The sequence below is a fragment of the Paralcaligenes ginsengisoli genome, from assembly GCF_054781135.1.
This window is the reverse complement of the sequence record NZ_BAAGUZ010000007.1, coordinates 1-57,671: the sequence shown is the minus strand read 5'-3', so window position 1 is coordinate 57,671 and position 57,671 is coordinate 1. Positions and strand designations below refer to the sequence as shown.

Genomic DNA, 57,671 nt, shown 5'->3' with positions numbered 1-57,671 from the left:
CGCCGCAAGGCCAGGCCCAGGGCAAGCAGGTCGACAAGCGTCAAGTGCACCAGCCGGGAAATCATGGGGCTATAGACTTCGGTGTCTTCCAGGGTATCGGCGCGCAGCAGTACCGAGGCAAGTTCCGCGAGCGGTGAATGCGAGGCCGTGATGGCAATGACCGGGCAGCCGTTTTTCCTGGCCAGGCGTACTGCCTCGAGCAGTTCCTTGGTGCGCCCTGAATGGGATATGGCGACTAAAACATCGCTGGGCCCCAGCAGCGAGGCGGCCATTAATTGAGTATGGGTATCGGCATAGGCCACGGTGGCGACGTCGTAGCGGAAGAACTTGTGCTGGGCATCGGCCGCGACAATGCCGGAGTTCCCCAATCCATAGAATTCGATGCGGCGCGCGGCCAGCAGCAAGGTGATGGCGGCATCGACGGAATCGGTGTTGATCTCATTGCGCGCCCGCAGCAACGCCGATACGGCATTGTCGAATACCTTGGCCGCCAGCATTGATGTGGGATCTTCGGCGCGGACGGACGAATGTACATACGGCACTCCGACCATCAGGCTGGCGGCCAGCCTGATTTTGAAATCAGGCCATCCGCCGCAACCCATGGATCGGCAAAACCGGATGACTGTCGGCTGGCTGACCCGGGCGAGCCTGGCGACTTCTCCGACCGATGACTTGACGATATCGTTTGGCTGCGCAAGAACGAGTTGCGCCACTTTTCGTTCTGCTTCGCTTAAGCCGGCAAGTTGCTGTTCGATTTGCGCTAGCATGGGTTTGCGTGATCTGACATATGATTTTGCCGGGGCTTTTCAGGGGTGCCAGTAGACATCGATGGGCGCGTCGGGGCTTGTCAATAAAAAGCTGATGGGCAGCGCAGGCGTGGCGCGCTGCGCCGCCCGTTCCATGACTTGCCGCTTGAGCGGCCCGGATATGAACAGGATGCGGCTCTGCGCGCGCAGCAAGGCCGCCAGGGTCATGCTGATGCGTGTATGCGGCGCGTCTGTGGGGGTAATGCGCACATAATTTCGTGTCTGTCCGGGATCCAGGGCCTGCGTCAATTCCGGGGCCAGCGGAAACAGCGACGCGGTATGGCCGTTTTCGCCCATGCCCAGGACGGCGAGGGTGATGGTTTCTGTCTGGCGATTAGCCTGCTCCAGGCAGCTTTCGATATTGCCCGGATCGCTAAGCAGACCCTGGAATCGGGCCTGTCGGGCGCGGTTGACGAGTAGATGGCTGCGTACCAGGTTCTCGTTGCTGTCCGGGTCGCCGGGTGTCACGAAGCGTTCATCGACCAGGGTGATCGTTATTTTCGGCCAATCCAGATCGGCGTGGCTGAGCCTGGCGAAGAAGGGGATGGGCGAACGTCCTCCCGACACCGCAAGCCTTGCTGTGCCGCAGAGGTCGATGGACTGTTGCAAAGTGCCGGCCACGGCGTGTGTCAAGGCGGCGATGCAGGGTTCGTCCTGCTCGTAGGCGTGCCAGCTCATCATGTTTCTTCGTGCCAGACGACCCCGGCTCGCGAGAGCAGGCCGCTCGAAGCGGGCGGCCCCCAACTGCCGGCGGTATAGGTTTTGGGCGCGATAGTGCTGTGCTCCCAGGAATCGATGATGGGCTCGACCCAGGTCCATGCCTGGGCCTGTTCGTCGCGGCGCATGAACAGGGCCAGGCGGCCGCGTATCACATCGAGCAGCAGCCGTTCGTAAGCATCGGCCCAGCGCGCCTTGAACATGGTATGAAAGTCCAGGTTCAGATAAGTGGACTGCAAGTTCATGGCGTCGCCGGGTTCTTTGGCGAGAAAGTACAGGCGTATGCTTTCTTTGGGCTGCAGATGTATGACCAGGCGATTGGCCGAGTGCAGATCTACAGGCATGGGAAAGACCGCATGCGGCACATCGCGGAAATTGATGACGATTTCCGCGATGCGTTCCTGCATGCGCTTGCCTGTGCGTAAAAAAAATGGCACGCCGGCCCAGCGCCAATTGGCGATTTCAGCCTGAAGGGCCACGAAGGTTTCGGTATTGCTATGCGGGTCGACTTTATGTTCATCGCGGTAGGCGACAACCGGCATGCCGTTGATGGCCCCGCTGCGGTATTGCCCACGGACCGTTTTGGCGAGGATGTCTTCGGGCGTGAAGGGTTTCAGCGCCTTCAGCACCTTGAGTTTCTCGTCGCGAACGGCGTCTTCGGCCAGGCTTGCGGGAGGCTCCATGGCGACGATGCACAGCAATTGCAGCAAGTGGCTTTGCAGCATGTCGCGCAGGGCGCCTGTACGATCGTAGAACTCGCCGCGCTCTTCGACTCCCAGTTCCTCGGCGATGGTTATCTGTACATTGTCTATCCATTCGCGGCGCCACAGTGGCTCGAACAAGGCGTTGCCAAACCGGATGGCCATCAGGTTCTGTACCGATTCCTTGCCCAGATAATGGTCGATGCGGTAAATCTGGTTTTCGGTGAAGCACTGGCCCACGGCGGCATTGATGGCATTGGAGGATTCCAGGTCATGGCCCAGGGGCTTTTCGAGCACGACGCGCACGCCGGGGTGGTTGAGTCCGGCTGCGGCCAATTGTCGGCATATATTGGTAAACAGGTGAGGGGCGGTGGCCAGGTAGCACACTGTTGTGCGCTCGCCGGCCCGGCCCAGCGCTTCTGCCAGATTGACGTAATCGCCGGCTTTGTCGGCTTCAAGCATGAGGAAGTGGATACGCTTGATGAAGCTGGCCCAGATCCCGCTGTCGAATTCGGCTCCAAGCCTGGGTTTGACGCGCTCATTCAGCAGGGCCAGATAGCCGTCCTGTTCCAGGGCTTGGCGGCCCAATGCGAAAATCCGGCCATCGTGATGCAAAGCCCCTGCTTTGTGGGCGCTATAGAGCGCAGGCAACAGCTTGCGCAAGGTGAGGTCGCCGGTGCCACCAAAAAATATCATGTCGAAGGCGGGCGTGCTGGCCATGCTTATTTTCCTGTCATGCAGTTTCAAGATACTTGAAGTGAAGATGTAATTAGGCTACATGTATTATCAGATGTAAAGCCGGGTTTGCCGCGGGGCTGGCTACAATACGGCCCAGACAGCACGCAAAGACACTTTTTTGGCCATTCCCTTTTCCCACCATCATGATTAAAAGCGCAGTCCGTGCGACGATCGCCGATGTCGCCCGCCAGGCGGGAGTATCCAAGGCTACCGTGTCGCGATTCCTGAATCATCGCGATGCCTTGCTGTCGCTGGACATTGCCAAAAGGGTTGAAGCGGCGATAAACCAGCTGGGCTACTCGCCCAGCCCAATGGCGCAGGCACTCAAGCGCGGCCGCTCCCGTCTGATCGGGCTGGTGGTTGCCGATATCACCAATCCCTATTCGGTGGCTGTGTTGCGCGGTGCCGAAAAAGCCTGCCGGGCCGCGGGCTACCTGGTCATGCTGTTCAATCTGGGTAATGAAAGCGAGCGCGAGAGCGCGGGAATCCAGGCCTTGTCTTCGTATCAGGTCGAAGGCTTCATCCTGAACACGATGGGGCATGACGCGGGGGCGGTCGTTGAAACTGCCCGACAGGGTAAGCCGGTGGTATTGGTCGATCGCCTGCATGCCGGCCTGGATGTCGATTTTGTTTCTCTGGACAACGATCAGGCCATACGTGTGAGCGCGCAACATTTGCAGGACGCGGGCTATGGCGAGCTGTTGCTTGTGACCGAACCCTTGGGGAAAGTAAGCTCGCGCATCGAACGCTCGATGGCATTCCAGTCGTTTATTCGGGATGGCGGCCCGGAGGTGTCGGGCCAATGCGTTGAAAGCGCCGGCGACGGCGCAGATCTGGATGCCGCATTATTGGCCTTGCGTGCGCGCGCGCATGACCGGCGGCCGGCGCTGATTTCCAGCAATGCCGTCGTTACCCTGCGTTTGATTGCCGCTGTGGCTCGTTTGGGCTGGAAGCTGGGCTCCGACGTGGGCCTGATTGGCATCGATGAAACCGAATGGGCGCCTTATGTGGGCCCGGGGATCAGCACGGTGTCGCAACCTACCGACGATCTGGGACGCATGGCTGCCGAATGCCTGATCGAGCGCCTTAAGGGGCGGGACGAGGAGCCGCGAAAAATACTCTTGCCCGGAGCGCTGCATATCCGGGGCTCGTCGAGCATCACGCGCCGCTGACGGCTTGTGGTACCCGACTATTTTTACCCCTGTCATATTAGGGTAAATACTGATTCGATTTTTTTCCTGCTTTTATTAAACTTTCACAAACGTCTGAAACCGGTTTCATAACTAAATTGCCGCCTCTTTCATAGTCGGCTCATTCGTGGCTCGAGCAAGGTTTCTGATTCTTCTGGCCATAACTGGTTTTGTGTGGGTATATTCGCGAGGTGCGCGAGCATTTGTCGTCGAAGCCATACCTTGGGTACTAAAAAAGTGAATTATTCCTTTCAATTTGGCCCTGTCTTCGAGGCATGGCCACTGCTGCTCAGGGGCACCTGGATGACAATCCAGCTGTCCTTTTTGGCCATGCTGTTCGGGCTGCTCGTGGCCATACTGTGCGCATGGGGCAAGACATCCGGCCCGAAGCTGCTGCGCTGGCTGATCAATGCGTACATTGAATTGATACGCAACACGCCTTTTCTGGTGCAGTTGTTTTTCTTCTATTTTGCCTTGCCCGCAACCGGGGTACGGTGGTCGGCGCATACGGCGGCCCTGGTGGCCATGGTCGTCAATCTGGGGGCCTACGCAACTGAAATCGTCCGGGCCGGGATCGAATCCATTCCCAAGGGGCAGATCGAAGCGGGGCTGGCGCTGAATTTATCGCGCTACGAGATTTTCCGGTTTGTGGTGCTCAAGCCCGCATTGCGCGCCATCTATCCCGCGCTCACCAGCCAGTTCATTTTGCTGATGCTGGCCTCCAGTGTGGTGTCGGTGATTTCCGCCGATGATCTGACTTCGGTTGCCGCCAATTTGCAGTCGGAGACTTTTCGCAGCTTTGAAATCTATATCGTCATCACAGCGATCTATCTTGTGCTGACCATGATATTTTCATATGCGTTTCGCCTGGTCTTCCAGTGGGGCCTCAACTATCCGGACCGTCGATAATGCGTACTTTTGGTTATTCGGAGTTCCTGTTTATTCTCGAGGCGGCCAGATGGACGATCGGGCTGTCGCTCATGGCTTTCGTGGGCGGCGGCATTGTCGGCCTGATCATTGCCTTGTCGAGAACCTCGGAGTACGCGGCGATACGGGGCCTTGCCATCGGATTTATCCAGTTGTTCCGCGGCACTCCCTTGCTGCTGCAATTGTTCCTCATCTTTTTCGGATTCCCGGTGCTCGGCCTGGAAGTCAATCCGTGGCTGGCGGCCGGTATCGCCCTGACCCTCAATAGCGGGGCTTTTCTGGGCGAGATCTGGCGTGGCTGTATCGATGCGATACCCCGCGGCCAGTGGGAAGCGGCCGAGGCCCTGGGGCTGTCCTATCGCTGGAAAATGCGCGATGTCGTGCTGCCGCAAGCCATGAAAATTGCGATTCCGCCGACCGTGGGTTACCTGGTGCAAATCGTCAAAGGCACGTCGCTGGCGGCCATTATCGGTTTTACCGAATTGACCAGGGCGGGGCAGATCATCAATAACGCGACCTTCGAACCCATGCTGGTCTTCTCGGTTGTGGCGGTTATTTATTTCTTGTTGTGCTGGCCTTTGTCCTTGCTGGCCGCGTATATGGAGCGACGGCTTGCCGCGGCATTGACGCGTTAGGCCGCCAGGGTCCGATTGTTGTTTAACTGGCGTTTAAGTTTTTAATTCTTGGAGACGAGATATGTTTTTAGGCAAAGAAATTCGCACACTCATTGGTGCGACAGTGCTGGCGGGCTTGGGCGTGCTGGCTCTGGGCGCGACGGCGGCCAGTGCGGAAACCATCGATCAGGTCAAGCAGAAGGGTGAGCTGACGATTGGCATGCTGGTCGATTTTCCGCCCTATGGCATCATGAACACCGAAAACAAGCCCGACGGCTACGATGCCGATGTGGCCAGACTGCTGGCCAAGGATTTGGGCGTCAAACTGAAAATCGTGCCGGTGACCGGCCCGAACCGGATTCCGTTTCTCTTGACCAACAAAGTGGATCTGCTGGTTGCCTCGCTGGCCATTACTCCTGAGCGCGCCAAGCAAGTACAGTTCTCCAAACCGTATTCCGCGGCCCAGATCGTGGTATTTGGCGGTAAAGATGCCAAAATCAAAACGGCCGATGACCTGGCGGGTTTGCGCATAGGCGTTGCGCGTGCCAGTACCCAAGATATCGCGGTGACCAAGGTGGCCCCGAAATCCGCGAATATTCGCCGTTTCGACGACGACGCATCGGCCATGCAGGCTCTGCTGTCGGGGCAGGTCGACGCCATTGGCTGCTCCACCACGGTGGCCGCGCAAATTGCCAAACGCGTACCGAACCGGTATGAAAACAAGTTCGTGCTGTTGCAGCAGGAAATGGCTGTTGCGATGCGCCCGGGCGAGCCCAATACCTTGAAAGCGGTCAATGCTTTTGTCGAGAAGAACATCGCCAACGGCGAGTTGAGCAAACTGTACAAGAAATGGCTGGGTGTTGACTTGCCTCCATTGAAAGCTTCGTAATTCAACGGCGGTTTCACTATGACTGATAGACAGGCTTCTGTTGCTGTCGACGGTTCGAATCGTCCCGCCGGTCAAGGCGGGACGATTATCGAAGTCGAGGCAGTCAACAAATGGTATGGCAGCTTCCAGGTTTTGACCGATGTCGATTTGACGGTCAAGACAGGAGAGCGCATTGTGATTTGCGGGCCTTCGGGTTCGGGAAAATCAACCATGATCCGTTGCATCAACGGTCTCGAAAAGGTGCAGAAAGGCCGTGTCGTGGTCGACGGTATCGATCTGACCGCCAATGCGCGCAACGTCGACGCGGTGCGGCAGGAAGTCGGGATGGTATTCCAGCAGTTCAATCTTTTTCCGCACATGACAGTGTTGCAGAACTGCATGCTGGCCCCTATGCGTTCCCGCAACGCTGACAAGCAGGCGGCCGAGGCCACGGCCATGAAATACCTGACGCGGGTTCGCATTGCCGATCAGGCCAAAAAATATCCCAGCCAGTTGTCGGGTGGACAGCAGCAGAGGGTGGCGATTGCGCGTGCCTTGTGCATGACTCCCAAGATCATGCTGTTCGACGAGCCGACTTCGGCCCTGGATCCGGAAATGGTCAAGGAAGTGCTCGACACCATGATAGGCCTGGCCGAGGATGGTATGACCATGTTGTGCGTGACGCATGAAATGGGGTTTGCGCGCAGCGTTGCGGATCGGGTCATTTTCATGGCCGATGGGAAAATTATCGAGCAGGCTCCGCCCGCCGAATTTTTCGGTAATCCACAACACGAAAAAACGCGCAGTTTCCTGGGGCAGATACTGAGTTCCCAGCATTGATATTTATTGGTGGATCGACGAGGGATCACAAGGGCCTTTCCTACGGATGACCTTGTGCCGAATCGGCAGAATCGCCATGACATGAATATGCATTGATTTTGTTGGGCCACTGCGTCTTCGGCTCGCCGGACGCCGCCTTGCTGGTTTCGATCCTGGGTAGCGCCGTTTTCACGCACGGCCATCACGCGGTTTTTACAAAAATTTCTCGCGGCTTTTTCGCGAGCGTTCCTTGGAGCTCAGGTCTCGAGCGGAGTCTGTTTTACGATGAGCTTTTCCACACACGTCATTATTTCCTTATCGTCGTTCGGCGCGGCCGAAGTACGGCGCCACGGACAAGCATGGTTTATCAAACTGTGTCATTCGGCGGGTGCCGATGGGGCCGAGGTGCGGGGCGAATTGCTGGTCGATCCCGAACGGGAACTGCATGAACTGGCCGGCATTTTGCATGACACGGGGCTTGGCTGCGTGTACTCGAGCCCCGACGGCCTGTGGGATGAAGCGGGGGTATTGAATCGCCCAGCTCTCGAACAGGGCCTGGCCGCCGCCGCCATCCTGAAGGCCCCTGTGCTGAAAATGTCCATTGGCGGTTTCAACACGGGGTCTCAGGCATCGCTGAGCGAGCTGGGCGATCGCCTGGGGCAAGGCGCGGTCAAGCTATTGATTGAAAACGATCAGACGGTATCGGCTGGCAGCGTATCGGCCTTGCGGCGCTTTTTCGACGCGGCGGATCGTGCCGGCCTTGCCTTGGACATGACTTTCGACATGGGCAATTGGCATTGGCTGGGTGAAAGCCCGTTGCAGGCCGCGGAGCTGTTCGCTGCACGGGTGCAGTATGTGCATTGCAAGGGTGTGCAGCGGCAACCTGGCCGCTGGGTGGCCGTGGCACTGGCGGACTCTGTGGCGCCGTGGCGCGCTGTTTTCAATGCCCTGCCGGTAAACGTGCCGCGGGCGATCGAGTACCCCTTGTTCGGCGACGACCTGCTGGGCGAAACACGCATGGCCATACAGAATTTGCGCAAGCTGGAAGGAGATTGGCAATGAACCAGCCACTGGACATCGTAACGTTTGGCGAAGCCATGATGATGCTGATCGCCGATCAGCCTGGCCCCATCGAAAATGCGCAGGCTTTTTACAAGCGCACGGCGGGAGCGGAAACCAATGTGGCCATCGGCCTGGCGCGTTTGGGGCTCAGGGTCGGCTGGGCGAGCCGATTGGGAGCCGACACAATGGGGCGCTATCTGCTGGCGGAAATGCAGCGTGAGGGCATCGATTGCTCACACGTGGTGTGCGATCCGCAACAGCGGACCGCTTTGCAATTCAAAGGCCGGGTTTCCGATGGCAGCGACCCTCCGGTCGAATACCATCGCAAAGGTTCGGCCGCAAGCCAGATGCAGCCAGAAGATATCGACGAGGCTTGGCTGTGCGGGGCTCGTCATTTGCATTCGACCGGTGTTTTCCCCGCGGTGTCGGGCAATTGTTTCGAAGTCAGCCGCAAGACCATGGCGCTTATGCGCGCCGCAGGCCGCACGATATCTTTCGATCCCAATCTTCGTCCTACATTGTGGTCTTCCACCGAACACATGCGTGCATCCATCAATGAGCTGGCGTTCGGCGCGCACTGGGTATTGCCTGGAATCGAAGAAGGACGCCTGCTGACGGGCTGCGATACGCCGCAAGCCGTGGCGCATTTTTATCGAACCCACGGCGTGGAACGGGTGGTGGTGAAGCTCGGCCCCGACGGCGCCTATTTCGACGGTCCGGATGGCCAGGGTTTTGTGCCGGGCTTTCCGGTTGAGAAGGTGGTCGACACAGTGGGAGCGGGCGACGGCTTTGCGGTAGGCGTGATCAGCGCCTTGCTGGAAGGCCGCGATATGCAAAGCGCGGTCAGGCGCGGCGCCTGGATCGGCGCGCGCGCCGTGCAGGTGCTGGGGGACACCGAAGGTTTGCCTTCGCGAGCCGAACTGGAGCAGGCGACCCTATGAGCCTGCCACGCAAGCGGGTGCTGGTATTCCGGGAGTTGCCCGCCGATCAGCTGGCCAGGATCCAGCGGCATCACGACGTTGTCGTTGCCAACCCGCGACAGCAGGAACAGGTCGAAGCCTTTCGCCATGCTCTGCCTTCGGCTCAGGGACTGATCGGCTCCAGCTATCGTATTGGCGCGGATTTGCTGGCATCGGCGCCAGTGCTGGAAGTCATTTCAAGCATTTCGGTGGGCGTGGACAATTATCCTTTGCCAGAGCTGCGCGCACGCGGTATTCGCCTGTGCCATACGCCGAATGTCTTGACCGAAACCACGGCTGATATGCTGTTTGCGCTGGTGCTGGGTACCAGCCGGCGTATTGCCGAACTGGCGCAGTACGTGCGGCGTGGAGATTGGAAAAAGAATATCGGGCCGGATCTGTTTGGCTGGGATGTGCATGGCAAGACCCTGGGCATTCTGGGTTTTGGCCGGATTGGCCAGGCATTGGCGCAGCGGGCCGCGCTGGGGTTCAATATGCGGGTGCTCTATCACACCCGGACGCCCGTTTTTTCGTCTTTGCCGGCGGGGCGCGTACGAGCCGCCGCGCTTTCCGAATTGCTTGAAGCCTCCGATTTTGTCGTGGTAGTGCTGCCCTTGAACGAACAGACGCGGGGAATGATAGGCCCTGGCGAATTCTCCGCCATGAAGCCAGGAGCCATCCTGATCAACGGCGCGCGCGGTCCGATAGTCCAGGAGCGGGCGCTTCTGGAGGCGCTTGACACAGGCTCTTTGCGTGCGGCCGGCCTGGATGTTTTCGACACCGAGCCCCTGCCTTTCGATTCGCCTTTGCGCACGCATCCAAAAGTGCTGGCCTTGCCGCATATCGGTTCGGCTACGCACGAAACCCGTTATGCCATGGCCGAGATGGCCACCAGCAATCTGTTGCTGGCCCTGGACGGCAAGGAGCCGCTGGCGGCTTTTCTATAAACCTGTCCGGCGGCTTTCGATTGCCCTGAACGTTCATCGTCGTAGCGGCGCACCATGCCAGGCAAGGATTGCGCCGATACTTTCAGATCATGGGCTTGCCGCAAGGCAAGAACTCGCCGCCGTACATATCGCCGACTAGGGAAGAGTCCCGGCTGACTACTCTGCCGCGCGAAAGCGTGAGGACGGGCCAGCCTTGAACTTCCATGCCCTGATACGGCGTGTAGTCGACATTATGATGCAACATTGCGTTATCGATGGTCACGCGACGCTTGGTGTCCCAAAGGACGATATCGGCATCGGCGCCGACCATGATGGAACCCTTGCGTGGATATAGTCCATACATTTTTGCCGGATTGGTTGCGGTGAGAGCGACGAATTGATGGATGTCGATACGGCCCGCCGCCACTCCGCCGGAAAACAGCAAGGGCAAGCGCGTCTCAAGGCCGGGGATCCCATTGGGAATATATTGAAAAGGCTGCTCCTCGCCGCCCGGCTTTTTACCGTGCGAATCATCGTAGCGGAAGGCGGCATGGTCTGATGAAAATATTGAAAAAACGTTGTGAGTCAATCCGCTCCAGACGGCATCCTGGTTTTGTTTGTCGCGGGGCGGGGGGCTGCAAACGCATTTTGCCCCCTGATAGCCGTCAGCATCCAGATCTTGTTCAGTGAGAAACAGATATTGCGGACAGGTTTCGGCATGGATGCGCAGTCCGCGCCCATGCGCCCAGCGTATTTGTTCGATGGCTTCGCGGCCCGATACATGCACAATAAGAATCGGCACTCCTGCCAGTTCGGAAAACGTGATGGCCCTGTGAGTGGCTTCGCGCTCAACCGCCATGGGTCGCGAACTGGCATGGAACTTCGGGGCAGTGTGGCCCTGGCCGGTCAGGCGCTCGGTCAGCCATGTGATGCAGTCGGAATTTTCGGCGTGGATCATGACCAGGGCGTCATGGGTACGGGCGACATCAAGCACTTTTAGGATCTCATGATCGCTCAGCTTGAGATCGTCGTAGGTCATGTAGATTTTGAATGAAGTGTAGCCCCCCTCGATCAGGCGGGGCAGCTCGTGCTGAAGGACTTCGGGCGTTGGGTCGGAGACGATGAGATGGAATGCGTAATCGATAGCCGCCTTGCCTGCAGCCCGCTCGTGATAGTCGTCGACCGCCGCCTGCAGTGAGCTTCCTTTGATTTGGGCCGCAAAAGGAATGACTGTGGTTGTCCCTCCGCAGGCCGCTGAACGAGTACCTGAAGAAAAATCGTCGGCCATGCGCAAGCCGTGCGGCATGGGCTGGTCCAAATGGCAATGTGCGTCTATGCCGCCCGGCAGCACCAGCAGGCCCGATGCGTCGATGGTTTCCGCTGCTGTGCCCAGGTTCAGGCCAAGCGCTGTAATCTTGCCCTGTACGATGCCGATGTCGCATTGGAAGCGGTCCGAGGCCGTTGCGACGTCCGCGTTGCGGATTATTAAGTCAAAGTCTGTGCTCATGGCTGATTTCTATCTTTATGCGACGTCGCTGAATAGACGGCCCCAGCCAGTTACCTGGCGCGTATCGAATCCCGCGATGCGCAACGATTTCCATACGACGGTGGCGATTGTGTCGTAGATGGGAATATCGACAAGAGCTTCAAGCTCGGGCACTAAATGGGCGGCTTTCAAATTCGTGCAAAAGGTAGTTATGGCTTGAGGATGTGAGGCCGCAATCTGGGTGACCATGGCCCGGATTTGTTCGCTGGTGACTTCTGAAAACGAGAAGTTGACGTGCAGGTTCAGATGGCGCTCCGCGATGCAGTTCAGGCCCGAGCGTTGGTAGTTTTCCACAATCTTTTCCTGGACCTCGGTAAGATAGGGAGTGGCCAGGCCGAATTCCTGCACGCCAGTCTTCTTGAAGATTTCATTCAAGGCCAGTACGGACGTGGTGGCCGGAATGCCGGTGATTTCGGTAATTCGCTGGCAAAGGCGTTGGTCGGCATCGAAGCCCAGCCAGCCTGAAGATGTGCCATTCCATGCGATGACGTCCACCTTCGCATCGGCCAGCAGCTTGGCGGCTTCCATTATTTTGCTGTCGTCGAATTGCCCCAGCGCCTGGTTGCGCAGGGAAATTTCAGTAACTGTAAAGCGCGCGAAGTGTGCGGATACCCCGGGCAGGCCCGATACCATGGCGCTGGTGATGGGCTCCAGTGCCGTATTCGACGACGGTGTCAGCATTCCCAGCAAAATACGTTTGGTCATTGTTGTCTCGTGATGAAAAGGCTATATGTCATTGCGCTTGAATATGGCGTCGAAGTCGGGCGGAGCCGGTTCGGTGCTGTCGAGGTCCAGGGTTTGTTCGATGTGCAGAAGATGATCCAGCATGCATTGCTGGGCGCCGGCGCTGTCGTGGGCTTCGATCAGGTCAACCAGGCTGCGATGCTCGTGGTGCGCGCAAGCCGGAGTGTTGGGTTTGTCGTAGAGCGTGATGATGAGGCAGGTCAGGGCGGTCAATTCGCGCATTATGCGCGGCAAGATGCTGTTTGCGACCATGTCCGCAATATGAATGTGGAACTCTCCGGATAATCTGATGATGCGGCGCAAGTCGTTGGCGTCTCTGGCTTCCTGTTCTTGCGCGACGTGCCGGCGCAGCGCGCGCACCTGGGCCGCGGTGTTTTGCTGTGCAAGCAGGGCGACCATGCCAGGTTCGATCAGGCGCCGGGTCGTGAACAGCTCTCGCGCTTCCTGCACCGTCGGGCGGGATATAAATGCGCCGCGATTCGGAATGAGCGTAACCACCTTTTCGTGCGCCAGGCGGCTCAATACCTGACGTATCCTGGCTCGACTTGCCCCGGTGACGTCGGTCAGGCGCTCTTCCGCCAATTTGGTGCCGGGGGCGAGCCGGCGCTCAAGAATGGCAATCTGGATGCGCCGATAGATTTCATCGTTTTCCATCTCGTGTTCTTTGGGCGAGTTGGAGTCACTAAACACTGCTGTGGCGGCAGAATTGTCCAATCCGCATCTCCTGAATAATTCAAAACAAGTTGCTTGGCGAGTGTCCAGGGTCCGGAATTTTGCGTAAACATCATTGCGCTGGATTGTGAACAATTTTTCCTGGATAGATTGATTATATACAGACGGCCGTGTATCTCCGATTGCTGCACACCTTGTCAAGCAAGGCTATGCGGCGGGAGGGTGGCCGTGTGCGAGCAATGCTTGCATGGCTGCCGACAGTCCTTGGTTGGGTTTATGCGGAGGAGGTGCAAAACTACCCCTATTGGCTAGCCCGGGCGCCAGGGAAATCAGTGTTTCGGCGTGCCGTACCGCACTGGATACTCCTTCTACCAAGGGCACGGGAATATCATTTCGTATGGTGCGCGCGAGACCTGCCAAAGGAGCGCCGGCCAGCACCAGTACGTCGGCTCCGTCTTCCTCGATCGCTTGCAGGCACAGCTCGCGCAACCGAGCCTCATGATCAGCCTGCACCGTGCCTATATCCCGCAAGGGCTGTTGCAGACAACGTATGCTGGCCAGCCTGCCGGCCAGTCCATTGGCTTGGACGCATTCCCGGTACCAGGCCGTGATCCGGTGCGAAATGGCGATGATCGAAAAGCGATTGCCCAGCATGCAGGCGCTCATGAGTGCGGCTTCCGTAAGCCCCATTACAGGGATGTCGACCGCTTCTCGGATACCCCATAAACCCGGATCTCCAAAGGCGGCGATCACGAGCGCGTCATAGTCGCCTGCGTGCTCGGCAGCCAGGTTGGCGGCTGCATACGCGCCTATCAATGACTCGAAGCGCGTTTCGATGTACGCCACGCCGAATGGCGCCGTTACGACGTCGATGTGAGTCGAGGCCGAAGCGGCCCGGCGGGCCTCGGCTTCAATCAGATTTGAAACGCTTTCGGAGGTATTGGGGTTGATCAGCAGGATGCGCATTGGATTATCCTTTGTACGGTATCGCGAACTCCGGGAGTTCCGGGGCTTGCGATACCTGTTTGCCGGTACAGCGTGGCCATGGCCGATTTCAGACAGGCAGTTTCTTGCTGTAGTCGATGAGCATGGTGGAGCAAATGAACAACCCTGCGCCCGCCGCTGCAAATACCATGAATGCCAGGAAAAATGAGCCGGTCGTCTGTACAATCAGGCCCACCAGAATTGGAACGCCCACGCCCGCTATATTGCCTCCCAGGTTCATCGCGCCGCCCAGAAAACCTACGGTATTGCGTGTACCAAGAATCGCCGGAATACACCAGTACAGGCCGCACCAGCGCAGGAAAAACAGGGTGGCTGAAAGCATGACAACCACGGCGACAGGGTCGGAGATCTGGGAAACGCTGAAGATCGAGATCGTGGCAAGAATAGACGCGATGCCGCACAGCGTGCGCATCACTTTGGCCTGGGAGGCGCCGGCGGCCCTCCATTTGTCCGCGAGCCATCCGCCAACCAGTTCGCCGATGAATCCGGCGAAGAACATAATGAACACGGCGCCGCCCATTTGCTTGATGTTCAGGCCCCGCACTTCGGACAGATAGCTGGGTATCCAGGTCAGCAGGCCGTAGAACAGCGTGTTGAAAAACATCCAGCCGAAAAACATGCCCCATACTGAGCGATATTTTAAAAAGTCCAGCATGCGGCCACTGACGACTTGCGGTTCCGAAGCTTGTTCTTGCATGTGGCTGGCTTCGATGTGATGGGCTTCGCTGTCATTGACACCAGGATGCTGGCGCGGATTGTTGCGGATGTAGTACCACGCCCATACCCCGGCGATCATGGTGCCCACGCCGGCAATGACAAAAGCCACGCGCCATGACTGAAAGATGGCAATCAGGAATGAGATCAGGATGGCGCCCAGGGCGGATCCGAGCGGGGCGCCGCCATCGAGCAGCGTAGCGCCGCGCCCGCGTTCATTCTGTGTCATCCAGATGGCATTGAGTTTGCCTCCGGCCGGATAGATCGGCGCTTCGGATGCGCCCAGGCCGAGCCGCGTCAGAAGCAGGACCACCCAGCCGGTCGATACAGCGGCGACTGCCTGGAAAAAGCCCCAGAAGAACGTTGCGGCGGCAATCACTCCGCGCGGCCCGTATTTGTCGGCAAGCATGCCCCCGGGGATTTGCATGAAGGCATAAGTCCAGAAAAAGGAGCTCAGCAGCAGGCCTTGTACCGCGGGACCAATATTGAATTCTTTGCCTATCAACGGCATGGCGACCGATATGGAAGCCCGGTCGACGTAATTGATGGTCACCAGAAAGAGCATTAAAAAGAATATTTTCCAACGCACGCGAGTCGGTGCGATGGCGATCGAGCCAACGCTATCTTTGAGTCGAGCTTCCATTGATTGTCTCCAATAGTTATGTTTTATTTATCTTGGTGAAATGATTTCATGAAGATAAATATCATTCCGATTATTTAGCTTCTTTTCGAGATATTGTTTATCGGGTGGCTTTATTGTCCACATTAAATATATTGATTGTCAACTATTAATAATTTATTGTGGACAATTTTTTGATGGGCTTTGGGCTGTGCGTTGCTGTGTTTGCTGTGTAGGCGGCGGTTAATTCTATAAAGACGCCGCAGGGTGGGCGGTGCTGTGCAGTCCGGCACGTCCAGCGGTCGGCTAGCTACGCTAGCCGACTACCCGGGTCTGCCTCGTCCAGGCGGGCGTCGGGCCAACTCACTACGCCGCTGGCGCGGCTCCGTTCAAACAGGGCCCGCCGAAGGCCCCCGCCTTCCCTTCGTCAGCACCCGGCGCTGGACTACCGCCGGACTACACAGCACCGCCCACCCTGCGGCTTGCGTTGAGGTAATGCATCGAGGTATACATTGGGGAAGCCGCGTTGAGCCAATCACAGGCTACGTTGAGGCGTCGGGCGCTTAGTAAATCCAGGGTTCGGCGCAGCGTGGTGTAGTGGCCACGCGATAGAGGCATGAGTGCGGGCGCGTTAATGGTTCTATGGGTGCAGGCCCATTAACGGTGGGTGCAAGCACATTGATGCCAGGCATGCCGTCTCCACACGCCGTCTATCCTTCCAGGCACACCGTTCTAGGCAATCGTTCTAGGCAGGCCGTAACGTGAGCCGTCTATCGGGGCTAGGGGTCAGGACCGGCGTAAGGCGTGCGCCGGATGCTACCGTAGGGAAGGCGGGGGCTTTCGGCGGGCCATGTTTGAGCGTAGCCGCGCCAGCGGCGTAGCGAGTTTGGCCCGACGCCCGCCTGGACGAGGTAGATCCGGATCAAGCACGCCGTGCCGGCCCTGACCCCAAGCCCCGATAGACGGCGTCTTTAAATACCAATACCCATCCATCAAAGAATGCCGTAAATATTTCGACCAAAAAGGCCCTGGGTATTAAAGCAGGCAGGCTTCTTTGGCGAGTCGCGTGATAAGGTCCCATTGTCCGTTGGCGATTGCCGATTCCGGTGTGAGCCATGATCCGCCCACGCATTCGACATTAGGCAAGGCGAGATAGCTCTTCGCGTTGCCGGCGTTGATGCCGCCGGTGGGACAAAACCGGATATCCGGCAGGGGACCATACAAGGCTTTCAGCAAAGCCATGCCACCAATTGCCTCGGCCGGGAACAGCTTTTGCACCATGAACCCCTCGTCCGCCGCAAACATGGACTCGGAAGGAGTCGCAATACCCGGCAAAAACGGCAGGCCCGAGTCGCGGGCCGCTTTGGCGATGTCGCGGGTCAGGCCCGGGCTGACGGCAAACTTCGCACCGGCGCTGACCGCCGCCTCGAATTGCCTGGTGTTGCGTATCGTACCGACGCCCACCAGCGCGTCGGGTACGGCATCGGCAATCAATCGTATGGCCTCGAGCGCGACGCTGGAGCGCAGAGTGATTTCGAGGCTGCGCACGCCGCCGGCCACCAGGGCCCGGGCCAGGGGGATGGCCGTATCGAGATCCTTGATGACGATGACCGGCATGACAGGGCTTTGCTGGAGCAATTCAATGGCATTCATAAGTGGTCCGGGTAAGAAATTAAACGGAATTGCCTATTTAAACATCTCGGCCATTGCCCAGTCCGGGTGCTGGAACAGGGAGGCCCCTTGTTCGGCGGCGCCGGCGTGGCCTCGCGCCGACGCAAACAGTTCGCGGCCAAAGCCGGTTTGATGGGCGCTGAGGTCGGGTTGTGCAAGCGGCCGTGTGGTCCAGTCGACGGGGCCGAGGACGTTGAGCTCGCCCGTATCGGCATCGACGCGCAGCATGTCGCCATTTTGAATGCGCGCGAGAGGCCCGCCTGCCAATGCTTCCGGTGTAACGTGTATGGCCGCGGGCACTTTGCCCGAGGCGCCCGACATGCGGCCGTCTGTAACCAGGGCTACCTTGTAGCCTTGCTCTTGCAGGACGGACAGGGTGGGGGTGAGTTTGTGCAGTTCGGGCATGCCATTGGCCCTGGGGCCCTGAAACCGGACCACGGCCACAAAATCGCGTGCCAGATCGCCCTTTTTATAGGCGGCAAGCAGCTCGTTCTGGTCGTGGAAGACGAGCGCGGGTGCTTCGATTACGCGATGTTCGGGCTTGACCGCGGACACCTTGATGACGGCGCGCCCCAAATTGCCGTTCAGAAGTTTCAAGCCGCCATCGGGGCTGAAAGGTTCATTGACCGGGCGTATAACGTTGCGATCCTGCGACTGGGCGACGACCGGGCGCCACTTCAGGGTTTCGCGGTCCAGATAGGGCTCGTGCGTATAGCGCCGCAAGCCAGGGCCGGAGACGGTCTTCACGTCTTCGTGCAAAAGCCCGGCGTCGAGCAGTTCGGCGATCACCAAACCTATGCCTCCGGCGGCATGAAAATGGTTGACGTCGGCCTGTCCGTTGGGATAGACGCGTGCCAGCAAGGGTACGATCGCCGAGAGTTCCGAGAAATCATCCCAATTGATGGCGATGCCGGCGGCTTGCGCAATGGCAACCAGATGCAGGGTGTGATTGGTGGAGCCTCCGGTCGCAAGCAGTCCGACTATGCCATTGACTATGGTTTTTTCGGAGATGACTTCGGCAACCGGGGTAAAAGACGATGTCTGGGCCGTGATTTGTATGGCTTGTTGCGCCGCGGCCCGGGTGAGGGCGTCGCGCAATGGCGTGTTGGGAGTGATGAATGCACTGCCCGGCAGGTGCAGGCCCATGACTTCCATGAGCATCTGGTTGGAGTTGGCGGTACCGTAAAACGTACAGGTGCCGGGCCCGTGATAGGACTGGCATTCTGACTCCAGCAATTCGGCTCGGCCGATTTTCCCTTGGGCGAAGAGCTGCCGGGTTTTGGATTTTTCGTCATTGGATATGCCGGTGGTCATGGGGCCGCCCGGTATGAATATGGCAGGGATGTGTCCGAAGCTGAGCGCGCCAATAAGCAGCCCCGGTACGATTTTGTCGCATACTCCCAGATAGACTGCGGCGTCGAACATTTGATGGCTCAGAGCGATGGCTGTCGCCATGGCGATGACGTCCCGGGAAAACAGGCTGAGTTCCATGCCGGTCTGTCCCTGGGTGACGCCGTCGCACATGGCGGGGACGCCTCCGGCGAATTGTGCCGTCGCGCCCAGTTCGAGCGCCGCCTGCTTGATGATGGCGGGGAAGGCAGCCAAGGGCTGGTGCGCCGACAGCATGTCGTTGTAGGAAGAGACGATGGCCAGGTTGGGTTTGGATATTTCCTTGAGCAGGCCTTTTTCCCTGGCCGGCATGGCCGCGAAGGCGTGGGCGAGGTTGGTGCAGCCAAGCTGGCTGCGTTCCACTTTCTTGCCGTATGCGGCTTGCGTCCGTTTTAAATAGAGCTCGCGCGGTTTGCGGCTGCGCTCGGCGATTCGTTCGGTAACGGCGTGCACAACGGGGTTCAATGCCATGGAAGAGTCCTGATTGAAGATAGGCTTGTGTAAAGCTCTCAAGCAATCATTTTATTGTAATTTTGCTACATATAAAAATCAATGCCTCTGACGGAGGAAAATCAGGTTATTGGCGACGCCAGGTTTTTATTTTAATGGCATATTGAGATATTTATATTGTTTCCTGGCGCAAGGGTGATTAGCAAAAGGGTCGAAGCGGAGTTATTGTTTTTGGAAGTTTTTGATATTTATATTATGTAATTTCATTACATTAAAGGAGGCCAATTACTGTCCGTAACGCACCAATGAGCGTTTGCACCGGGGGAGTCGGAATGGTGTCGCTGCGCTGGATAAGGCCTATCGGTTCCTCGGTGCCGGACATATCCAGGGGCAGGGTATGCAGGCGGCTCTGCCGCAAATCGCCGCGCACGGCAATTTCGGGAACAAACCACACGATATTGTCATTGTTCAGGGTCATGGCCCGCCCTAGCGATACGGACAGTATTTCAGAGTAATCGGCCAGTGCGCCGAGCCCGTGCGATAGCAGAAAACTGTCGGCCATATGGCGAATAATGGTTCCGCGCGGCGGCAGGATTACGTGAAAGTCGATCAGATCCGAGGCCGCGACTGACGCCAATCCAAGCAAAGGGTGCCGATCGCGCACCACAATCGCCAGGGGGGCAGCGAAAAGATATTCGAAGGCCAGGCCGGCCATTGCCGATGGATCGGACACCCGGCCTATCAGCAGTTCCACCTGTTGTGTTTTGAGCATGGCCAGCAGTTGCTGGTTCAAGCCGGTGTGAACCTGCACGACCATGCCCGGCCATTCCTGGCGAAAGGATTTGAGCACGGGCGGCATAAGGTGGGCGGCAAGGGTTGGCAGTATCGCGATATCGACAGTGCCTCCCGCAGCCCCATGATTCCTGGAAAGCAGGTCCAGGCCCTGGCGCAGGGCGCTTACACTGGCGTTGGCATGGCGCAGGAAAACTTCGGCCTGCGAAGTTGGGCGGGCTCCGTTGCGGCCGCGTTCGAAGAGACGCACGCCCAGAATGTTTTCCATCTCGGCTATGGACTTGGACATGGCCGGCTGGGTTACGGACAGCGCGTCCGCCGCTTTCTGCAGACTGCCATGCTGCGCCACTGCAAGCAGGCAATGCAAATGACGCAGTTTGATACGGGCATCCAGTTTGTTATTTTCCATAACTATTAATTATGTAATACCTGAAAAATTGTCAATATATATATCTTCTGGTTAAGTATATAGTGTGCCGAATCCCAATTGATGGCTATGCCGCCGATTTGTCTCAGACGGAGCAAAAATGACCGCAAATACACTGCTGAACCCCCGCGACTGGGGCGCGCATCCCAAGCTTATCGATCCAGGCTATAAGTCGTCGCTCTTGCGCGGCCCGACCCAGGCATTGCTGCCCATCAAAACCGCCATGCAGAATCTGCGCGCGCCCGTGTATGGCCATGAGCTCATTGGCGAGCTCGATAACGATTTGACCCGCAATGCGCGTCGCAATGGCGAACCGTTGGGCGAGCGCATCATCGTTACAGGCCGGGTTCTCGATGAAAATGGCAGGCCGGTGCCCAATACCCTGCTCGAAATATGGCAGGCGAACTCCACAGGACGCTATGTGCATAAAGTCGATCGGCACGACGCACCCCTGGATCCCAATTTCCTGGGGGCGGGCCGTACACTGACCGACGATGAAGGCCGCTACCGTTTCCTGACGATCAAGCCAGGCGCTTATCCCTGGGGCAATCATCCGAACGCCTGGCGCCCCAACCATATTCATTTTTCGCTGTTCGGTGCTTATTTTGCTACGCGCCTGGTGACCCAGATGTATTTCCCGGGAGATCCATTGCTGCAGTACGATCCGATCTATCAAGGCGTTCCGGAAGGCGCACGTGAACGCCTGGTATCGCGCTTCACCCTGGATGCGACCGAAGCGGACTTCGCGCTGGGCTACGAGTTCGATATTGTGCTGCGCGGCACTCGTGAAACTCCGATGGAGAAATCGCCGTCATGAAACTCAAGCAAACTCCTTCGCAAACGGTAGGGCCTTTTTTCGCCTACGGGCTGACGCCGAAACAATACAGCTATGATTTTCCCAATGCGTTCACGCCTGATATCGCCGGAGACCAGGCCCGGGGTGAGCACATCATGCTGGCCGGCCGCGTGTTCGACGGCGCAGGCAAAGTCGTCAATGATGCCTTGCTGGAGATCTTCCAGGCCGATGCCGATGGCCGATATGCCGAATCCGCCGCGCAGATTGGCGCTTCGGGGTTCACGGGTTTCGGCCGCGTAGGCACCGGGACGGATCCCGATAGCCGTTATATAGTCCAGACGGTGAAGCCGGGCGCCACCGACGGTGCGGCACCACACATGGATGTGATCCTGACCATGCGCGGCATGCTCAATCATTTGTTTACGCGTATTTATTTCGACGACGAAACCGCTGCCAATGCCGAAGATCCGATATTGCAATCGGTGCCGGCCGAACGCCGCAATACTTTGCTGGCCAGGCGGCAAGTCCTGGATGGGCGTGTAATCTATCACTTTGATTTTTATATGCAGGGAGCGCAAGAGACGGTATTTTTCGATCTCTGAGCGCTTGTGTGGCCTGGGGAGCATGGGCCCGTCCATCCGTCCCTGGCCTTTGTCTATTAATGAATGGAGCGGGCCACATGTCCGGTTCGCTCTTGTCTGCTGGAGCTTCGCATTCATGGAACTGCTCGATTCATTGCTTCGTCCGACCGCCAGTCGCGCGTGTTTCAGCGCGTCGGCCACATTGCAGGGCATGCTCGATTTCGAGGCGGCCCTGGCCGAGGCCCAGGCAGACAGCGGAGTCATTCCAATCGAGGCCGTCGATCCGATCCGGCAGGCATGCCGGGCCGAACGCTTCGATCCCTCGCAAATCGCCGCCGAAGCCGCGCGGGCGGGTAATCTGGCGATTCCTCTGATCAAGCATCTTACTGCCGCGGTCAAGTCGCAGAATCCCGACGCCGCGCGGTTCGTGCATTGGGGGGCGACCAGCCAGGATGTCATCGATACCGGCCTGGTGTTGCAATTGAAAGGCGCGCTGCGGCTTATCGAGGCCGATCTGGACCGCCTGATTGCCGCATTGGCCTCGCAAGCCGCAGCGCATCGCGATACGGTCATGATAGGCCGCACATGGCTGCAGCATGCCTTGCCGGTTACTTTCGGATTGAAATTGGCGGGGTCGCTCGATGCCTTGCTGCGCCAGCGCGCGCAGTTGCAGGCCCTGAAGCCGGGAATGCTTAGCCTGCAGTTTGGCGGGGCGGCCGGAACTCTGGCATCCTTGCGCGACAAGGGGCCGCAGGTGGCGCGCAGGCTTGCCACAATCCTGGCGCTGGCCGAGCCCGATTTGCCTTGGCACAGCCAGCGCGATCGCATTGCCGGCGCCGCCGCCTTTTTCGGCACGCTTACCGGCACATTGGGCAAGCTGGCGCGCGATATTTCGCTGATGGCCCAGACTGAAATCGCCGAACTCGCCGAAGCCGCGGGCGAAGGCCGCGGCGGCTCATCCACCATGCCTCACAAGCACAACCCAGTGGCTTGCGCCGCCATTCTTTGTGCCGCCCAGCGCACACCGCAATTGGTGGCGACGATCATGGCGGCCATGATCCAGGAACACGAGCGCGGCCTGGGAGGCTGGCACGCCGAGTGGGAGACCTTGCCCGAACTGGTGCTGCTGTGCGGCGGCGCCTTGGCCACGAGCGCCGGCCTGATCGAAGGGCTCGAGGTGTTTCCCGACCGGATGCAAGGCAATCTGAAGGCCACGCATGGCCTGATCATGGCGGAGGCCGTCACCATGGCCTTGGGCGAAACACTGGGCCGCATGGAGGCCCATAAACTGGTTGAGCAAAAATGCCGCGAGGCTGTGGCGGCGGGCGCTGATTTGCAACAGGTTCTGGCCGGCGACGAGCGCATTGCGGCGATCCTGTCGCGCGAAGCGCTGGCGAAGCTGATGGCGCCGGAAAACTATACCGGTGCCGCGGCGGTTTTTGTCGATAGGGTGCTGGAGCGGGCGCGCGTCGGGATTTGATTGGTTGTCTTTGCGGGGCAGGCCCAATGCCTGAGCCGGCTGCCGCCCGCTTTGCTTCTAGACGGCAGGGCTTGCCTGTTGCGCCTGGCAACCATACACGCCTTTGACCAGCTCTATATGTTTTTCCTTGATATGGGACGCAGGCTGCGCCGACCAGATCAGGCTGCAGACCGATTTGTGGTCATGCTCGAACGGCAGGAACCGTATGCCCGACAGGCCGCTGCGCGACAGGCATTCCGGAACGATCGATACTCCCATTCCCTGCGACACCAGCGATGCAACGCTCAGCCAGTGCCGCGCTTCGTTTTTCACTTTGGGGAAAAAGCCGGCGTGCAGGCACATGGACAGCAGGGTTTCATAATAGCTGGGAGAAAATGACCGGGAAAAGAAAATGAAGTCGTCCTGCGCCAACTCGTTCAGATCGATATAGGCCTCGCCGGCCAGTGGATGAGTGTCCGGCAGGCAGATGGCAAACGGCTCGGATACCAGATCGAGACGGGACATGGTGGCGGGCACGGGGTTGGCATGGATGAAGCCCAGGTCCAGCCCGCCGTGCTCGATCAGTTCGATTTGTTCCGCGGAGTTCAATTCGAGCAGTACATGTTCGATGTCGGGATAATGCCTTTGGAACAGTTTCAGCACGTCGGATAAGCGTCGATACAGCATGGAGCCGACAAAGCCTATTTTGATTTGCCCGTGCAGGCCGGCGTCGATGCGTTGAATCAGTTTCTGGACATCGGCATTCTTGCGCAGCAGGAACAATGCTTCGTTGTACAAGACCCGGCCCGCGGCGGTGAGTTCCACCTGACGGCTGGTGCGGACCAGCAATTGGACCTGGATGGCTTCTTCCAGTTGCTTGATGGCATAGCTCAAAGGCGGCTGCGAAATATGCAGGCGCCTGGCCGCGCGGCTGAAGTTCAACTCTTCGGCCACGGCGACAAAGTAGCGCAATAGGCGGGGATCCAGATCCATGAGAAGCTTCTATACTTTTTTTGTATTGATCTAAATAAATATAGTATTTGTTTATATTAATACCGAATCTTAAGATTTGAGTCACTTTATTTTGTGTGGCTCATCATGGTACGCGAACCTTCTGCGGCAAGCGCAACGCTGAATATCCCGGATTCCCGCGGGATCAATCTGTTTCGGGTGGACCCCTATGCCCGCCCCATGCTGGAAAAATACCTGCCGCCGGATTTGTACGCCCATTTGCTGCCGCACTTTGACGAGTTGGGCCGTCTGGCTGGCTCCTCGCTGGACGAACTGGCTGCGATCGCCGATAAAAATCCGCCTGAATTGTCGGTGCGCAGCCGTGCGGGAATCGATGAGTCGCGGCTTTCCAAGCATCCCGCTTATGTCGAGCTGGAAAAAATGGCGTACGGGAAACTCGGCCTGGCAGCCATGTCCCATCGGTCTGGAGTGCTGGGCTGGGGAGCGCCCATGCCGCCTGTGGCCAAATACGCCCTGACATATCTGTTCGTGCAGGCCGAATTTGGCCTGTGCTGTCCGGTCAGCATGACGGATTCCCTGGCCCGCACGCTGCGCAAATTCGGCGAGCCAGGGCTGGTGGATAAAATCCTGCCGCAGGTCACGGCCCTGGATTTCGACGAATTGCGTCAGGGTGCGATGTTCATGACCGAGCAGGCGGCGGGTTCGGATATCAGTGCGACCCAGACACAGGCTGAATTGCAGCCCGATGGCCGTTGGCGGTTGTTCGGCGATAAGTGGTTCTGCTCGAATCCGGACGCCGGTTTCGCCATGGTGCTGGCTCGCAGCGAGGCCAAAGAGGGCCTGGCGGGTGTATCGCTTTTCTTGCTGCCCAGGGACCTGCCCGAGGGCGGGCATAACCACTATCGTATTTTGCGTTTGAAAGACAAGCTGGGCACCCGGTCGATGGCCAGCGGCGAGATCCGCCTCGAGGGCGCGTATGCCTGGCTGATTGGCGAACCGGGCCGCGGCTTTCAGCAAATGGCCGATATGGTCAACAATTCGCGCCTGTCCAATGGCATGCGGGCGGCTGGCTTGATGCGGCGGGCAGTCAGCGAGGCTATGTTCGTGGCCGAAAATCGCCTGGCCTTCGGCAAACGCCTGGTCGACATGCCTTTGATGCAAAAGCAGTTGCTCAAGATGACCCTGCTGGCCGAGCAAGCGCGTTCTTTTGTGTTCCAGACTGCCCAGGCCCTGGAGCAGTCCGATCGCGGCGATGAGCAGGCCAGGACCCTGGTCCGGATCATGACCCCGTTGATCAAGTTCCGTGCCTGCCGCGACGCCAGGAAAGTGACCGGCGATGGCATGGAAGTGCGAGGCGGTTGCGGTTACATAGAAGAATGGGTCGAGTCGCGCCTGGTGCGCGATGCCCATCTGGGCTCGATATGGGAAGGCACCAGCAATATTGTGGCCCTCGATGTGTTGCGGGCCATACAGAAAAACAATTGTCTTGCGGCTCTCAGGCTGCACGTGGACAGCCTTTTGGCCGAAGGCGCGGCTTGCCCCGAGCCCCTGGCGGCCCTGCAGCAAGACAGTCTGGAAAAAGCTTATCGGCTGGCCGAGAAAGCATCGCAGGAAGGCCGCTCGGATCTGGCCCGGCAGGCGGCGTCCGTCTTGTATCACGTGGTGTCCATGGCGGCCATGCGCAGCGAGGCCAGGCATGACGGCATGCAGGCTCGCAATGAATTGGCGAATCTGGTGCTGCTGCACAGGCTGGCTCCCCGCGATCCTTGCGCGGCTGAAGAATTCCCCGTCGATTATGGCGCAGTCCTGAATCCGGCGTCCTGATGGCGGTCCGCATTCCTTGCACGAATGAAGCATTCTTTTTATATAAAGCAATAGGAGACATGATGAACAAATTTTTTTCGGTTCTGCTGATTGGAGCCGCCACATTATGCGGATCCGTTCCCGCCTTGGCGAGCGACAGCTATCCCTCGCAGCCCATCAAACTGATCGTGCCGTTTCCACCCGGCGGACCCACCGATGCGTTGGCGCGCAGGCTGGCCCAGGGCTTGAGCAAGCCGCTGGGGCAGTCGGTCATCGTCGAGAACAAATCCGGCGCGGGCGGCAATATCGGATCGGACTATGTGGCCCAGGCCAAGCCCGACGGCTACACTTTGCTGTTCGGCACCTCCGGACCGCTGGCCATCAATATCAGTCTGTACAAGAAATTGCGCTATGACCCGCGCACCAGCTTTGCCCCCATTATTCGCATTGGTCATTTGCCCAATATCCTGGTCCTGAATCCCAAGGTGCCTGCCAAGAATCTGCAAGAGCTGATTGCCTATGCCAAACAGAATCCGGACAAGCTGACCTATGCGTCGTCGGGCAACGGCGCCTCATCGCATCTGGCTGGCGTCCTGTTCAATAAAATGGCGGGCACTCATATTTTGCACATTCCCTACAAGGGAACCGGGCCCGCCCTGAACGATTTGCTGGGCGGACAGGTGACCATGTCGTTTACCGACATCCTGACCGCGCTGCCCCATGTGAAGAATGGCACGCTGCGTGCAATCGGACTGGCCAGCGCGCAGCGCTCGGCCGCCTTGCCGGATCTGCCTACGCTTAGCGAGGAAGGCTTGACGGGCTACGATGTCAGCGTGTTCTTCGGCATAGTCGCGCCCAAGGGGACGCCCGAGCCCGTTGTCCAGAAGTTGAATCAGGCCTTTATCCAGGCCATGGCCGAGCCTGAGGTTAAAAGCACCTTGGTCAGCCAGGGCATTGTGGAAGCCGACGACAAGACTCCACAGGGCTTGGCGACATTCATCGATCAGCAGGTTCCCAAATGGGCCGAGCTGATCCATAGCGCGCATATTTCCCTGGATTGAGCATGGCACAGTCAAAACAGGATAACGGCGGGGCACTGAGCGGTTGCAAAGTAATCGATTTGTCGCGGGTGCTTGGCGGGCCCTATTGCACCCAGATCCTGGGCGATCATGGTGCCGAGGTATTCAAGATCGAGCCGCCTTCGGGCGACGAGACCCGCGCCTGGGGCCCCCCGTTCCTGGATGGCACCGCTTCGTATTTTCTGGGCGTGAACCGCAATAAATATGGGCTGTCGCTGGATTTGTCCCAGCCCGACGGGCAAGCTTTCCTGAGGACCCTGCTGCAGGATGCCGATGTGCTGGTGGAAAATTTCAAGCCGGGCACGCTGGAAAAGTGGGGCCTGGGTACGGATGCGCTGCAAAAACAGTTTCCGCGCCTGGTTCATTGCCGCATCAGCGGCTTTGGGGCGGATGGCCCGCTGGGCGGCTTGCCCGGCTACGATGCCTGCGCCCAGGCCATGTGCGGCCTGATGAGCGTCAACGGCGAGGGCGATGGGGCGCCCACGCGTGTCGGCCTGCCTGTGGTCGATATGGTGACCGGCCTGAACGCGGCGCTGGCGATTCTCCTGGCCATCAACGAGCGCCAGCGCAGCGGCAAGGGCCAGTTCCTGGATATCACCTTGTTCGATTGCGCCATTTCGCTCTTGCATCCTCATGCCGCCAACTATTTTTTGAGCGGGAAAATCCCGCAGCGTACCGGCAATGCGCATCCGAATATCGCGCCATATGAATCATTTCCGACCCGGGATGGGGAAATTTTCCTGGCTGTCGGCAACAATCGCCAGTTTGAACTGCTGTCCAGGGTTCTCGAGCAGCCCTCGCTGGCCAGTGATGAACGGTTCCAGTCGAACGCCGATCGCCTGAAGAACCGGCAGGCGCTGCACATGCTTCTGACGGGCTTTCTCAAGGAACACACCGCTTCGGACCTGGCGCAAACCTTGCTCAAGGCCGGTGTTCCGGCCGCGCCGGTGCTCAATGTGGGTGAGCTTCTGAATCATCCGCATACCCGCCACCGGGGCATGGTCATAGAAGAAGGCGCATACCGCGCCATTGCCTCGCCCATCAAGCTGTCCCGCACGCCCGCGACCTTAAGGCTTCTGCCGCCCTCGTTCGGCCAGCACAACGGTGAAATCTCCAAGATCTGATTGCAGGCTTGGTCAGCTGGCCCGGTAAGCGGCCAGGGCCACCATGGCCCAGGCCACGATAAAGGCCAATCCGCCAAGAGGGGTAATGGCGCCCAGCCATTTGACGCCGCTGATGGCCAATATATAAAGGCTGCCGCTGAACACCACGACGCCGACAAACATCAGTAATCCGGCGTTGCTGAGCAAAGGCGAACCGAAGCGCGCTCCCAGGCTGGCTATTGCCAGCATGCCCAGGCCATGCACCAACTGATACAGCACAGCCGTGTGCCAGACCGCAAGCATCTCGGGCGCGAGGACGCGCTTCAAGCCATGGGCGCCGAAAGCGCCTGCCGCTACGCCAAGGAGCAAAGTAAGGGCGGCCATGACAACAAGTTGTCGGTCGGTCATGTTTGAGTTCTCCTGGAACGATGTATTGGCCTGTAGTGTATATCCGGGAAGGCCCTGTCGCTCCTTGCCGTCCGCTGGCTTGGTGATATGATGAATTCGTTCATGCCGCCAGTTTTTTTACTCGAATTCCCAGCATCCGACCAGAAGGCCGCAACACTATGACCAGCGATGACGCGATTTCAGGCCCAAGCGAACAGCAGACCTTTCATGGGGGTGAAATTCCCGACCCGGATTCCGCATTGGCTTCGCACGATGGTGCGGAGATCGGCGGCACCTGGAAATCGGTCGTAGCGTCGGTGCTGTATCACAAGGGCCGGACCCCGGTAGATGTACCAATCGACCAGATCGAGCGCTATGCGGGTAAAGAACAGCATCTGCTGTGGATAGGCTTGAAAGACCCGGAGCCTGAGTTGATCGCGCAGTTGGGGGCCAAGCTGGGCTTTCCGAGAAAGGCCGTGGAAGAGATCAACGAGGTGCATCGGCGCGCAAAGATCATCGAGTATGGAGTATTGACCCAGGTTGTGGCGATTACGGTCGAAGTCGACACTATGCGCCCCGCTTTCGGCGAAACCCAGATTCTGATCGGCAAGGGTTTTCTGGTGACGGTGCGGCGGGGCGCAACGGCATCGCACCGGGAACTACGCGAGCATCTCGAGAATTCGCCCGAATTCCTGGATCGGGGCAGCGACTATATTGCATCGACTTTGCTGGATTTTTTGGCCGACCGCTACGTGATTGCCGCGTCCAAGCTCGAAACCGGCATCGAAGCCGTCGAGCAGAAGTTCCTGTTGCGCGGTTTTCACGACACCGATGTGCGCCGCTTGTATCGGCAGCGCCGGGATTTATTGCGCATCCATGTGGCTATTTCCCCCCTGGTTGAAATTTGCCGGCGCCTGTCGCGGGTCGAAATGGGAAATATCGACGAGAACTGTCGCGGCTACTTTGGCGAAGTCGCCGACCGTGTGCAGCGTGTCGACGAACTCGTCAATAGTCTGCGCGAGGCCCTGGCGTTCGCATTCGAGGCAAGCCTGATGATAGGGCAGTCGCAGCAAACCGACATTACCAAAAAATTGGCGGCGTGGGCCGCCATTTTGGCGGTGCCCACGGCCGTCGCGGGTGTCTACGGCATGAATTTCAAAGTCATGCCGGAGCTGTCGTGGACCTATGGGTATCCCGCCGTCATGGCGCTTACCGCAGCGGCATGCGGATTTCTTTACTGGAAGTTTAAAAAGACCGGATGGCTGTAGGGCCGGCTTCAATCAGCGAGGTGGCGTCATGAGCGGCATAACGCATGAGGTAAGGAATCAGGTTCCCGAATTAAGCGATTACAACGTGTACCTGAGCGATCTTGCCTTGCAGGAAGCGGTAAAGCGGGATGGGGCACAGTGGCACGACGAGGCGCTGCGCCACTACGGTGCGCGGCTCGGTTCGAAAGAAACCCTCGCATGGGCTCACGATGCCAATCGCCACAAACCCGAGCTTGAGGCCTTTGACCGATGCGGCCTGCGGGTCGATCGCGTTCATTTTCATCCGGACTGGCATCGCATTATGCGCATGGCATTTCTTCAAGGCATGCATTCGAGTGCCTGGTCCGATCCCAAGCCCGGCGCCCAGGCGGCGCGGGCGGCGACTTATCTGCTTCACGGCCAGGTCGAGGCGGGATCTTTGTGCCCCGTTACCATGACCTCGGCGGCGATTCCGGTATTGCGCGAGGAGTCCTGGTTCGATTCCATATCGCCCCTGCTGTATTCGCCGCAGTACGACGAGCGGGATCTTCCACTGTCTTTCAAAACCAGCATGACGATCGGCATGGGCATGACCGAGAAGCAAGGCGGCTCCGATTTGCGCAGCAATGCCACCAGAGCGCTGCCGGTCGGCGCAGCGGGGCGCGGGGCGGAATATCGCCTGCTCGGCCACAAGTGGTTTTTTTCCTCGCCCGCTTCCGATGCGCATCTGGTTCTGGCCAGGCATGAAGATCGGCTTTCGTGCTTTTACGTACCGCGCTGGTGCGCCGACGGCAGCAAAAACCAGGTGCATATACAGCGCCTGAAAAACAAGATGGGCAATCTTTCCAATGCCAGTGGCGAAGTGGAATTCAACGACGCTTCGGCCATTATGGTGGGTGAAGAGGGGCGCGGCATCGCCACGCTCCTGACCATGGCTTCCTACACGCGTCTGGATTGCATTCTGGGCAGCACGGCACTGATCAGGCAGTCGCTGGTGCAGGCCTTGCATCATGCCCGGCATCGCCAGGCGTTTGGCCGCGCATTGATCGACCAGGAACTGATGCAAGCGGTGCTGACCGATCTGGTTCTTGAGAGCGAGGCCGCCACAGTGCTGGCCATGCGCCTGGCACACGCGTTCGACGCCGGCGGTGATCTGCTCGATCGGGCATACCGCCGCATTTTGACCCCTGCGGCCAAGTTCTGGGTGTGCAAGCGCGCCATAGCCGTGGCGGCTGAATGCATGGAAGTGTGGGGCGGCAATGGTTATATCGAAGACGGGCCCATGCCGCGCTTGCTGCGCGAGGCTCCGGTCAATTCGATCTGGGAGGGTTCGGGCAATGTCATATGCCTGGATGTGTTGCGTGCCATGAAAAGCCATCCCGATCTGGCGCAGGCTTTGGCCCAGACACTGTCGCACGACTGCGCCGACGAGCCTTTGCTGGCCGATAGCGCCCGCGGCTTGATATCATTGCTCTCAGGCAAAGGGGAAACTCTCGAATCGGCCGGTCGTCTTGTGGCCCAGGAACTGGTGTTGCTGGTACAGGCCTGCCTTTTGCGGCGGCATGCGCCGCAGGCGCTGGCCGATGCGTTCATTCTCACGCGTTTCGGCGGGCGCGGCGGGCGTGTGTTTGGGGTTTCGCAACGCCCGGCCCCGAGTCTGCTGGAGCGCGCCTGGCCTATGTAGCAAACACCGGCCCCGTGGCCGGTTCGGTTTGCAGGGCAAAAAACCGTGTTTCAGGGTGGGGCATCTGTAAAATCATGATCGGCATTTTCTGTATAGTGAGGCGTTTTCGAGGCGTGCATGAATAGCTTTTTAAATATATTGGTGCGCAGATTGGTGACCATGGCATTTTCGAACCGGCGCTCGAAGATGCTTACGTTCATCATGGCGGTGATTCTTGCCGCATTGGGAACATTCAACATCCTGAACAAGCCGGCGGCAACGGCGCGCCCCGTCCAGCACGAGGCGCCCGGCGAAAACTATGCGCTCGCGGGCAGGGTGGTGCGGGTGGCCGACGGCGATACATTCACTCTGCTTGTCGACGGCCGCCAGCAGCGTATACGCATGGCCAGCATCGACGCCCCCGAAACCACCAAGGACAGCCAACAGCCGGGCCAGCCCATGGCTCAGGCATCGAAAAAGTCGCTGGCCGACATGATTGCCGGCCAGACCCTCAGCCTGATCTGCTTTGAACACGATCAATTCGGCCGCAATGTCTGCGATGTCCCCCTGGGCGACGGCAGCACGGCAAACCAGAAACAGGTCGCGGCGGGCATGGCTTGGGCAAATATGGAGGGCCGGGGCAAGTATATGCGCGACGCCAAAATTCCGGAGCTCGAGCAGCACGCCAGGCAGGCAAAGCTCGGCCTGTGGCAGGAACCCAACCCGATCCGTCCCTGGGTGTGGCGTTATCAATGCTGGAAAAAAGGCCAGTGCTAGCCCCACCGCAAGGCGCCGGCCGCTATGTGCTGGTACTCCTGGCGGGCCTATTGCTGGCGGGCTGCGGCCGTGAACCCGTCAACAGCCCCTATGCACAAGGTGCCACACAGGAAAATACTCTGTACACGGCTTTTACCCAGCGTTCCCCCAAGTACCTGGATCCGGCCAGCTCATACTCGACCGATGAAACCCCGTTTACGTATTCCATTTACGAGCCCTTGTATGGCTACGAATATCTGCAGCGGCCGTATGAATTGGCTCCGCGCGCCGCAGTTGCCGTCGCGCAGCCGTTTTATCTGGATCAGGCCGGCCAACGCCTGCCGGAACAGGCGCCTGGAACTTCGGTGGCCGTCAGCGTATACGACATCAAGATCAAGCCCGGCATCCTGTTCCAGCCGCATCCCGCTTTCGCAAAAGAAAAATCAGGGCAATACAGCTATTGGCCTTTGGCCGCGGGAGCCCTGGATGGCAAGTTTTCAATCGGCGATTTCAAGAAAACCGGCACGCGGGAACTTACGGCCGACGATTACGTTTATGCCTTTCGCCGTCTTGCGAGTCCCCGCGTAGTCTCGCCCATCTATGCCGTCATGGCCGAGCATGTAGTGGGAATGCGCGCATACGGCGAACGGCTCAAGGCCCAGGACCAGGCCTTGCGTGCCCAGCGCCCGGCCGGCTCGGCGCTGCCCTGGCTGGATTTGCGCCAGCAAGGCTTCGATGGAGTACAGGCGCTCGATGCGCATACTTTGCGCATCAAGGTCGTGGGCAAGTATCCGCAATTCAAGTATTGGCTGGCCATGACCTTTACGGCCCCGGTACCCTGGGAGGCGGACCGTTTTTATCAGCAGCCGGGCATGGCGCAGCATAATTTGTCGCTGAATACCTGGCCGGTGGGTACCGGACCCTATATGTTGACGGAGTCGATTCCAAACCGGCGCCATGTGCTGTCGCGCAATCCGAATTTTCACGGCGAGCCTTATCCCTGCAAAGGCGAGGCGTCGGATCGCGCCGCCGGCTTGCTTGCCGATTGCGGCAAGCCTACTCCGTTTATCGACAAAATCGTGTTTACCCTGGAAAAGGAAAGTATTCCCCTGATGGGCAAGTTTATCCAGGGCTATTACGATGTGCCGCAAGTCGGCGCCGGCGACATAGGTGTGGCCATGCGAGTGGCCGCCGGCGATTCGGCCGAAAAAGCGTCTTTGTACAAAGACCATGGCATACAGTTGCAGGCATCGACCGAAGCGCAGATTTTTTATTTTGGCTTCAACTGGCTCGATCCTGTCGTGGGCCAGGGCGACATTCCGGAGCGGCAGGAAAAAAATCGCAAACTCAGGCAGGCAATCAGTATTGCCTTCAATTGGGAGCAATACGTTTCGATTTTCCAGAACGACCAGGCCCAGGTGGCGTATGGCCCGATCCCTCCTGGAATCCTGGGCTACCAGGCCCTGCCTGAAGGGATCGATCCTTATGTCTACACTCTCAAGGACGGGCATGCCGTGCGCAAGCCTCTGGAGGCGGCCAAGCAACTGCTGGCCCAGGCCGGCTATCCGGGCGGGCGCGACGCCAAGACTGGAGCGCCGCTCATCCTGCACTTCGATTCGGCTGCCGGCATGGGTTCGAACGCCACGCTGGATTGGATGCGCCGGCAACTGGATGCCCTGGGTATACAGCTCGAAGTGCGAGCGACCGACTACAACCGCTTCCAGGACAAAATGCGCAACGGAACCGCCCAGATGTTCATGTGGGGCTGGGTAGCCGACTATCCGGACGCGGAGAATTTTCTGTTTCTTCTGTACGGGCCCAACGCCAAGGCATCGAAGGGCGGAGAAAATGCCTCCAATTATCACAGCGCCGAATTCGACCGCCTGTTCGAGCAGATGCGCTTTCTCGATGATGGCCCGGTTAAAGAACAGATCGTTCATCGCATGATCGCCATCGTCCAGGCCGATGCGCCCTGGATGTTTGGTTTTTTTCCCAAATCGGGCGGCGCTTACCAGGCCTGGGTGGGCAATGCCAAGCCAACCCAAATGGTGCGCAACACCTTGCAGTATTACAAGATCGACCCGGCGGCGCGCGCGCGGAAAATCCAAGAGTGGAATCCGCCGGTCTGGTGGCCGATGTGGTTGATCATCGGCCTGCTGGCATTAAGCGTATATCCGGCCTGGAGGGTGGTCAGGCGGCGCGAGCGGGCTACGGCATTGGCCGGGGGCACCGCCGGAGAGGAGCATCATGACTAGCTATATCGTGCGTCGCCTGCTTTATGGCGTACTGGTCTTGATCGGCGTCAATGTGCTGACCTTCGCGCTGTTTTTTGCCGTCAATACGCCCGACGACATGGCACGCCTGTCTATTGGCGGCCAGCGTGTCAGCCAGGCGGCCGTTGACAAGTGGAAGGTCGAGCGGGGTTATGACAGGCCGCTGTTTTTTAATCCGCGCGCCAGTGGCGCGGCGAAATTGACTGATACGATTTTCTACGCCCGTTCGCTGCCTTTGCTGCGTTTTGATTTCGGATTTTCCGATGGCGGAAACGATATAAGCCATGAGATTCGCGAGCGCATGGGCCCAAGCCTGGCGCTGGCGCTGCCAACGTTTGTGCTGGGCCTGTTCGTGTGTATTGTCTTTGCCCTGCTGCTGGTGTTTTTCAAAGGCACTTCGCTGGATTTCTCCGGGGTTGTGGTGTGCGTCGTTTTGCTGTCGATTTCCGGTCTGTTCTATATCATTGCCGGCCAGTGGCTGTTCGCGAAAATCTTGCGCTGGGTCCCGTATTCGGGTTTTCTTGATGGCTGGGGCAGTGCCCGCTTCCTGGTGCTGCCGGTTCTGGTTGGCGTTTTGTCGCGCATGGGCGGCGAGGCGCGCTTTTATCGAACCCTGTTTCTGGAGGAGATGAGCAAGGATTATGTGCGCACCGCGCGAGCCAAGGGGCTTGCCGAACATATTGTGCTGTTTCGCCATGTGCTGCGCAATGCCATGCTGCCCATCCTGACCGGAACTGTGTCGGCCATACCGTTACTGTTCATGGGCAGCCTGATTTCGGAGTCTTTTTTTGGCATTCCCGGTTTGGGCAGCTACACCATCGATGCGATTAATGCCCAGGATTTTTCCATAGTCAGGGCGATGGTGTTTTTAGGTTCGGCCCTGTATATAGTAGGCCTGATCCTGGCCGATATTTCATACACCCTGGCCGATCCACGGATTCGATTCGAGTAGCCGCATGCCAAAATTTGTGTTTCTCTGGACCGATATTTTTCTTTTCTGCCTTGTGTCGGCGCTGGTGCTGTATGGCTTCAAGGTGCGGCGCTCCGCCGCCTTGCGCGCCACCTGGGGGCATGTGGCACGCACGCCCACCGCAATGTGTGCCGCCGTGGTCCTGCTTGTGTTTGGTCTGGTCGGCATGCTGGACTCGGTGCACTACAGGCCCTTGTTGCCGCCCGAGGCAGGTTCGAGCCGGGGGGCCGCCGCCGTGTATGCGCCCTTGCGTTCGGTGCTTGACGATGTGCTGGCGCTGACGCAACTGAGCAAGCCGGAAAAAACCTATTCGGCGCCGCTGGCATTGCGGCAATTCACCAAGGAAAACGAGCTGATCCACGGCAAGCCTGTGCGTGACTATCCGCGGCTGCAGCACGCGGGTATGCATTTGAGCAGCGACTCCGACCGAGGCGCCGATATTCGGCAACGGCTGCTTTGGGGCGTGCTGGCGGCTATTGCATGCGGCATGGCGGCGGCCCTGATTCTAACCGTCATGTTCTTGAAGCAGGCCGGGTCGTTTTCGCGCGCCTCGGCTATCTGGTGGCATTCCGAAAGCGGGGTTCCATGGCGCGCCATGTGGCTGACGTTTTGCGTATTGGCGCTCATTGTGTGCGTGGCGGCGGCGTTAAGCACCAATTACCATGTTCTTGGCACCGATCGAACCGGCAACGATGTATTGAAGCAAGCCTTGAAAAGCGTGCGCACCGCTTTGGTCATAGGCACTCTGACCACCATGGCCATGTTGCCGCCGGCCCTGGTTTTTGGCATTTCGGCGGGTTATTTCAAGGGCCGCGTCGATGATGCCATCCAGTATGTTTATACAACTCTTACGTCGATTCCCGGCGTATTGCTGATTGCCGCGTGTGTGCTCATGATGCAAGTCTATATCGACAACAATCCCGCTCTGTTCGACACGACCGCCGCGCGTGCCGATCTGCGCCTGTTTCTGCTGTGCCTGATTCTGGGCCTGACCGGCTGGGCTGGCTTGTGCCGCCTGTTGCGCGCCGAGACCCTGAAGCTGCGCGAACTCGACTATATACAGGCGGCCCGGGCTTTTGGGGTGTCGCACTGGCGCATCATGCGCAGGCACCTGCTGCCCAATGTCATGCATATTGTGCTGATTACCATGGTGCTCGAATTTTCCGGCCTGGTGCTGTATGAAGCGGTGCTGTCCTACCTGGGCATAGGCGTCGACCCAAGCACTCCGTCGTTCGGCACCATGATCGATTCGTCGCGCCTCGAGATGTCCCGCGATCCCATGGTCTGGTGGAATTTGTTCGCGGCATTCGTTTTCCTGCTGGCGCTGGTCTTGTCGGCCAATGTCTTTGCCGACGCGGTGCAGGATGCCTTCGATCCGCGCACGCGCAAATTCCGCCCGCAAGGCTTGCGGCCTCGTGCCCCGGGTCGCCTGCGGGGCGCCGCCGATACGGAGGGAGCATGACCGTCATCGCCCACGATAGGCCGGCAGGCAAACAGGCCGTCCTGTCAGTGCAGGATTTATCGGTTCGCGTGGAGAGTGATTCAGGCTTGTTCGAGGCCGTCAAATCCCTGCGGCTTGTCGTAGAGCAGGGGCAAACCTTTGCGCTGGTGGGTGAATCGGGCTGCGGCAAGAGCATGACGGCGCTTGCCTTGCTGCGCTTGCTTCCCGAGGCGGGACGGATCACGGGCGGGGCGGTCAGGCTCGATGGCCTGGATTTGACCCGGCTGCCCGAGCAGCGCATGCGCGCCGTCCGGGGCGGCCGGATCGGCATGATTTTCCAGGAACCCGCCACCAGTCTCAACCCGGTTTTGAGTGTGGGCCGTCAAATCGTCGAAACCTTGCTGGCTCATACCTCGTACCGTGGCGCGGCGGCTTCCGGGCGAGCCATGTGGTGGCTGGCGCGGGTCGGCATCCCCGACCCACGGCGGCGCTTTCATGATTACCCCTTCCAGTTTTCGGGCGGGCAGAAGCAGCGCGTCATGATTGCCATGGCGCTGGCGGCCGAGCCCGGGCTGCTCATCGCCGATGAACCTACAACCGCGCTGGATGTAACGGTCCAGGCCCAGATTCTGGATCTCCTGGCCGACATCCAGGATGAGATGGGCATGGCGATTTTGCTCATCACACATGACCTCGCCGTTGTAAAAAACGTGGCTGATCATGTGGCACTGATGCGTGCGGGGGAAATTGTTGAAACGGTCGATGTGGCAACTTTCTTTGCCAATCCGCGGCATCCTTATGCGCGGGAATTGCTCGCGGCCATTCCCGCTTTCGAAAAGCGCGGCCGTCCGTTGAGCACGAAGACGCATGAGCGGGCCGATGCGCGGCAACACCCGCCGCAGTCCGCCATCCGCCCCGATTCCGCCGACTTACATGCCACGGCGCCCGTGCTGCGTGTGGAAAACCTGTCTGTGCAGTATCTGCGGCGCAGCGGCTTTTTACGCCGTACAAGCGGCTCGATCGATGTGGTGCGCGATGTGTCGTTCGATCTTTGGCCTGGCGAAACATTGGCTTTGCTGGGCGAGTCGGGCTGCGGCAAGACCACCACCGCCAAGGCCTTGTTGCGTTTGCTCGATAAGCGGGCCGTGGTCGGGGGCGAGGCCACGCTAGGCAAGGAAGTTCTGTTGTCGGCGGGCGGGGCGCAGCTCAAACGCTTGCGCCGCAGCATACAGATTGTGTTTCAGGATCCGTATGCCTCCCTTGACCCGCGCATGCTGGTGGGCGAGATACTCGATGAGGGATCCGCGGCATTGCGGCCCGATCGTACGCCGGCCGACCGAAAGGCGGCGGTGCGCGATTTGCTCGACCGAGTAGGCTTGCCCAAGAACACGGTCGATCGCTATCCCCATGAATTTTCAGGCGGCCAGCGGCAGCGGATTGCCATTGCACGGGCTTTGGCGGTCGAGCCCAAGGTGCTGATCTGCGACGAGCCTACGTCGGCCCTCGATGTGTCGGTACAGGCGCAGATCCTCGAATTGCTGAAAACCCTGCAGGGCGAATTCGGCATTGCGTATCTGTTTATCACGCATAACTTTGGCGTGGTTGAATACCTGTCCGATCGCATTGCCGTGATGCATGAAGGCTCGATTGTCGAAATAGGCAGCACCGAAACGGTTCTGAAGGCCTCCCGGCATCCCGAAACGCAGCGCCTGCTTGCCGCCGTGCCGCGCCTGTAAAGTGCTGATAGCGCTTCTTGTTCGAGTGCCTGGGCGTATACCGCCTATAATCCAGACAAGAAGGCCTCTGGCCTTGTTTTCAGGGATTTCAACCCCACTTTGCTTCTATGACATTAAAAGTTTTCGATCTGCAGTGTGAATCCGGCCATATATTCGAAGGCTGGTTCGGTTCGCTCGACAATTACGAGTCGCAGCGGAGCAGAGGCTTGCTGACGTGTCCGGTGTGTGGAAGTGGCCAGGTAAACAAAAAACTGTCTGCGCCGCGCTTGAACGTCGGCCATCCCCCGGATCCCGCCGAGCGGCCGGCGGCGTCCATGGCCTCGAATGCAGTGGCGGCCCCGGCCAGCCGACAATTGGCGCAATTGCAGGCCGAGGTAATGCGGCAGATACGCCAGATGGTGCGCAATACCGAAAATGTAGGCGAGCAGTTCGCCCGGGAGGCGCGCCGCATGCATGAAGGCGAGGTCGAAGAACGTGCCATTCGTGGAACGGCCACCATCGAAGAGCGCGAATCGCTGGCTCAGGATGGGATTGTAGTGATGCCTATACCCGATTATCTGGATGACGATCGCTTGCAATAGGCATTTTCATCTTCCGACTCGGCCATGCCTATGCAAGCGAAGCCTGCAAGGCACGTGGCCGATTCGTATCGGAGTTACATGACGCGGCTGCGGTATTCCCCTGTGCGCGTGTCGATTTCGATTTTGTCGCCAATTGCGCAAAACAGCGGTACATTCAGGTCCATGCCGGTATTGATCTTGGCGGGTTTCAAGACTTTGCCCGAGGTATCGCCACGCACGGCGGGCTCGGTGTAGATGATTTCACGCACCACGATGGTGGGCAGATCGACCGAGATGGCGCGATCGGCATAGAACACGACTTCGACCTTCATACCTTCTTCCAGATAGTTGAGCGCATCGCCCATGCTATCGGCTTCCACTTCGTGCTGGTTGTATTCTTCGTCCATGAAGACATACATGGGATCGGCGAAATACGAATAGGTGCACTCTTTGCGGTCCAGGACCACGATTTCGAATTTTTCGTCGGCCTTCGATACCGATTCGCTACCGGAGCCTGTCAGCAGGTTTTTGAATTTCAGCTTTACGACGGCCGAGTTACGGCCCGATTTGTTGTATTCGGCCCTCTGCACCACCAGGGCGTCGCTGCCCACCATTACAACGTTACCAACGCGCAGTTCTTGTGCGGTTTTCATGTTTAAAAAAACTCCGGGATAATTTTGCTCCGCCAGATGCCGAAAACTGCCGGGCCGGAGCACGATTTTGTACAAAACTCAGCATTTTAACCTGTTTGCAGGGTTTTCATGCAAAAAGCGAGCAGGGAACTGCCCAAATCGTTGTTTCGAGCCATTTTTTCCGCCCAAAGACGGGCTTGCGCCTGCCATTGAGGCCATTCGCCCGGGCTTAGCGCTTCATCGAGTCGAGTGCCGAATTCGTGTTCCTGGGCCGTGTTCCAGGCATTCATCAGGCCGTGAATGGCTGGTTGGAAAGGAGTCCGCGCCAGCCATGCCCGTAATTTGACGAGATGAACAGCCTCTTGCTGCTCGTAAATTTGCCATACGAAGGGCCGGCCCGCCCAGATGGCCCTGACCAGCGAATCCTCTCCGCGCACGAAATTCAGGTCGCTGCTCCAGAGCAGGCGGTCAAAGTCCGCCTGGCCGACAAACGGGATCTCGACGACGTGCACCCGTGGATTTCGCTGATTTTTGAGCGTTGGGCAGACACCTGCGGGCACCAGTATTACCGATGTATTGTCATCACGTCCCAGGCTTTGCAGCAGGCCCGCCACGGGCGCATTGGGATAGCAAAACAGGTACACCTGGCGCCAGCCGTGCATCAGGCCCTCGATCATGGCGTCCGGCACGTGCAGGCTGCGCAGCAAATCCCTGCGCAGCACAGGCCGGGCTAGCCAGCGCTCGCGTGTATCGAGCAGTTGCGCTTCGCGCAGCAGCCCGCCTGTTCCCGCTGTAAAGCCGGGAAAGAAAAAGGCTTTGCGCAGGCCGCTGGCCTGGAGAGAAGGCAGGGCATGGCAGCTCTCGACCCAGTCTTCGGCGCTCAGATATTCCAGATTGATCCACAGGCTGTCCTGTGCGCTCATGCGGGCAGTGAAAGCGGGGGGCGGCGTGCAGGCAAAGGCCTCGACGACGACCTGATAAGGCCGCAGATCGGGTGGGCTATCGGTCCAGCGCACGAGTTCGATGCCGTGGATGGTTTGCCGGCCCTGCCCTGGATCGACGCCGGATTCGATTTTGGCGAAGCTGTGCAGATCGTCCACCCACAGGCGGACACGACTTACGGGCGCCATGCTCGTCAATTGCCTGGCCAGGCGCCAGCAAACACCGATATCGCCAAAATTATCGATGACACGGCAAAAAATATCGAAATCGATCGGGGCAGAGGGGGAGGAGGAATCGATCATACAGGCCAGGCAAAGCCGGTTTGCCGGGGCAGCGGCTTTGCCTGAAAGGCGGTTCAGTGAAAATGGACGGGATTCAGGTCGATTTCCTCGGGAAGTTCAGGGTGCATCATTTCGCCCAATGGGTTGGGAAAATAAGGGGCGCCGCAATCGTCGCAGAACTCGGCTGCGTACAAGCCGGGCAGGCGCCGGACATCGATCACTCCCAGTTCCTTGAGCAAAGCGGCGATGTCGTCGGGGATGTCGGCCTGCTCGCTGTCGGTGCCTTCGGAAGCGGCTTCCTCTTTGCTGAGGATGGGCCAGATGCATCCGTAAATGACATCGTTGCTTTGCTTGGTGCTGAAGCCGACCCGATACTCTTCGATAGTTGATTCGCCGCAGCCGGCGATTACGGCATGCAAATCGCTTGCAGGCAGATTTGCCGCGGTCTGCAGCCATGTGACAGCGGCTTTCAGGGCAAGAGGCCGAATTTGGCGATCGGCCTCGCGGTTGCTGATGTAGTAGGCGTCGGGTTGCAGGTGCTCGAAATTGCAACCGGTAAATAATGCGCCCAGCGCATCGGTGCTGTCGGCAGCCCAGTTGGCGAAACATTGTTCGCGCGTTGCCGAGCCGGAAGCCTCATCGGACTGCCAGCGAAACAGCGGGGCTCCCTTTGGAACCACAATGGCCCCCACGACAAATCGCGCGTCGGCCAGCATGCCTTCCGAATCGGGCAGTGCCTTGACAGGAAATGGCTCGGTGCTTGGAGCGAGGGCGGCCAGCCCCAGCCGCTGGGTCCATGTCCAGGTTTCCTGGAACGATTGCGGCATCTGGTCGAAACAGATGAGGTCCGGAATGAGGGCCAGGTGAGCGCCTTCGGCGAGGATATGAGCGCTTAGCTGTTTGTGGGTAGCCTGTTGGACGGCTTTGCTCAAGCGGCCGTTCGGCAGTTGGTACCGGGTCCACGCAACTATCGGTGCGGAAAACAGCAGGGCGTCGTAGTCGACACCGTCGACAGTCAGCCGTGTCGATTCGGACATGGTTTCGGCCTGTTCCACCAGAATTTCGTAGGCATTCAGGTTTTGCGCGACAAGATGCTCAAGCGCGGATTCTATTGCTTTGTTCTTTTTGCCTTGCAACAGTTTGCTGATATGCGCGCCAAGCAGGTTTTCCCAGTATATGTCTTCAAGACGGCATCCGGAGCGCGCAAGCGACTCGGACAGCGCTATAAGGCGCTGGGCGTCGCGAGACAATCGAGGAAGATGAGGGGAAGGCGTACGTGACATATGCTGGAAATCGGCCTTTTATGAAGTAATAGAGCCTAGTGTAACGCGGGGCCTGTTTTTGGGGATCGTTCGGGCAATAAGCGATCAAAAGATGCCCGGCAAGCCGAGCAAGCGTGACAGGCCAGAGTTCCCAAACGCCGTGCGACGTTTGAGAACTCTGGGGGGCCGACCTGCGGGCAGGCCGTCAGGCAGCCAGCAGGTCGCGCAAGACAAAGGGCAAAATTCCGCCGTGCTCGTAGTAGTCGACTTCGGTGGCGGTGTCGATGCGCAGCAGCATGGCTACATTCTGGCTCGTACCATCTTTCCGGTGGATGGTCAGCGTGACGTCCTGTTGCGGCTTGATGCCGTTTTCGGTACCGGAAATGTCGAAGGTTTCTTCGCCCGTGATGCCCAGTGATTCGGCACTGTCCTGGCCCTTGAATTGAAGCGGCAGAACGCCCATCCCGACCAGGTTGCTGCGGTGTATGCGCTCGAAGCTGCGAGCGATTACGGCTTTGACCCCCAGCAATTGCGTGCCTTTGGCCGCCCAGTCGCGCGAAGAACCTGTGCCGTATTCTTCGCCGCCGAAAATGACGGTCGGGACGTCGGCCGCGACATACTTCATGGCGGCGTCGTATATGGACAGGCGTTCCTGTGTGGGCTGGTACAGCGTTTCACCACCCTCGAAGCGGCTGCCGTCGGGGTTTATGGGGATCATCAGGTTCTTGATGCGTACATTGGCAAAGGTGCCGCGCATCATGATTTCGTGGTTGCCGCGACGCGAGCCATAACTGTTGAAGTCTTGCTTCATGACGCCATTCTGCTTGAGCCATGCGCCGGCGGGCGAGCTTTCCTTGATGGATCCCGCGGGAGAAATATGGTCGGTGGTGACCGAGTCGCCGAAGATGGCCAGTACCCGTGCGCCCTTGACCTGAGGCATGGGGGCCGGCGTCATGCCGAAACCGGCAAAAAACGGAGGTTCGGCAATATAGGTGGATTCGGGCCAGTCGTAGACGTCGCCTTGCACGCCGGCAATCTGTTTCCAAAGCTTGCCGGGATTGGACTTGATCTGGCTGTAATTGGTCCGGAAGGCGTCGGCGTCCAGGGCCTGGCCCAGCAGAGCCTGCACTTCGGCATTGGTGGGCCAGATGTCTCCAAGCCAGACATCGCCATTCTTGCCTTTGCCGACGGGTTCGGTCATGAGATCGCGCAACACGGTGCCGGCCAGCGCGTAGGCCACGACCAGCGGAGGCGAAGCCAGGAAATTGGCTTTGACGTTGGGGTGGATGCGAGCCTCGAAGTTGCGGTTGCCCGAAAGTACGGCCGAACAGACCAGGTTGTTTTGATTGATGGCTTCATTGAGCTCGGGTGTCAGATCGCCCGCGTTGCCTATGCATGTGGTGCACCCGTAGGCGGCAACATCGAAGCCGAGCTTATCCAGGTACGGCAGCAGGCCGGTCTTGCTCAGGTATTCGGTTACGACACGGGATCCGGGCGCAAGCGAAGTCTTGATATGCGGGGGGACTTTCAGGCCCGCTTCCACCGCCTTTTTAGCGAGCAAGCCGGCTGCGAGCATCACACTGGGGTTGGATGTGTTGGTGCATGATGTAATCGCGGCGATGACGATATCGCCATTTTTCACTTTGGCGCCTGCGCTGGTGGTAAATACCTGCCCGAGTTTTTCGGCGGGCTGGTTGAAACCGTTTTCCGCCGTCTTCCTGGAGTACAGGTCGATGAAGTTGTTTTTGACCTGGCCCAGTTCGATACGGTCTTGCGGGCGTTTCGGGCCGGCCAGCGACGGCGTGACGCTGGACAGGTCCAGAGTCAGGAGCTTGGTGTAGGCGATGTCTTTGGCATTTGGGATGCCGTACATTTCCTGGGCCTTGAAATAGGCTTGCAGGGCGTCGATTTCGTCTTTGGTGCGGCCCGTGCCTTTGAAGTACTCGATGGTGCGGTCGTCGACCGGGAAGAAGCCCATGGTGGCGCCGTATTCGGGCGCCATATTGCCGATGGTTGCCCGGTCGGTGACCGAGAGGCTGGATGTGCCGGGACCACAGAATTCGACGAAACTGCCCACGACTTTTTCTTTGCGCAGCATTTCGGTAATGGTGAGCACCAGATCGGTGGCGGTGACTCCGCCGCGCAGCTCGCCCTTGAGCTCGACTCCGACCACGTCGGGAGTCAGGATGTAAACAGGCTGGCCCAGCATGCCGGCCTCGGCCTCGATGCCTCCTACGCCCCAGCCAACCACGCCGATGCCGTTGATCATGGTGGTGTGGCTATCGGTACCCACGAGAGTGTCGGGGTAGTACACATTGTCCTGGGCGTTGTAGTGCACGCCGCGGGCGAGATATTCCAGATTGACCTGGTGCACGATGCCGAATCCTGGAGGCACGACGCCAAAGGTATCGAAAGCCTGCATGCCCCATTTGAGGAACTGATAGCGTTCTTTGTTGCGCTGGAACTCGAGCTTCATATTGAGGTCGAGCGCATTTTTCGTGCCGAAATAATCGATCATGACCGAGTGGTCGACCACGAGATCGACGGGCACCAGCGGTTCGATGCGTTTGGGGTCTTTGCCCATTTTGGCGGCTACCGAACGCATGGCCGCTATATCGGCCAGGAGAGGAACCCCGGTAAAGTCCTGCAATATGACTCGGGCCACGACAAAAGGAATTTCGGCCGAGCGTTTGGCGACGGGTTTCCAGCCGGCCAGCTCCTTGACATGCTTTTCGGTAACTTTCTTGCCGTCGCAGTTGCGCAGCACGGATTCAAGTACGACGCGTATCGACACGGGCAGGCGTTGTACGTTGATGCCCAGGCTTTTGCCGAGCGCAGGCAAAGAATAGAACTGGGCGGTTTTGCGCCCGACCTTGAATTTTTGCAAGCTATTGAATGTGTTGTGCGGCATGGTGAGCTCCGTAAGAGGATTGGCGGTCGGCTTCAATTGGAACATGCGGCGCATGCGAACCCGGATGGCGCGGCGTTTTCAATTTACCAGGACTGCCACATTTTAGGCCCGATTGCGGAAGTTTTGCAGATTCGGCCCGGGATAATTTTCGGTGTCGGCCCTACCCAAGTCGGCAAGCCGGCGTCCATCCTGGCGGATCGTCACAAAAGCCACCCCCACGCATCGATCATTAACGGCACGGGGCGCCCATTTGGGCGCCCCGTGGTCCTTCACACAATCACACAACTAGGTCGTGCTGCCGCCTATACGCCGACGGAGTCGGCGATTTCCTTGAAATCTTCGATCTGGTCGAAGTTCATGTAGCGGTAAATCTGGTCGCTGCTCTGTTTGAGGACACCCATATCGGCCATGTATTCCTCTTTGGTAGGAATACGGCCCAGGCGCGAACAAATGGCGGCCAGCTCGGCCGAGCCCAGGAATACGTTGGCATTCTTGCCCAAACGATTGGGGAAGTTGCGCGTGCTGGTGGACATGACCGTGGCGCCTTCACGCACTTGGGCCTGGTTGCCCATGCACAGAGAGCAGCCGGGCATTTCCATGCGTGCACCGGCTCCGCCCAGAACGCCGTAATGGCCTTCTTCGGTGAGTTGTTTCTGGTCCATTTTGGTTGGCGGAGCCACCCAGAGCTTGACGGGGATGTCGCGCTTGCCTTCGAGCAGCTTCGAGGCCGCCCGGAAGTGCCCGATATTGGTCATGCAACTGCCGATGAATACTTCGTCTATGTGTGTGCCGGCCACATCGGACAGGGTCTTGACGTCGTCGGGATCGTTCGGGCAGGCCAGGATGGGCTCATGGACATCGGCCAGATCGATTTCGATGACTGCCGCGTACTCGGCGTCGGCGTCGGGTTCGAGCAACTGGGGATTGGCCAGCCACGCCTGCATGGCCTTGATCCGGCGACTGATCGTGCGCTCGTCTTCATAGCCATTGGCAATCATCCATTTGAGCAGTGTGATGTTGCTGTTGATGTACTCGATGATCGGTTCTTTGTTGAGACGCACGGTGCAGCCGGCAGCCGAACGCTCGGCCGAGGCATCCGAGAGTTCGAAGGCTTGTTCCGCCTTGAGGTCGGGCAATCCTTCGATTTCCAGTATGCGGCCCGAAAAGATGTTTTTCTTGCCTTGTTTTTCGACAGTGAGCAGGCCTTGCTTGATGGCGTACAGCGGGATGGCATTGACCAGGTCGCGCAATGTGACGCCAGGCTGCAAAGAGCCTTTGAAGCGCACCAGCACCGATTCAGGCATATCCAGCGGCATGACTCCGGTGGCTGCGGCAAAAGCCACCAGGCCCGAGCCCGCGGGGAAGCTGATGCCGATGGGGAAGCGGGTGTGCGAATCGCCGCCCGTGCCGACGGTATCGGGCAGGAGCATGCGGTTCAGCCACGAGTGGATGATGCCGTCGCCGGGGCGCAGCGACACTCCGCCGCGGGTGCTCATGAAGGTGGGGAGTTCATGCTGTGTCTTGATGTCCACCGGTTTTGGATAAGCGGCAGTGTGGCAGAACGATTGCATGACCAGATCGGCCGAGAATCCCAGGCAGGCCAGGTCTTTCAGTTCGTCGCGGGTCATCGGGCCGGTGGTGTCCTGGCTGCCGACCGATGTCATCTTCGGTTCGCAATAGACACCTGCGCGAACGCCCAGGCCTTCGGGCAGGCCGCAGGCGCGTCCCACGATTTTCTGGGCCAGTGTGTAGCCTTTGCCGGAATCGGCAGGATTGACAGGCAGGCGGAACAGGGTCGAAGGCGGCAGGCCCAGCGCTTCGCGGGCCTTGGCGGTCAAGCCGCGGCCTATGATTAGCGGGATGCGGCCGCCAGCGCGGACCTCGTCGAAGAGTACGTCGGACTTGACGCTGAATTCAGCAATGACCTGGCCATTTTTCAGTGCCTTGCCTTCATAGGGGCGCAGTTCCATGACGTCGCCCATTTCCATCTTGGACACATCAAGCTCGATCGGCAAGGCGCCATCGTCTTCCATGGTGTTATAGAAAATGGGGGCGATCTTGCTACCCAGGCAAACACCGCCGAAGCGCTTGTTGGGGACAAAAGGAATGTCTTTGCCGGTATGCCAGAGCACCGAGTTGGTGGCTGATTTACGCGAGGAGCCGGTGCCGACGACATCGCCCACATAAGCGATGGGATGGCCTTTTGCTTTCAGGCTTTCGATGAATTTGATAGGGCCGATTTTGCCGGGCTCTTCGGGTTCGATACCGGGGCGCGGGTTCTTGAGCATGGCCAATGCGTGCAGGGGAATATCCGGGCGGCTCCAGGCATCCGGGGCCGGGGACAGATCATCGGTATTGGTTTCACCGGTGACCTTGAATACGGTAACGGTCAGGCTTTGCGGGACTTCGGGGCGGTTCGTGAACCATTCGGCATCGGCCCAGCTTTGCAGGATCGATTTGGCATATTGGTTGCCCTTTTCAGCTTTTTCCTGAACATCGTGGAACGCATCGAATATGAGCAAGGTCTTTTTCAGGCCCGCTGCCGCGATGGAGCCCAGTTCGGTGTTGTCCAGCAGCTCGACCAGGGGCGCGACGTTGTAGCCGCCCAGCATGGTGCCCAATAGCTCGGTCGCCTTTTTACGGTCGATCAGGGGACAGGCCGTCTTGCCAAGTGCAATGGCTGCCAGGAACGAGGCCTTGACTTTGGCCGCATCGTCGACTCCGGCGGGGACCCGGTGTGTGATGAGATCGAGCAGGAAATCGGCTTCGCCAGCCGGCGGATTCTTGAGCAGTTCGATGAGGTCTGCCGTTTGTTGCGCGGACAGGGGAAGGGGGGGGATGCCTAGTGCCGCGCGTTCGGCGGCGTGTTGGCGGTATGTATCCAGCATGATGGCGTGCCCTTTGGTCGAGGGTTGGGAAGGAGTAATAACTGCCCAATTGTAAAAGGAAGCCTGCTTTCAAGCAAATGTCTTATATCTTATATAAGAGTTAGGAAAATGCTTGTGGCAAGAATGTGACGTTTGTTCGCAAACGTGGTGGTTGAGTGGGCTGGTGCATTTTTGGTTTAAGTGGTTACGGTGCTGAACGTGTTTCTGTGATTTTTGTTTTGAGCCGTTTTTAGGCTTGGGGTGTGAATTTGGGCTGCCTGTACTGGCTTGGGCGATGGCTTTGGGCTGTGCATTGGTGTGTGGACGGCGGTTGATTCTATAAAGACGCCGCAGGGTGGGCGGTGCTGTGCAGTCCGGCACGTCCAGCGGTCGTGGTGCTACGCACCCCGACTGCCCGGGTCTGCCTCGTCCAGGCGGGCGTCGGGCGAACTCGCCCGGCCTCGCGAGGCCGGGCTCAGACAGCGCCCGCCGAAAGCCCCCGCCTTCCCTTCGTCAGCACCCGGCGCTGGACTACCGCCGGACTACACAGCACCGCCCACCCTGCGGCTTGCGTTGAGGCATGCATCGAGGGATACGTTGGGCCGGCAAGTTCATTCCAGGCAAGCCCTAACGTGAGCCGTCTATCGGGGCTTGGGGTCAGGGCCGGCGTAAGGCGTGCGCCGGATGCTACCGTAGGGAAGGCGGGGGCCTTCGGCGGGCCATGTTTGAGCGCAGCCGCGCCAGCGGCGTAGCGAGTTTGGCCCGACGCCCGCCTGGACGAGGTAGATCCGGATCCAGCACGCCGTGCCGGGCCTGACCCCAAGCCCCGATAGACGGCGTCTTTATATACCAATACCCCATCCATCGAAGAATCCCGTAAACACTTCGACCAAAAATGGCCTAAGCCATAAGTTCCTGGTACTGAGGATGGCGTTGCAGATAGGCTGCCGCATAGGAGCACACCGGGCGCACTTTCCAGCCGTGCGCGCTGGCGGTATCCAGGGCGGCTTGAGTGAGGTCGGCGGCAATTCCCTGACCGCCGACAGCCTCGGGAACACCGGTGTGGATAATCGTCATGAGCTTGCCGCTCAACCGATAGTCGAGAACGCACAATATGCCGTCTTCAAGCCATTCGAATCGTTGTTGTGCCGGATTGTGGGTGATGCTGCGAGTCATGCCGAGCCCTTCAAAGTCCTGCGGTGATGTTTGCTTCTCTATTCCTATATTCTAGGCGTTACATTTTTAGAAGCAGGAACGACCACAGCACTACCATTGCAATCAGACCGACATAGCAGCCGCCCCACAGGCCGATAAGTGGCCATTTGATGCCGGACGGGATGCTTTTGGGATCGACGTGCTGAAGCATGCGATTGGCGTCGCCTATCAGCCAGAAGCGGCTGTTGGGCAAGCTGATGCGGAAGAAATAATCCATCAGTATCGATAAGCGAATGGACAGAGAATAGCGTTCGAAGGCTTGCTGTTTCAGGTAGGGATGCTGAAACAGTTCGTTGGTTTTTCGAAGCTTGAACAGAATGATCGTCAGTCCGGAAATCAGCGAAGCCAGAAAGCACGCGACGAACACGCTGAACACGAAGGGAACGACGTAGGCATAGATGGAATTGAACATAGGTCGGGCGAAAACGATACAGGGTGTTGGGCAAAATGTGGCCAAGCGCGAGCCATTGTAAAAGCTTGTGTGCAGGGCTTGTATGCTGAATCAGGCCCACTATACTGGTTTTTAGCGGCCTGCTCTGGCGGCGATCATAGTGCACGTGCAGGTTGCTGGCAATGTGCTGGTTCAATTCCAGGCTTTTCACTTTGACGGGAGGTAACACCATGCAAAAATTTTCATGTAAATTGCTGGCGGCGAGCGCGATGGCGATGGGTGCCCTGGGGGTGGCGCACGCCGGCATGCCCGCCCATGCCTTGGAGCAGGGCAGTTATGCGAATCAGATCTTGGCGAAAGATGCTCTGGCAGGGGTTACGGCCAAGGTTCACACTCTCGGTTGCAGCAACCCGCAGCGCTACCAGCCTTATGTAATGCAAAAACCCAGCGGCCAGGCCGGTTCGCGTGCGTGGCAAGAGCAGTGGGTGGTCGATGGCTGCGGCAAGCAATATCCGGTGCTCCTGAATTTTCGCGAGGAAGGCGCCAAGGGTGCCAGCTGGAACATCGTTAACTGATCCAGGTTCACCAACGGGGTGTCCCGGCGCCGAGTGCCGGGCTACGCCCCCGGGGCTGTGCGCAGGGTAGAGCTCAGCCGCAACATGTCGAAGAAACTGTCGACCATGATGGCGGCGTTGGCTTCCAGGTCGAAGCTTTCGGGCATGAATAGCCAATCGCCCATCAGGCCGGTAATCATGGCATGCAGCAATACGGCGGCCCGCCTGGTGTCGAGATCGACTGGCAGTTGCCCGAGAGCGACCGCGCTGCGCAAACTATGTTCAATGCGCTCCCGGCCGTCCGCGCAAGCTTCCTGGTGGCGCTCTATCACGGAGCCCATTTCATCGGTGTATTCGCATTTGTGAAACAGGATTTCGAGTACACGGCGGCGCTGCGGATTGCGGACGGTTTCGCGCAGCACTAATGTAAAAATTTTACGCAAGGTACCGACTGGATCGTTGTCCGGGTCGTTATCGCGACACCTCTCGATCATGGTTTCCATGGGCAGGCGAATCCGGTCGAACATGACTGTGAACAAATCGGCCTTGTTCTTGAAGTGCCAATAGATGGCGCCGCGCGTAACGCCTGCGGCTCGGGCAATATGTTCCAGCGACGTGCGGGACACCCCGTTTTCGTGAAATATATGTTCAGCGGTATCGAGTATCCGGTTACGGGTTTCGATCGCCTCTTCCTTAGTGCGTCGGACCATTTCTGCCTATACCTGGCAAGCCGGAAAGTGCGGCGTAAGCGATGCACCGGTTCCCCGCTTCGGTTTTCATTTTTTGCTGGATGAAAATCGTGATTATATTATTTTTTTAGCCTTTACCTTCAATACTGAATGTATATATAATGGCGGCCGAAGATCGAATAGATCGTGTCAGTTTCGGCTGTTGTGCATTATGTAGCCTTTATCGCCTGCCGCCGGGTCGTGACGAGTACTTGCTCACGGCCCGGCGCGCTGCGTTTCATCCGGCAGACGTCGCGGGGTGGCGTACTTCCTGACCCATGGCGCGGCTGGCGAGCCCGCGCCGGATTTCGATCAGCTATCCACGAACGCATTACGCGGGATTTGGGTCTCCGCGGTACGAGCGTGCCAGTTTTTTTACCTAACTACTCAGCCTAGGCATAGAGGTTGCTCCATGCGTTTCGGTCAGATTCCGTTGAAGTCGGTTTATGGTTTTGCTGCGGTCATAGTGCTGGCGCTGGCAGGTTGTGAGAAGACGTCGCCGCCGACGCCGCAGCCATTAGAGGTAGGCGTCATTACCGTGCACCCCCAAAGTGTGGCGGTCAGCAGCGAGTTGCCTGGTCGCACATCGGCCTACCTGGTTGCCCAGGTGCGGGCGCGAGTCGATGGTATCGTTTTGAGCCGCGAATTCAAGGAAGGCAGCCATGTCACTGCCGGTCAGCGTCTGTACAAGATCGACCCCGCGCCTTATCAGGCCGCGCTTGACAGCGCCAAAGCGAGCTTGCAGAAGGCGCAGGCGAACCTTGCCTCGACTTCCGCCCTGGCTTCCCGCGACAAGGTACTGGTGGCGGCCAATGCGATCAGCAAACAGGACTACATCAACGCGGTGGCAGCGCAAAAGCAGGCTGCCGCGGACGTCGCCACAGGCAAGGCGGCTCTCGAAATCGCGCGGATCAATCTGGGCTATACCGATGTGACGTCGCCCATCACCGGCACCATTGGCGTCTCCAGTGTGACGCAGGGTGCTTATGTACAGGCAAGTGCGGCGACCCTGATGGCGACCGTCCAGCAGACCGATCCGATTTATGTGGACGTTACCCAGTCGACTGTCGACCTGATGCGCCTGCGCCGCGAACTGGCTAACGGCCAGTTGCAGCCGGCCGGGCTTAATGCCGCGAAGGTGCAACTGGTGCTGGATGATGGGTCTGTCTACCCGCTGGAGGGCAGGCTGGAATTTGCCGATATCACGGTCGACCAGACCACAGGGAGCGTGAGGCTGCGCGCTGTCTTTCCAAATCCCAGGAAAGTGCTGCTGCCGGGCCTGTTTGTACATGCTCGCCTGCAGGAAGGCATCAATGATCGTGCGATGCTGGTGCCGCAGGTTGGAATCACCCACGACGCCAAAGGCTTCCCCACGGCGCTTGTCGTGGGGCCGGATAACAAAGTTGAGCTGCGCTCGCTGGTCACGAGCCGCGTGGAAGGCCCCAACTGGGTTGTCGACAGCGGTCTGGAACCGGGCGACCGGGTTATTGTCGCCGGCGTCCAGAAGGTCCAGCCGGGTGTCACGGTGAAGGCGGTTGAACAATTGGCGACACCGGCGGCGGTTTCCGGTTCGGCCGCGCCCAATCCGCCGCCCAGGCCCTCATCCTCGACCCCAGCGCATTAACCGGGAGCCTGTTTCATGGCCAATTTCTTTATTGACCGCCCCATTTTTGCGTGGGTGATCGCCATAGTCCTGATGCTTGCCGGCGGCTTGTCGATAACGACCCTGCCGGTTTCGCAATACCCGACGATCGCTTCGCCCGCGGTGCAGATACGCGCCAACTATTCCGGCGCCTCGGCCCAGACCGTCGAAGACACGGTCACGCAAGTGATCGAGCAGCAGATGAACGGTCTGGATCATTTGCAATACATGTCGTCCACCAGCGACGATTCCGGCGCCGCCGTGATTACCCTTACCTTTACGGCGGGCACCAACCCCGACGTGGCTCAGGTGCAGGTGCAGAACCAGTTGCAACTGGCCACGCCTCTTTTGCCCCAGGCCGTTCAGCAGGCCGGCGTCAAAGTCTCGAAATCAAGCAGCAGTTTCCTGATGGTATTGGCATTCGTTTCCGCCGACGGCAGCATGACGAAATACGACTTGGCGAACTATCTGGCCTCGCGCGTGCAGGATCCTGTCAGCCGTGTCAGCGGTGTCGGCACGGTCAGCGTGTTCGGCACTCAATATGCCATGCGCATCTGGCTGGATCCGGACAAACTGGCTCGCGTGAACCTGACGCCGGTGGACGTGGTCACCGCGCTGCAAGGCCAGAACGTCCAGGTTCCGGCGGGCCAGTTGGGCGGGGCGCCATCGGTGAAGGGCCAGATGCTGACGGCGACCATCAGCGAGGCGACATTGCTGCGCACGACCGAAGAGTTCGGCAATGTACTGTTGAAGGTCAATCCGGACGGGTCGCAAGTGCGCATCAAGGATGTGGCGCGGCTTGAACTGGGCGGCGAAAACTACAACTTCGACACCAAGTACAGCGGCGTGCCGGCCGCCGGCCTGGGCATACAACTGGCCACCGGCGCCAACGCCCTGCAAACCGCCGATCTGGTGCGCGCCCGCGTCGGGGAGCTCTCCAAGTATTTCCCGCCAGGCCTGGAGGTCAAGTATCCGTACGACACGACTCCGTTCGTGAGGATTTCCATTCAGGAAGTGGTCAAGACCTTGTTCGAAGGCATAGTACTGGTTTTCCTGGTGATGTACCTGTTCCTGCAGAATTTCAGGGCAACGCTGATTCCGACGATCGCGGTGCCGGTGGTGCTGCTTGGCACGTTCGGCATCATGGCGATGGTGGGTTTTTCAATCAATACCTTGTCCATGTTCGGGATGGTGCTTGCCATCGGCCTGCTGGTCGATGATGCCATCGTCGTGGTGGAAAACGTCGAGCGGGTGATGGCCGAAGAAGGGCTTTCGCCGCGCGACGCCACGCGCAAGGCAATGGGGCAAATCACCGGAGCGCTGGTGGGGGTGGCGCTCGTCCTGTCGGCGGTGTTCGTGCCCATGGCGTTCTCGGGAGGCTCGGTCGGCGCCATCTACAGGCAGTTCTCATTGACCATCGTGGCGGCCATGGTTTTGTCGGTGCTGGTGGCGTTGATCCTGACGCCGGCGCTTTGCGCGACCTTGCTCAAGCCGATTCCCAAGGGCCATCACATGGAGAAGACCGGGTTCTTCGGATGGTTCAACCGCACGTTCGACAACAGCCGGCAGAAATATCATTCCGGCGTTGAGCGCGTGATCAAGCGTCCGCGCCGCTGGCTGCTCTTGTATGGCCTGATGTTCGTGGTCATAGGCTTTCTGTTCATGCGTCTGCCCACCTCGTTCCTGCCCGATGAGGACCAGGGCGATTTGCTGATCCAGGTGCAGACCCCGCCGGGCGCGACCCTGGAACGCACGCAAACGGCGCTCGACGATGTCAGCCATTATCTTCTTGATACCGAGAAGGCCGTGGTCGAATCCACCTTCGAAATCGCCGGCTTCAATTTCGCCGGGCGTGGCCAGAATTCAGGCCTGGTGTTCGTGCGTCTAAAGGATTGGGAAGAGCGCGCGGCGGCAAAGGACAAGGTGCAGGCCCTCGTCGGACGGCTCTTCGAGCATTTTTCAAGCTATAAAAATGCGGTGATCATTCCTATCAATCCGCCTCCCATACCGGAACTCGGAACGGCTTCGGGCTTCGATTTCGAGCTGGAAGACCGGGGAGGCCTGGGCCATGACGCCCTGATGGCCGCGCGCAATAAATTGCTGGCCGAAGCCGCCAAAAATCCCCTGTTGACACGGGTGCGTCCCAACGGCCTGGACGATCAGCCGCAGTTCAGCGTCAATATCGATCGGGAAAAGGCCAGCGCGCTGGGTGTGGCGCTGCCCTCCATAGACCAGACCTTTTCCATCGCCTGGGCGTCTTCCTATGTCAATAATTTTCTCGATACCGATAATCGGATCAAACGGGTGTACGTGCAAGGGGATGCGCCGTTCCGCATGAATCCAGGCGACCTGAACCGCTGGTACGTGCGCAATATGCAGGGAACGATGGTGCCGTTTTCGTCCTTCGCCACCGGCAAGTGGACCTATGGATCGCCCAAACTCGAGCGTTACAACGGTGTGTCGTCGATGGAAATCCAGGGCAGTCCGGCGGCGGGAAGAAGCACGGGCGAAGCCATGGACGAAATCCAGAAAATTGCCGACGCCCTGCCTGCGGGAATAGGCTATGAATGGACCGGCATCTCGTTCCAGGAAAGGCTGTCCGGTTCCCAGGCGCCTCTTCTTTACGCCATTTCGATTCTCGTCGTGTTCCTGGCCTTGGCCGCGCTGTACGAAAGTTGGTCGATTCCGTTCTCGGTCATCATGGTGGTGCCCCTGGGCATTATCGGCGCTCTGCTGGCGGCAACGGGCCGTGGGCTGTCGAATGACGTGTATTTCCAGGTCGGTTTGCTGACCACGGTAGGGCTGTCGGCGAAAAATGCCATCCTGATCGTGGAGTTTGCGAAAGTGCTGCAGAGCCAGGGCATGACAGCCGCCGCGGCGGCGATGGAGGCGGCGCGCCTGCGGCTGCGTCCGATCCTGATGACATCGATGGCCTTCATCCTTGGCGTGCTGCCGCTGGCCATCAGCAACGGCGCGGGTTCGGGGGGCCAGCATGCGATTGGCACCGCCGTGATCGGCGGCATGATGACAGCGACCTTCCTGGCGATTTTCATGATTCCGATGTTTTTTGTCGTGATTCGCGAACGATTTTCCAAGAACAAGCTGACGCGTTCGGCCGATGCGCCTCCTGCCGATCGCGCGATTCCGGTCGGCAGCGATTCGGATAATCAAGGACATTGACCATGCGCGCGTTTTCACTGCCCATCATTGTCTCGGCCGCCGCCTTGCTTGCCGGCTGTTCATTCGAACCGAAATACGAGCGGCCGGCATTGCCGGTTGCCGCACATTTTCCCACAGGCCCGGCCTATCGCGCCGAACCGGCTTCCGGCGCGCAGGCTCTGCCGGCCGCCGACATAGGCTGGCGCGATTTTTTCGGCGAACCGCGGCTGCGCAAACTGATTGAACTGGCGCTTGCCAACAACCGCGATCTGCGGGTTTCCGCCCTGCGCGTCCAGGAGGCGGCCGCCCAATACCGGATCGTGCGCGCCGGTTTGTTTCCGAACGTCAACGCTACGGCCGGCCAGAGCAAATCACGCGTGCCTGAGGATTTGTCGTCGTCCGGGCAAACGATCACCAATGTGTACTCGGTGGGCCTGGGCGCGGCGTCGTGGGAGCTTGATTTCTGGGGCCACGTCCGCAGTCTGAAAGCCCAGGCCCTGGCGCAATACCTGGCAACGGCGCAGGCACGCAAGGCCGCGGCAATTTCGTTGGTTTCGCAAGTGGCGGATCAATACCTGGCGGTGCTCGCCTATGATGAGCAGCTCAAGATTACTCGCGAAACTCTGCGCACCGCGGACGCATCCTACAAATTGGCGAAGCTGAAATTCGACGTGGGCGCGGGCTCCGAGCTGGACCTGCGCGAGGCGGAGGGCGTCGCCGAGCAGGCCCGGGCCAATCTCGCGGTTCAGATGCGCTTGCGCGCGCAGGCCGAGAATGCATTGATACTGGTGGTTGGAGAACCTTTGCCGGCAGACCTTCCGCCTTCTCTTGGGCTTGATGACCAACGTATTCTGGCCGATGTGCCGGCAGGGCTGCCGTCGGATCTCTTGACGCGGCGCCCGGATATTATCCAGGCCGAACAGACGCTGCGCGCCGCCAATGCGAATATCGGAGCGGCACGTGCTGCATTTTTCCCCCGAATTGCATTGACCGGCCAGTTTGGCACCGAGAGTGCGTCTTTGGGAGGGCTGTTCAAGGCAGGGTCGGCCGCCTGGTCTTTCGCGCCGCAGATTACGCTGCCGATTTTCGATGCGGGGACCAATCTGGCCAGGCTGGATGTTGCTCACCTGGAGAAGAACGTGGCGATCGCGCAGTATGAAAAAGCGATCCAGACGGCGTTTCGCGAAGTCTCCGATGGCTTGGCCGCCCGCGGCACCTACGATAATCAGATCGCTTCTTTGCAGCGTTTTGTCGCTACGCAACAGCGCAGGCTCGATTTGTCGAACCTGCTGTACAAGAATGGTGCGAGCAGCTACCTGACTGTGTTGACGGCACAGACCGATTTATATACGGCGCAGCAAACGTTGATTACCGCCCGGATGCAGCGTCTGGCCAATTTGGTCGACCTTTATCAGTATCTGGGAGGCGGTTGGATCGAGCACACCGGCGATACGCCGTTGCCTGCCGACGCAGGTAGCTAGAGTGTTTTTGGTTCGAGTTGTTTGCAGCATTCTGTTTGTGGCATTCGGTGGTGGATGGGTATATAAAGACGCCGTCTATCGGGGCTTGGGGTCAGGGCCGGCACGGCGTGCTTGATCCGGATCTACCTCGTCCAGGCGGGCGTCGGGCCAAACTCGCTACGCCGCTGGCGCGGCTACGCTCAAACATGGCCCGCCGACATCCCCCGCCTTCCCTACGGTAGCATCCGGCGCACGCCTTACGCCGGTCCTGACCCCAAGCCCCGATAGACGGCTCGCGTTGTGGCATGCCTGGAATGAGCTTGCCGACCCAGCGTATACCTCGATGCATGACCCCAACGTTTCTCTCGGTGCATTACCTAACGCTGCTCTCTATGCATTGCCTCAACGCAAGCCGCAGGGTGGGCGGTGCTGTGTAGTCCGGCGG

The 57,671-nt window shown here is 58.9% G+C and carries 47 protein-coding genes (1 of these 47 running past the window's edge); 26 read left to right on the top strand and 21 right to left on the bottom strand.

Features of this window, described 5'->3' with window-relative positions; all coding sequences use genetic code 11:
* The 3 genes in view from hexR to zwf are tightly spaced (at most 39 nt apart) and all read right to left on the bottom strand, a layout consistent with a single transcriptional unit that may run on beyond the window.
* Nucleotides 1-767: the 5' portion of a transcriptional regulator HexR gene (hexR, locus tag ACYVIS_RS05105; protein ID WP_232744386.1), read on the bottom strand. 67 nt of this gene lie to the left of the window's left edge; only the first 767 of its 834 coding nucleotides appear in the window; its start codon is at nucleotides 765-767; its stop codon lies beyond the left edge, outside the window.
* A 39-nt stretch (nucleotides 768-806) separates the two neighbouring features.
* Nucleotides 807-1,487: a 6-phosphogluconolactonase gene (pgl, locus tag ACYVIS_RS05100; RefSeq protein ID WP_232744385.1), complete on the bottom strand. Its 681-nt coding sequence runs from the start codon at nucleotides 1,485-1,487 to the stop codon at nucleotides 807-809.
* A complete protein-coding gene (gene zwf / locus ACYVIS_RS05095) occupies nucleotides 1,484-2,944 on the bottom strand; it encodes a glucose-6-phosphate dehydrogenase (RefSeq protein ID WP_232744384.1) in 1,461 nt (486 codons plus the stop codon). Before zwf ends, pgl begins: the two co-directional genes overlap by 4 nt.
* 161 nt (nucleotides 2,945-3,105) lie before the next feature.
* On the opposite strand from zwf, the gene ACYVIS_RS05090 reads away from it, so the two are divergent.
* From ACYVIS_RS05090 to ACYVIS_RS05055, 8 genes are all read left to right on the top strand, one after another.
* Nucleotides 3,106-4,134 (top strand): LacI family DNA-binding transcriptional regulator, encoded by a 1,029-nt coding sequence (locus tag ACYVIS_RS05090; protein ID WP_460873418.1) that lies wholly within the window; start codon nucleotides 3,106-3,108, stop codon nucleotides 4,132-4,134.
* A 255-nt stretch (nucleotides 4,135-4,389) separates the two neighbouring features.
* Nucleotides 4,390-5,061, top strand: a complete 672-nt coding sequence (locus ACYVIS_RS05085) for an amino acid ABC transporter permease (RefSeq protein WP_232744382.1) — start codon at nucleotides 4,390-4,392, stop codon at nucleotides 5,059-5,061.
* Nucleotides 5,061-5,714 carry an amino acid ABC transporter permease gene (locus ACYVIS_RS05080; RefSeq protein WP_460873417.1) on the top strand — a complete coding sequence of 218 codons (654 nt, stop codon included), beginning with the start codon at nucleotides 5,061-5,063 and terminating at the stop codon, nucleotides 5,712-5,714. The genes ACYVIS_RS05085 and ACYVIS_RS05080 overlap by 1 nt, the downstream gene beginning before the upstream one ends.
* A gap of 61 nt (nucleotides 5,715-5,775) precedes the next feature.
* Nucleotides 5,776-6,582 (top strand): transporter substrate-binding domain-containing protein, encoded by an 807-nt coding sequence (locus ACYVIS_RS05075; RefSeq protein ID WP_232744380.1) that lies wholly within the window; start codon nucleotides 5,776-5,778, stop codon nucleotides 6,580-6,582.
* 18 nt (nucleotides 6,583-6,600) lie between these two features.
* Nucleotides 6,601-7,401 carry an amino acid ABC transporter ATP-binding protein gene (locus tag ACYVIS_RS05070; RefSeq protein ID WP_305072073.1) on the top strand — a complete coding sequence of 267 codons (801 nt, stop codon included), beginning with the start codon at nucleotides 6,601-6,603 and terminating at the stop codon, nucleotides 7,399-7,401.
* Nucleotides 7,402-7,665: 264 nt separating this feature from the next.
* Nucleotides 7,666-8,442: a sugar phosphate isomerase/epimerase family protein gene (locus ACYVIS_RS05065; protein WP_460873416.1), complete on the top strand. Its 777-nt coding sequence runs from the start codon at nucleotides 7,666-7,668 to the stop codon at nucleotides 8,440-8,442.
* Nucleotides 8,439-9,383, top strand: coding sequence for a sugar kinase (locus ACYVIS_RS05060; protein WP_460873415.1), 945 nt, complete (start codon nucleotides 8,439-8,441; stop codon nucleotides 9,381-9,383). Before ACYVIS_RS05065 ends, ACYVIS_RS05060 begins: the two co-directional genes overlap by 4 nt.
* On the top strand, nucleotides 9,380-10,348 hold the full coding sequence (locus ACYVIS_RS05055) for a 2-hydroxyacid dehydrogenase (protein ID WP_232744377.1): 969 nt from the start codon (nucleotides 9,380-9,382) through the stop codon (nucleotides 10,346-10,348). The genes ACYVIS_RS05060 and ACYVIS_RS05055 overlap by 4 nt, the downstream gene beginning before the upstream one ends.
* 82 nt (nucleotides 10,349-10,430) lie before the next feature.
* Here ACYVIS_RS05055 and hydA read toward each other — a convergent pair whose 3' ends face one another.
* From hydA to pcaQ, 8 genes are all read right to left on the bottom strand, one after another.
* Nucleotides 10,431-11,834 carry a dihydropyrimidinase gene (hydA, locus tag ACYVIS_RS05050; RefSeq protein ID WP_232744376.1) on the bottom strand — a complete coding sequence of 468 codons (1,404 nt, stop codon included), beginning with the start codon at nucleotides 11,832-11,834 and terminating at the stop codon, nucleotides 10,431-10,433.
* 15 nt (nucleotides 11,835-11,849) lie between these two features.
* Nucleotides 11,850-12,578, bottom strand: coding sequence for a maleate cis-trans isomerase family protein (locus ACYVIS_RS05045; protein ID WP_232744375.1), 729 nt, complete (start codon nucleotides 12,576-12,578; stop codon nucleotides 11,850-11,852).
* 21 nt (nucleotides 12,579-12,599) lie between these two features.
* Entirely contained in the window at nucleotides 12,600-13,331 is a 732-nt protein-coding gene (locus ACYVIS_RS05040) for a GntR family transcriptional regulator (RefSeq protein ID WP_232744374.1), read from the bottom strand.
* Nucleotides 13,332-13,496: 165 nt separating this feature from the next.
* Nucleotides 13,497-14,255, bottom strand: coding sequence for an aspartate/glutamate racemase family protein (locus ACYVIS_RS05035; RefSeq protein WP_232744373.1), 759 nt, complete (start codon nucleotides 14,253-14,255; stop codon nucleotides 13,497-13,499).
* Nucleotides 14,256-14,343: 88 nt separating this feature from the next.
* Nucleotides 14,344-15,651 (bottom strand): MFS transporter, encoded by a 1,308-nt coding sequence (locus ACYVIS_RS05030; protein ID WP_460873414.1) that lies wholly within the window; start codon nucleotides 15,649-15,651, stop codon nucleotides 14,344-14,346.
* Between the two features lie 1,011 nt (nucleotides 15,652-16,662).
* A complete protein-coding gene (locus tag ACYVIS_RS05025) occupies nucleotides 16,663-17,280 on the bottom strand; it encodes a bifunctional 4-hydroxy-2-oxoglutarate aldolase/2-dehydro-3-deoxy-phosphogluconate aldolase (protein WP_460873413.1) in 618 nt (205 codons plus the stop codon).
* A 33-nt stretch (nucleotides 17,281-17,313) separates the two neighbouring features.
* Nucleotides 17,314-19,158, bottom strand: coding sequence for a phosphogluconate dehydratase (gene edd / locus ACYVIS_RS05020; protein WP_460873412.1), 1,845 nt, complete (start codon nucleotides 19,156-19,158; stop codon nucleotides 17,314-17,316).
* 250 nt (nucleotides 19,159-19,408) lie between these two features.
* Entirely contained in the window at nucleotides 19,409-20,338 is a 930-nt protein-coding gene (pcaQ, locus tag ACYVIS_RS05015) for a pca operon transcription factor PcaQ (protein ID WP_460873410.1), read from the bottom strand.
* Between the two features lie 118 nt (nucleotides 20,339-20,456).
* Here pcaQ and pcaH point away from each other — a divergent pair, with 118 nt between their 5' ends.
* The 3 genes from pcaH to ACYVIS_RS05000 all read left to right on the top strand — a co-directional run bounded on the left by pcaH (nucleotide 20,457) and on the right by ACYVIS_RS05000 (nucleotide 23,213).
* Nucleotides 20,457-21,173, top strand: coding sequence for a protocatechuate 3,4-dioxygenase subunit beta (pcaH, locus tag ACYVIS_RS05010; RefSeq protein ID WP_460873409.1), 717 nt, complete (start codon nucleotides 20,457-20,459; stop codon nucleotides 21,171-21,173).
* Nucleotides 21,170-21,754 carry a protocatechuate 3,4-dioxygenase subunit alpha gene (gene pcaG, locus ACYVIS_RS05005; RefSeq protein ID WP_460873408.1) on the top strand — a complete coding sequence of 195 codons (585 nt, stop codon included), beginning with the start codon at nucleotides 21,170-21,172 and terminating at the stop codon, nucleotides 21,752-21,754. Before pcaH ends, pcaG begins: the two co-directional genes overlap by 4 nt.
* A 115-nt stretch (nucleotides 21,755-21,869) precedes the next feature.
* Nucleotides 21,870-23,213: a 3-carboxy-cis,cis-muconate cycloisomerase gene (locus tag ACYVIS_RS05000; protein ID WP_460873407.1), complete on the top strand. Its 1,344-nt coding sequence runs from the start codon at nucleotides 21,870-21,872 to the stop codon at nucleotides 23,211-23,213.
* A 57-nt stretch (nucleotides 23,214-23,270) separates the two neighbouring features.
* On the opposite strand, the gene ACYVIS_RS04995 is transcribed toward ACYVIS_RS05000, so the two are convergent.
* Nucleotides 23,271-24,185, bottom strand: coding sequence for a LysR family transcriptional regulator (locus ACYVIS_RS04995; protein ID WP_460873406.1), 915 nt, complete (start codon nucleotides 24,183-24,185; stop codon nucleotides 23,271-23,273).
* Nucleotides 24,186-24,290: 105 nt separating this feature from the next.
* Here ACYVIS_RS04995 and ACYVIS_RS04990 point away from each other — a divergent pair, with 105 nt between their 5' ends.
* From ACYVIS_RS04990 to ACYVIS_RS04980, 3 genes are read left to right on the top strand one after another with little or no spacing between them, the layout of a single operon-like run.
* On the top strand, nucleotides 24,291-25,988 hold the full coding sequence (locus ACYVIS_RS04990; RefSeq protein WP_460873405.1) for an acyl-CoA dehydrogenase family protein: 1,698 nt from the start codon (nucleotides 24,291-24,293) through the stop codon (nucleotides 25,986-25,988).
* 59 nt (nucleotides 25,989-26,047) lie between these two features.
* A complete protein-coding gene (locus ACYVIS_RS04985; RefSeq protein WP_370635976.1) occupies nucleotides 26,048-27,028 on the top strand; it encodes a Bug family tripartite tricarboxylate transporter substrate binding protein in 981 nt (326 codons plus the stop codon).
* A 2-nt stretch (nucleotides 27,029-27,030) separates the two neighbouring features.
* Nucleotides 27,031-28,170, top strand: a complete 1,140-nt coding sequence (locus ACYVIS_RS04980; protein ID WP_232744361.1) for a CaiB/BaiF CoA transferase family protein — start codon at nucleotides 27,031-27,033, stop codon at nucleotides 28,168-28,170.
* Between the two features lie 12 nt (nucleotides 28,171-28,182).
* Here the strand turns inward: ACYVIS_RS04980 and ACYVIS_RS04975 are convergent, their stop codons facing one another.
* Nucleotides 28,183-28,557, bottom strand: a complete 375-nt coding sequence (locus ACYVIS_RS04975) for a DUF423 domain-containing protein (RefSeq protein WP_232744360.1) — start codon at nucleotides 28,555-28,557, stop codon at nucleotides 28,183-28,185.
* Between the two features lie 158 nt (nucleotides 28,558-28,715).
* On the opposite strand from ACYVIS_RS04975, the gene ACYVIS_RS04970 reads away from it, so the two are divergent.
* The 8 genes from ACYVIS_RS04970 (at nucleotide 28,716) to ACYVIS_RS04935 (ending at nucleotide 39,203) form a co-directional block, all read left to right on the top strand.
* Nucleotides 28,716-29,804, top strand: a complete 1,089-nt coding sequence (locus ACYVIS_RS04970; protein WP_460873404.1) for a magnesium and cobalt transport protein CorA — start codon at nucleotides 28,716-28,718, stop codon at nucleotides 29,802-29,804.
* Between the two features lie 28 nt (nucleotides 29,805-29,832).
* Nucleotides 29,833-31,467 carry an isovaleryl-CoA dehydrogenase gene (locus ACYVIS_RS04965; RefSeq protein ID WP_460873403.1) on the top strand — a complete coding sequence of 545 codons (1,635 nt, stop codon included), beginning with the start codon at nucleotides 29,833-29,835 and terminating at the stop codon, nucleotides 31,465-31,467.
* 117 nt (nucleotides 31,468-31,584) lie between these two features.
* Nucleotides 31,585-32,223, top strand: a complete 639-nt coding sequence (locus ACYVIS_RS04960) for a thermonuclease family protein (RefSeq protein ID WP_460873402.1) — start codon at nucleotides 31,585-31,587, stop codon at nucleotides 32,221-32,223.
* The gene (locus ACYVIS_RS04955) at nucleotides 32,199-34,457 is read left to right on the top strand and encodes an ABC transporter substrate-binding protein (RefSeq protein WP_460873401.1); all 2,259 of its coding nucleotides are present in this window, start codon (nucleotides 32,199-32,201) and stop codon (nucleotides 34,455-34,457) included. Before ACYVIS_RS04960 ends, ACYVIS_RS04955 begins: the two co-directional genes overlap by 25 nt.
* Nucleotides 34,450-35,427, top strand: coding sequence for an ABC transporter permease (locus ACYVIS_RS04950; protein WP_460873400.1), 978 nt, complete (start codon nucleotides 34,450-34,452; stop codon nucleotides 35,425-35,427). The genes ACYVIS_RS04955 and ACYVIS_RS04950 overlap by 8 nt, the downstream gene beginning before the upstream one ends.
* 4 nt (nucleotides 35,428-35,431) lie before the next feature.
* Nucleotides 35,432-36,907: an ABC transporter permease gene (locus ACYVIS_RS04945; RefSeq protein ID WP_460873399.1), complete on the top strand. Its 1,476-nt coding sequence runs from the start codon at nucleotides 35,432-35,434 to the stop codon at nucleotides 36,905-36,907.
* Entirely contained in the window at nucleotides 36,904-38,622 is a 1,719-nt protein-coding gene (locus ACYVIS_RS04940) for an ABC transporter ATP-binding protein (protein ID WP_460873398.1), read from the top strand. The genes ACYVIS_RS04945 and ACYVIS_RS04940 overlap by 4 nt, the downstream gene beginning before the upstream one ends.
* 107 nt (nucleotides 38,623-38,729) lie before the next feature.
* Entirely contained in the window at nucleotides 38,730-39,203 is a 474-nt protein-coding gene (locus ACYVIS_RS04935; RefSeq protein WP_232744352.1) for a DUF1178 family protein, read from the top strand.
* Nucleotides 39,204-39,277: 74 nt separating this feature from the next.
* Here ACYVIS_RS04935 and efp read toward each other — a convergent pair whose 3' ends face one another.
* The 7 genes from efp to ACYVIS_RS04900 form a co-directional block, all read right to left on the bottom strand.
* On the bottom strand, nucleotides 39,278-39,835 hold the full coding sequence (gene efp / locus ACYVIS_RS04930; protein ID WP_232744351.1) for an elongation factor P: 558 nt from the start codon (nucleotides 39,833-39,835) through the stop codon (nucleotides 39,278-39,280).
* 86 nt (nucleotides 39,836-39,921) lie between these two features.
* Complete coding sequence (gene earP, locus ACYVIS_RS04925; RefSeq protein WP_460873397.1) at nucleotides 39,922-41,058, bottom strand: elongation factor P maturation arginine rhamnosyltransferase EarP; 1,137 nt, start codon at nucleotides 41,056-41,058, stop codon at nucleotides 39,922-39,924.
* Between the two features lie 53 nt (nucleotides 41,059-41,111).
* The gene (locus tag ACYVIS_RS04920; RefSeq protein ID WP_232744349.1) at nucleotides 41,112-42,320 is read right to left on the bottom strand and encodes a DUF2863 family protein; all 1,209 of its coding nucleotides are present in this window, start codon (nucleotides 42,318-42,320) and stop codon (nucleotides 41,112-41,114) included.
* A 184-nt stretch (nucleotides 42,321-42,504) separates the two neighbouring features.
* Complete coding sequence (acnA, locus tag ACYVIS_RS04915) at nucleotides 42,505-45,210, bottom strand: aconitate hydratase AcnA (protein ID WP_232744348.1); 2,706 nt, start codon at nucleotides 45,208-45,210, stop codon at nucleotides 42,505-42,507.
* A 302-nt stretch (nucleotides 45,211-45,512) separates the two neighbouring features.
* Nucleotides 45,513-48,098: a bifunctional aconitate hydratase 2/2-methylisocitrate dehydratase gene (acnB, locus tag ACYVIS_RS04910; protein ID WP_232744347.1), complete on the bottom strand. Its 2,586-nt coding sequence runs from the start codon at nucleotides 48,096-48,098 to the stop codon at nucleotides 45,513-45,515.
* Between the two features lie 879 nt (nucleotides 48,099-48,977).
* Complete coding sequence (locus ACYVIS_RS04905) at nucleotides 48,978-49,253, bottom strand: GNAT family N-acetyltransferase (RefSeq protein WP_232744346.1); 276 nt, start codon at nucleotides 49,251-49,253, stop codon at nucleotides 48,978-48,980.
* Between the two features lie 58 nt (nucleotides 49,254-49,311).
* Nucleotides 49,312-49,704, bottom strand: coding sequence for a hypothetical protein (locus ACYVIS_RS04900; protein WP_232744345.1), 393 nt, complete (start codon nucleotides 49,702-49,704; stop codon nucleotides 49,312-49,314).
* A 209-nt stretch (nucleotides 49,705-49,913) separates the two neighbouring features.
* On the opposite strand from ACYVIS_RS04900, the gene ACYVIS_RS04895 reads away from it, so the two are divergent.
* Nucleotides 49,914-50,258, top strand: a complete 345-nt coding sequence (locus tag ACYVIS_RS04895) for a hypothetical protein (protein WP_232744344.1) — start codon at nucleotides 49,914-49,916, stop codon at nucleotides 50,256-50,258.
* Nucleotides 50,259-50,299: 41 nt separating this feature from the next.
* On the opposite strand, the gene ACYVIS_RS04890 is transcribed toward ACYVIS_RS04895, so the two are convergent.
* Entirely contained in the window at nucleotides 50,300-50,947 is a 648-nt protein-coding gene (locus ACYVIS_RS04890) for a TetR family transcriptional regulator (RefSeq protein WP_460873396.1), read from the bottom strand.
* Nucleotides 50,948-51,377: 430 nt separating this feature from the next.
* Here ACYVIS_RS04890 and ACYVIS_RS04885 point away from each other — a divergent pair, with 430 nt between their 5' ends.
* From ACYVIS_RS04885 to ACYVIS_RS04875, 3 genes are read left to right on the top strand one after another with little or no spacing between them, the layout of a single operon-like run.
* Nucleotides 51,378-52,589, top strand: coding sequence for an efflux RND transporter periplasmic adaptor subunit (locus ACYVIS_RS04885; protein WP_232744342.1), 1,212 nt, complete (start codon nucleotides 51,378-51,380; stop codon nucleotides 52,587-52,589).
* Nucleotides 52,590-52,604: 15 nt separating this feature from the next.
* Nucleotides 52,605-55,787: an efflux RND transporter permease subunit gene (locus ACYVIS_RS04880; protein WP_460873394.1), complete on the top strand. Its 3,183-nt coding sequence runs from the start codon at nucleotides 52,605-52,607 to the stop codon at nucleotides 55,785-55,787.
* 2 nt (nucleotides 55,788-55,789) lie between these two features.
* A complete protein-coding gene (locus tag ACYVIS_RS04875) occupies nucleotides 55,790-57,247 on the top strand; it encodes an efflux transporter outer membrane subunit (protein WP_460873392.1) in 1,458 nt (485 codons plus the stop codon).
* Nucleotides 57,248-57,671: the final 424 nt, after the last annotated feature.

Excerpts from the sequence above, each read along its gene's own strand:
- ACYVIS_RS05025 (WP_460873413.1), bottom strand. The coding sequence starts at position 17,280 with ATGAATGCCATTGAATTGCTCCAGCAAAGCCCTGTCATGCCGGTCATC.
- ACYVIS_RS04890 (WP_460873396.1), bottom strand. The coding sequence starts at position 50,947 with ATGGTCCGACGCACTAAGGAAGAGGCGATCGAAACCCGTAACCGGATA.
- pgl (WP_232744385.1), bottom strand. The coding sequence starts at position 1,487 with ATGATGAGCTGGCACGCCTACGAGCAGGACGAACCCTGCATCGCCGCC.
- ACYVIS_RS05090 (WP_460873418.1), top strand. The coding sequence starts at position 3,106 with ATGATTAAAAGCGCAGTCCGTGCGACGATCGCCGATGTCGCCCGCCAG.
- edd (WP_460873412.1), bottom strand. The coding sequence starts at position 19,158 with ATGGCATTGAACCCCGTTGTGCACGCCGTTACCGAACGAATCGCCGAG.
- earP (WP_460873397.1), bottom strand. The coding sequence starts at position 41,058 with ATGATCGATTCCTCCTCCCCCTCTGCCCCGATCGATTTCGATATTTTT.
- ACYVIS_RS04950 (WP_460873400.1), top strand. The coding sequence starts at position 34,450 with ATGACTAGCTATATCGTGCGTCGCCTGCTTTATGGCGTACTGGTCTTG.
- ACYVIS_RS04985 (WP_370635976.1), top strand. The coding sequence starts at position 26,048 with ATGATGAACAAATTTTTTTCGGTTCTGCTGATTGGAGCCGCCACATTA.
- ACYVIS_RS04995 (WP_460873406.1), bottom strand. The coding sequence starts at position 24,185 with ATGGATCTGGATCCCCGCCTATTGCGCTACTTTGTCGCCGTGGCCGAA.
- ACYVIS_RS04940 (WP_460873398.1), top strand. The coding sequence starts at position 36,904 with ATGACCGTCATCGCCCACGATAGGCCGGCAGGCAAACAGGCCGTCCTG.
- pcaQ (WP_460873410.1), bottom strand. The coding sequence starts at position 20,338 with ATGGAAAATAACAAACTGGATGCCCGTATCAAACTGCGTCATTTGCAT.
- ACYVIS_RS04970 (WP_460873404.1), top strand. The coding sequence starts at position 28,716 with ATGACCAGCGATGACGCGATTTCAGGCCCAAGCGAACAGCAGACCTTT.
- ACYVIS_RS04945 (WP_460873399.1), top strand. The coding sequence starts at position 35,432 with ATGCCAAAATTTGTGTTTCTCTGGACCGATATTTTTCTTTTCTGCCTT.
- ACYVIS_RS04960 (WP_460873402.1), top strand. The coding sequence starts at position 31,585 with ATGAATAGCTTTTTAAATATATTGGTGCGCAGATTGGTGACCATGGCA.
- ACYVIS_RS05045 (WP_232744375.1), bottom strand. The coding sequence starts at position 12,578 with ATGACCAAACGTATTTTGCTGGGAATGCTGACACCGTCGTCGAATACG.
- ACYVIS_RS05060 (WP_460873415.1), top strand. The coding sequence starts at position 8,439 with ATGAACCAGCCACTGGACATCGTAACGTTTGGCGAAGCCATGATGATG.
- ACYVIS_RS05080 (WP_460873417.1), top strand. The coding sequence starts at position 5,061 with ATGCGTACTTTTGGTTATTCGGAGTTCCTGTTTATTCTCGAGGCGGCC.
- ACYVIS_RS04975 (WP_232744360.1), bottom strand. The coding sequence starts at position 28,557 with ATGACCGACCGACAACTTGTTGTCATGGCCGCCCTTACTTTGCTCCTT.
- hydA (WP_232744376.1), bottom strand. The coding sequence starts at position 11,834 with ATGAGCACAGACTTTGACTTAATAATCCGCAACGCGGACGTCGCAACG.
- ACYVIS_RS04905 (WP_232744346.1), bottom strand. The coding sequence starts at position 49,253 with ATGACTCGCAGCATCACCCACAATCCGGCACAACAACGATTCGAATGG.
- ACYVIS_RS04955 (WP_460873401.1), top strand. The coding sequence starts at position 32,199 with ATGCTGGAAAAAAGGCCAGTGCTAGCCCCACCGCAAGGCGCCGGCCGC.
- ACYVIS_RS05030 (WP_460873414.1), bottom strand. The coding sequence starts at position 15,651 with ATGGAAGCTCGACTCAAAGATAGCGTTGGCTCGATCGCCATCGCACCG.
- ACYVIS_RS04980 (WP_232744361.1), top strand. The coding sequence starts at position 27,031 with ATGGCACAGTCAAAACAGGATAACGGCGGGGCACTGAGCGGTTGCAAA.
- ACYVIS_RS04880 (WP_460873394.1), top strand. The coding sequence starts at position 52,605 with ATGGCCAATTTCTTTATTGACCGCCCCATTTTTGCGTGGGTGATCGCC.
- ACYVIS_RS05075 (WP_232744380.1), top strand. The coding sequence starts at position 5,776 with ATGTTTTTAGGCAAAGAAATTCGCACACTCATTGGTGCGACAGTGCTG.
- ACYVIS_RS04885 (WP_232744342.1), top strand. The coding sequence starts at position 51,378 with ATGCGTTTCGGTCAGATTCCGTTGAAGTCGGTTTATGGTTTTGCTGCG.
- ACYVIS_RS05055 (WP_232744377.1), top strand. The coding sequence starts at position 9,380 with ATGAGCCTGCCACGCAAGCGGGTGCTGGTATTCCGGGAGTTGCCCGCC.
- pcaG (WP_460873408.1), top strand. The coding sequence starts at position 21,170 with ATGAAACTCAAGCAAACTCCTTCGCAAACGGTAGGGCCTTTTTTCGCC.
- ACYVIS_RS05035 (WP_232744373.1), bottom strand. The coding sequence starts at position 14,255 with ATGCGCATCCTGCTGATCAACCCCAATACCTCCGAAAGCGTTTCAAAT.
- ACYVIS_RS05000 (WP_460873407.1), top strand. The coding sequence starts at position 21,870 with ATGGAACTGCTCGATTCATTGCTTCGTCCGACCGCCAGTCGCGCGTGT.
- ACYVIS_RS04920 (WP_232744349.1), bottom strand. The coding sequence starts at position 42,320 with ATGTCACGTACGCCTTCCCCTCATCTTCCTCGATTGTCTCGCGACGCC.
- acnB (WP_232744347.1), bottom strand. The coding sequence starts at position 48,098 with ATGCTGGATACATACCGCCAACACGCCGCCGAACGCGCGGCACTAGGC.
- ACYVIS_RS04895 (WP_232744344.1), top strand. The coding sequence starts at position 49,914 with ATGCAAAAATTTTCATGTAAATTGCTGGCGGCGAGCGCGATGGCGATG.
- ACYVIS_RS04875 (WP_460873392.1), top strand. The coding sequence starts at position 55,790 with ATGCGCGCGTTTTCACTGCCCATCATTGTCTCGGCCGCCGCCTTGCTT.
- ACYVIS_RS04900 (WP_232744345.1), bottom strand. The coding sequence starts at position 49,704 with ATGTTCAATTCCATCTATGCCTACGTCGTTCCCTTCGTGTTCAGCGTG.
- acnA (WP_232744348.1), bottom strand. The coding sequence starts at position 45,210 with ATGCCGCACAACACATTCAATAGCTTGCAAAAATTCAAGGTCGGGCGC.
- zwf (WP_232744384.1), bottom strand. The coding sequence starts at position 2,944 with ATGGCCAGCACGCCCGCCTTCGACATGATATTTTTTGGTGGCACCGGC.
- ACYVIS_RS05065 (WP_460873416.1), top strand. The coding sequence starts at position 7,666 with ATGAGCTTTTCCACACACGTCATTATTTCCTTATCGTCGTTCGGCGCG.
- ACYVIS_RS04935 (WP_232744352.1), top strand. The coding sequence starts at position 38,730 with ATGACATTAAAAGTTTTCGATCTGCAGTGTGAATCCGGCCATATATTC.
- ACYVIS_RS04965 (WP_460873403.1), top strand. The coding sequence starts at position 29,833 with ATGAGCGGCATAACGCATGAGGTAAGGAATCAGGTTCCCGAATTAAGC.
- ACYVIS_RS04990 (WP_460873405.1), top strand. The coding sequence starts at position 24,291 with ATGGTACGCGAACCTTCTGCGGCAAGCGCAACGCTGAATATCCCGGAT.
- pcaH (WP_460873409.1), top strand. The coding sequence starts at position 20,457 with ATGACCGCAAATACACTGCTGAACCCCCGCGACTGGGGCGCGCATCCC.
- efp (WP_232744351.1), bottom strand. The coding sequence starts at position 39,835 with ATGAAAACCGCACAAGAACTGCGCGTTGGTAACGTTGTAATGGTGGGC.
- ACYVIS_RS05070 (WP_305072073.1), top strand. The coding sequence starts at position 6,601 with ATGACTGATAGACAGGCTTCTGTTGCTGTCGACGGTTCGAATCGTCCC.